General features: G+C 43.4%; 53 protein-coding genes and 1 other RNA gene (2 of these 54 cut by a window edge). 29 read left to right on the top strand and 25 right to left on the bottom strand.

Going from position 1 to position 57671, the window contains the following annotated elements:
• Positions 1–1364, bottom strand: the 5' portion of a protein-coding gene (locus Q4486_RS06800; protein ID WP_303518865.1) for a primosomal protein N'. 832 nt of this gene lie to the left of the window's left edge; the window shows 1364 of its 2196 coding nt (coding positions 1–1364); the start codon lies at positions 1362–1364; the stop codon falls past the left edge of the window.
• 167 nt (positions 1365–1531) lie between these two features.
• On the opposite strand from Q4486_RS06800, the gene rpmE reads away from it, so the two are divergent.
• Together rpmE and Q4486_RS06790 are read left to right on the top strand one after the other, a co-directional pair.
• Positions 1532–1747, top strand: a complete 216-nt coding sequence (rpmE, locus tag Q4486_RS06795; protein ID WP_067863299.1) for a 50S ribosomal protein L31 — start codon at positions 1532–1534, stop codon at positions 1745–1747.
• 335 nt (positions 1748–2082) lie between these two features.
• Positions 2083–3330 (top strand): malic enzyme-like NAD(P)-binding protein, encoded by a 1248-nt coding sequence (locus Q4486_RS06790; RefSeq protein WP_303416171.1) that lies wholly within the window; start codon positions 2083–2085, stop codon positions 3328–3330.
• 76 nt (positions 3331–3406) lie between these two features.
• On the opposite strand, the gene Q4486_RS06785 is transcribed toward Q4486_RS06790, so the two are convergent.
• Complete coding sequence (locus Q4486_RS06785; RefSeq protein ID WP_303518864.1) at positions 3407–5749, bottom strand: penicillin-binding protein 1A; 2343 nt, start codon at positions 5747–5749, stop codon at positions 3407–3409.
• 171 nt (positions 5750–5920) lie between these two features.
• Here Q4486_RS06785 and pilM point away from each other — a divergent pair, with 171 nt between their 5' ends.
• The 10 genes from pilM (at position 5921) to Q4486_RS06735 (ending at position 20218) form a co-directional block, all read left to right on the top strand.
• Entirely contained in the window at positions 5921–6982 is a 1062-nt protein-coding gene (gene pilM, locus Q4486_RS06780; RefSeq protein ID WP_303416173.1) for a type IV pilus assembly protein PilM, read from the top strand.
• 6 nt (positions 6983–6988) lie between these two features.
• Positions 6989–7540, top strand: a complete 552-nt coding sequence (locus tag Q4486_RS06775; RefSeq protein WP_303518863.1) for a PilN domain-containing protein — start codon at positions 6989–6991, stop codon at positions 7538–7540.
• Entirely contained in the window at positions 7540–8136 is a 597-nt protein-coding gene (locus Q4486_RS06770) for a type 4a pilus biogenesis protein PilO (protein ID WP_303518862.1), read from the top strand. The genes Q4486_RS06775 and Q4486_RS06770 overlap by 1 nt, the downstream gene beginning before the upstream one ends.
• Positions 8137–8146: 10 nt before the next feature.
• On the top strand, positions 8147–8707 hold the full coding sequence (locus Q4486_RS06765) for a pilus assembly protein PilP (protein WP_303416177.1): 561 nt from the start codon (positions 8147–8149) through the stop codon (positions 8705–8707).
• Positions 8708–8718: 11 nt separating this feature from the next.
• Positions 8719–10821, top strand: a complete 2103-nt coding sequence (pilQ, locus tag Q4486_RS06760; RefSeq protein WP_303416178.1) for a type IV pilus secretin PilQ — start codon at positions 8719–8721, stop codon at positions 10819–10821.
• Positions 10822–10827: 6 nt separating this feature from the next.
• Positions 10828–11361 (top strand): shikimate kinase AroK, encoded by a 534-nt coding sequence (gene aroK, locus Q4486_RS06755; RefSeq protein ID WP_303416179.1) that lies wholly within the window; start codon positions 10828–10830, stop codon positions 11359–11361.
• A gap of 12 nt (positions 11362–11373) precedes the next feature.
• The gene (gene aroB, locus Q4486_RS06750; RefSeq protein WP_303518861.1) at positions 11374–12468 is read left to right on the top strand and encodes a 3-dehydroquinate synthase; all 1095 of its coding nucleotides are present in this window, start codon (positions 11374–11376) and stop codon (positions 12466–12468) included.
• A gap of 41 nt (positions 12469–12509) precedes the next feature.
• Entirely contained in the window at positions 12510–14072 is a 1563-nt protein-coding gene (locus Q4486_RS06745; protein ID WP_303518860.1) for an AAA family ATPase, read from the top strand.
• Positions 14073–14263: 191 nt separating this feature from the next.
• A complete protein-coding gene (gene gltB, locus Q4486_RS06740) occupies positions 14264–18715 on the top strand; it encodes a glutamate synthase large subunit (RefSeq protein WP_303416182.1) in 4452 nt (1483 codons plus the stop codon).
• Positions 18716–18796: 81 nt separating this feature from the next.
• Complete coding sequence (locus tag Q4486_RS06735) at positions 18797–20218, top strand: FAD-dependent oxidoreductase (protein ID WP_303416183.1); 1422 nt, start codon at positions 18797–18799, stop codon at positions 20216–20218.
• 46 nt (positions 20219–20264) lie between these two features.
• Here Q4486_RS06735 and Q4486_RS06730 read toward each other — a convergent pair whose 3' ends face one another.
• Positions 20265–20717 carry a hypothetical protein gene (locus Q4486_RS06730; RefSeq protein WP_303416184.1) on the bottom strand — a complete coding sequence of 151 codons (453 nt, stop codon included), beginning with the start codon at positions 20715–20717 and terminating at the stop codon, positions 20265–20267.
• 99 nt (positions 20718–20816) lie between these two features.
• Between Q4486_RS06730 and hemE the strand changes: the two genes are divergently transcribed.
• The 3 genes from hemE (at position 20817) to can (ending at position 23203) form a co-directional block, all read left to right on the top strand.
• Positions 20817–21881, top strand: coding sequence for a uroporphyrinogen decarboxylase (hemE, locus tag Q4486_RS06725; protein ID WP_303518859.1), 1065 nt, complete (start codon positions 20817–20819; stop codon positions 21879–21881).
• Positions 21882–21944: 63 nt separating this feature from the next.
• Positions 21945–22412: an SHOCT domain-containing protein gene (locus Q4486_RS06720; protein WP_067862636.1), complete on the top strand. Its 468-nt coding sequence runs from the start codon at positions 21945–21947 to the stop codon at positions 22410–22412.
• Positions 22413–22474: 62 nt separating this feature from the next.
• Positions 22475–23203: a carbonate dehydratase gene (gene can / locus Q4486_RS06715; RefSeq protein ID WP_303416186.1), complete on the top strand. Its 729-nt coding sequence runs from the start codon at positions 22475–22477 to the stop codon at positions 23201–23203.
• A 99-nt stretch (positions 23204–23302) separates the two neighbouring features.
• Here the strand turns inward: can and Q4486_RS06710 are convergent, their stop codons facing one another.
• Positions 23303–24580, bottom strand: coding sequence for an O-acetylhomoserine aminocarboxypropyltransferase/cysteine synthase family protein (locus Q4486_RS06710; protein ID WP_303416187.1), 1278 nt, complete (start codon positions 24578–24580; stop codon positions 23303–23305).
• 173 nt (positions 24581–24753) lie between these two features.
• Between Q4486_RS06710 and radA the strand changes: the two genes are divergently transcribed.
• Positions 24754–26133 (top strand): DNA repair protein RadA, encoded by a 1380-nt coding sequence (gene radA / locus Q4486_RS06705; protein ID WP_303416188.1) that lies wholly within the window; start codon positions 24754–24756, stop codon positions 26131–26133.
• Here the strand turns inward: radA and Q4486_RS06700 are convergent.
• Positions 26130–26510 carry a PilZ domain-containing protein gene (locus Q4486_RS06700; protein WP_303416189.1) on the bottom strand — a complete coding sequence of 127 codons (381 nt, stop codon included), beginning with the start codon at positions 26508–26510 and terminating at the stop codon, positions 26130–26132. The genes radA and Q4486_RS06700 overlap by 4 nt on opposite strands.
• 200 nt (positions 26511–26710) lie before the next feature.
• Here Q4486_RS06700 and Q4486_RS06695 point away from each other — a divergent pair, with 200 nt between their 5' ends.
• Entirely contained in the window at positions 26711–27820 is a 1110-nt protein-coding gene (locus Q4486_RS06695) for a diguanylate cyclase (RefSeq protein ID WP_303518857.1), read from the top strand.
• Between the two features lie 81 nt (positions 27821–27901).
• Here Q4486_RS06695 and ettA read toward each other — a convergent pair whose 3' ends face one another.
• Positions 27902–29569: an energy-dependent translational throttle protein EttA gene (gene ettA / locus Q4486_RS06690; protein ID WP_303416191.1), complete on the bottom strand. Its 1668-nt coding sequence runs from the start codon at positions 29567–29569 to the stop codon at positions 27902–27904.
• Positions 29570–29891: 322 nt separating this feature from the next.
• Here ettA and glyA point away from each other — a divergent pair, with 322 nt between their 5' ends.
• The 9 genes from glyA to Q4486_RS06645 all read left to right on the top strand — a co-directional run bounded on the left by glyA (position 29892) and on the right by Q4486_RS06645 (position 37212).
• Positions 29892–31148 carry a serine hydroxymethyltransferase gene (glyA, locus tag Q4486_RS06685; protein WP_303518856.1) on the top strand — a complete coding sequence of 419 codons (1257 nt, stop codon included), beginning with the start codon at positions 29892–29894 and terminating at the stop codon, positions 31146–31148.
• 200 nt (positions 31149–31348) lie between these two features.
• Entirely contained in the window at positions 31349–31822 is a 474-nt protein-coding gene (nrdR, locus tag Q4486_RS06680) for a transcriptional regulator NrdR (RefSeq protein WP_303416193.1), read from the top strand.
• Positions 31823–31831: 9 nt separating this feature from the next.
• Entirely contained in the window at positions 31832–32968 is a 1137-nt protein-coding gene (ribD, locus tag Q4486_RS06675) for a bifunctional diaminohydroxyphosphoribosylaminopyrimidine deaminase/5-amino-6-(5-phosphoribosylamino)uracil reductase RibD (RefSeq protein WP_303518915.1), read from the top strand.
• Positions 32969–33634, top strand: coding sequence for a riboflavin synthase (locus Q4486_RS06670; RefSeq protein ID WP_303518855.1), 666 nt, complete (start codon positions 32969–32971; stop codon positions 33632–33634).
• A gap of 16 nt (positions 33635–33650) precedes the next feature.
• Positions 33651–34769, top strand: a complete 1119-nt coding sequence (gene ribBA / locus Q4486_RS06665) for a bifunctional 3,4-dihydroxy-2-butanone-4-phosphate synthase/GTP cyclohydrolase II (RefSeq protein ID WP_303416195.1) — start codon at positions 33651–33653, stop codon at positions 34767–34769.
• Between the two features lie 19 nt (positions 34770–34788).
• Positions 34789–35262 carry a 6,7-dimethyl-8-ribityllumazine synthase gene (gene ribE / locus Q4486_RS06660; protein WP_067862615.1) on the top strand — a complete coding sequence of 158 codons (474 nt, stop codon included), beginning with the start codon at positions 34789–34791 and terminating at the stop codon, positions 35260–35262.
• A gap of 6 nt (positions 35263–35268) precedes the next feature.
• Positions 35269–35754 carry a transcription antitermination factor NusB gene (gene nusB / locus Q4486_RS06655; protein ID WP_303416196.1) on the top strand — a complete coding sequence of 162 codons (486 nt, stop codon included), beginning with the start codon at positions 35269–35271 and terminating at the stop codon, positions 35752–35754.
• A 5-nt stretch (positions 35755–35759) separates the two neighbouring features.
• Positions 35760–36722, top strand: coding sequence for a thiamine-phosphate kinase (gene thiL, locus Q4486_RS06650; protein ID WP_303518854.1), 963 nt, complete (start codon positions 35760–35762; stop codon positions 36720–36722).
• A 13-nt stretch (positions 36723–36735) separates the two neighbouring features.
• Complete coding sequence (locus Q4486_RS06645; protein ID WP_303518851.1) at positions 36736–37212, top strand: phosphatidylglycerophosphatase A; 477 nt, start codon at positions 36736–36738, stop codon at positions 37210–37212.
• A gap of 2 nt (positions 37213–37214) precedes the next feature.
• Here the strand turns inward: Q4486_RS06645 and dxs are convergent, their stop codons facing one another.
• Genes dxs through Q4486_RS06630 form a run of 3 tightly spaced genes read right to left on the bottom strand, consistent with a single transcriptional unit; the run spans position 37215 to position 40129 of the window.
• Positions 37215–38987, bottom strand: a complete 1773-nt coding sequence (gene dxs / locus Q4486_RS06640) for a 1-deoxy-D-xylulose-5-phosphate synthase (RefSeq protein ID WP_303416199.1) — start codon at positions 38985–38987, stop codon at positions 37215–37217.
• A gap of 16 nt (positions 38988–39003) precedes the next feature.
• Complete coding sequence (locus tag Q4486_RS06635; protein WP_303518850.1) at positions 39004–39885, bottom strand: polyprenyl synthetase family protein; 882 nt, start codon at positions 39883–39885, stop codon at positions 39004–39006.
• A 1-nt stretch (position 39886) separates the two neighbouring features.
• The gene (locus tag Q4486_RS06630) at positions 39887–40129 is read right to left on the bottom strand and encodes an exodeoxyribonuclease VII small subunit (RefSeq protein WP_303416201.1); all 243 of its coding nucleotides are present in this window, start codon (positions 40127–40129) and stop codon (positions 39887–39889) included.
• Positions 40130–40309: 180 nt separating this feature from the next.
• Here Q4486_RS06630 and pomA point away from each other — a divergent pair, with 180 nt between their 5' ends.
• Positions 40310–41068, top strand: coding sequence for a flagellar motor protein PomA (gene pomA, locus Q4486_RS06625; protein WP_303416202.1), 759 nt, complete (start codon positions 40310–40312; stop codon positions 41066–41068).
• A 19-nt stretch (positions 41069–41087) separates the two neighbouring features.
• A complete protein-coding gene (locus Q4486_RS06620) occupies positions 41088–42029 on the top strand; it encodes a flagellar motor protein MotB (protein WP_303416203.1) in 942 nt (313 codons plus the stop codon).
• A 60-nt stretch (positions 42030–42089) separates the two neighbouring features.
• On the opposite strand, the gene Q4486_RS06615 is transcribed toward Q4486_RS06620, so the two are convergent.
• The 5 genes from Q4486_RS06615 to Q4486_RS06595 form a co-directional block, all read right to left on the bottom strand.
• The gene (locus Q4486_RS06615) at positions 42090–42395 is read right to left on the bottom strand and encodes a cytochrome c5 family protein (RefSeq protein WP_067862597.1); all 306 of its coding nucleotides are present in this window, start codon (positions 42393–42395) and stop codon (positions 42090–42092) included.
• Positions 42396–42616: 221 nt separating this feature from the next.
• Positions 42617–42820 (bottom strand): hypothetical protein, encoded by a 204-nt coding sequence (locus Q4486_RS06610; protein WP_303416204.1) that lies wholly within the window; start codon positions 42818–42820, stop codon positions 42617–42619.
• A gap of 72 nt (positions 42821–42892) precedes the next feature.
• Positions 42893–43720, bottom strand: coding sequence for a polyphosphate kinase 2 family protein (locus Q4486_RS06605; protein ID WP_303416205.1), 828 nt, complete (start codon positions 43718–43720; stop codon positions 42893–42895).
• 80 nt (positions 43721–43800) lie between these two features.
• Positions 43801–45285 (bottom strand): diguanylate cyclase, encoded by a 1485-nt coding sequence (locus Q4486_RS06600; protein ID WP_303518849.1) that lies wholly within the window; start codon positions 45283–45285, stop codon positions 43801–43803.
• A gap of 272 nt (positions 45286–45557) precedes the next feature.
• Positions 45558–48422, bottom strand: a complete 2865-nt coding sequence (locus Q4486_RS06595) for an EAL domain-containing protein (RefSeq protein WP_303518847.1) — start codon at positions 48420–48422, stop codon at positions 45558–45560.
• Positions 48423–48732: 310 nt separating this feature from the next.
• On the opposite strand from Q4486_RS06595, the gene Q4486_RS06590 reads away from it, so the two are divergent.
• Positions 48733–49488, top strand: coding sequence for an ABC transporter substrate-binding protein (locus Q4486_RS06590; RefSeq protein WP_303518846.1), 756 nt, complete (start codon positions 48733–48735; stop codon positions 49486–49488).
• Positions 49489–49768: 280 nt separating this feature from the next.
• Here Q4486_RS06590 and Q4486_RS06585 read toward each other — a convergent pair whose 3' ends face one another.
• The 11 genes from Q4486_RS06585 to Q4486_RS06535 form a co-directional block, all read right to left on the bottom strand.
• The gene (locus Q4486_RS06585; protein ID WP_303518845.1) at positions 49769–50491 is read right to left on the bottom strand and encodes a hypothetical protein; all 723 of its coding nucleotides are present in this window, start codon (positions 50489–50491) and stop codon (positions 49769–49771) included.
• 389 nt (positions 50492–50880) lie between these two features.
• Positions 50881–51239, bottom strand: a transfer-messenger RNA (tmRNA) gene (gene ssrA, locus Q4486_RS06580).
• Positions 51240–51304: 65 nt separating this feature from the next.
• On the bottom strand, positions 51305–52738 hold the full coding sequence (locus Q4486_RS06575; RefSeq protein WP_303518843.1) for a hypothetical protein: 1434 nt from the start codon (positions 52736–52738) through the stop codon (positions 51305–51307).
• A 90-nt stretch (positions 52739–52828) separates the two neighbouring features.
• Positions 52829–53149, bottom strand: coding sequence for a hypothetical protein (locus tag Q4486_RS06570; protein WP_303518842.1), 321 nt, complete (start codon positions 53147–53149; stop codon positions 52829–52831).
• 12 nt (positions 53150–53161) lie between these two features.
• The gene (locus Q4486_RS06565; protein WP_303416211.1) at positions 53162–53740 is read right to left on the bottom strand and encodes a PASTA domain-containing protein; all 579 of its coding nucleotides are present in this window, start codon (positions 53738–53740) and stop codon (positions 53162–53164) included.
• 2 nt (positions 53741–53742) lie between these two features.
• Entirely contained in the window at positions 53743–54855 is a 1113-nt protein-coding gene (locus Q4486_RS06560; protein ID WP_303416212.1) for a PASTA domain-containing protein, read from the bottom strand.
• 10 nt (positions 54856–54865) lie between these two features.
• Positions 54866–55522 carry a hypothetical protein gene (locus Q4486_RS06555; protein ID WP_303518841.1) on the bottom strand — a complete coding sequence of 219 codons (657 nt, stop codon included), beginning with the start codon at positions 55520–55522 and terminating at the stop codon, positions 54866–54868.
• Positions 55523–55549: 27 nt separating this feature from the next.
• Complete coding sequence (locus tag Q4486_RS06550) at positions 55550–56443, bottom strand: hypothetical protein (protein ID WP_303518840.1); 894 nt, start codon at positions 56441–56443, stop codon at positions 55550–55552.
• Positions 56444–56456: 13 nt separating this feature from the next.
• Entirely contained in the window at positions 56457–57014 is a 558-nt protein-coding gene (locus Q4486_RS06545; protein ID WP_303416215.1) for a hypothetical protein, read from the bottom strand.
• 28 nt (positions 57015–57042) lie between these two features.
• Positions 57043–57615, bottom strand: a complete 573-nt coding sequence (locus tag Q4486_RS06540) for a hypothetical protein (RefSeq protein WP_303518838.1) — start codon at positions 57613–57615, stop codon at positions 57043–57045.
• 27 nt (positions 57616–57642) lie between these two features.
• A protein-coding gene (locus tag Q4486_RS06535; protein WP_303518836.1) for a hypothetical protein crosses the window boundary here: on the bottom strand, positions 57643–57671 show its 3' end. 466 nt of this gene lie beyond the right edge of the window; the window shows 29 of its 495 coding nt (coding positions 467–495); its start codon lies beyond the right edge, outside the window — the gene reads right to left on this strand; the stop codon is at positions 57643–57645.

Below are 57671 nucleotides of genomic sequence, written 5' to 3'. Positions count from 1 at the left end.
TCTCGGTGTAATGTCATATGGGCGTCGCAGCGACTACAGTCAGCTATCCAGCCACAGTCGTTACAGCTTAAGGTGGGAGAATAGCCGCGGCGATTTAAGAATACGAGCACTTGAGTGCCGTTATTTAAATGTTGGCCGATTGCGCTAATTAATTGTGTTGAAAGCCCTTCGCTTAATTTCTCTTGGCGTATATCTAATAGTTTAAAAGTAGGTGCTAGCGATGTACCTGCGCGCTGTGTCATTTTTAACCATTGGTAACGGCCTTCTTTTGCATTATGTAGCGACTCTAAGGAGGGGGTCGCGCTACCTAAAACGATAGGAGTATCTTCTGCGCGAGCACGCATTACTGCGAGATCTCTAGCTGAATAGCGAAAGCCATCTTGTTGTTTAAATGAGGCATCGTGCTCTTCGTCAATAATGATAATACCCGGGTTTTTTAGTGGCGTGAAAATAGCGGAGCGTGTCCCTATAACTATTTTTGCGACGCCTTCTCTTGCTTGTAGCCAGGCGTCGAGTCTTTGTCGGTCGGAAAGGTTTGAGTGTAGAACCGCCATAGGTAGATTGAATCGCTGCTTAAAGCGCATAACAGTCTGCGGGGTTAGACCTATTTCAGGTACCAATACTAGGGCCTGCTTACCTTCGTTAAGGGTCTTTTCAATTGCTTGTAGATAAACTTCTGTTTTACCTGAGCCGGTAACACCTTCGATTAAGCTAGCGGTAAAACCGGATCGCGTGTTGATCTGAGTTAGGGCGGATTGCTGCTCTCCATTTAGTGTTAGTGGTGCTTCATGTAAAACTTGTTCGTGATGTGATTTGTGGGGGCGATGGAAAGACTCCGCCAGTTTTTTGTCTTCAAGGGAGCGTAGTGTATTGAGATTCCCGCCTTCAGCTTTGATTGCGTCTAGGCTAATGCCTGAAGGGTGTTTCTTAAGTAGCTTAAGTAATTCGATCTGACGGACTGCGTTGGCTTTTAAAGTGTTAATCTGCGCATCAGAGGTGGCTCGCCAAAGTAATTCGTGTTGATATTCGCAGGCTTGCCCTTTTCTTAGTAATACCGGCAGTGCTTGTTGTAAGGCATCACCCTCGGGGTGTTGGTAATAAGATGCGGCCCAGCGCGCTAGTTTGAAAAGATGGGCGGGAAGGGGTGGGGTTTCGTCTAATATTTTTTTTGCGCGCTTTAGTTTGTTTATCTCAAACTGTGTTTCGGTGGTTGTCTCAACTAAAATACCAATTAAGTCGCGGTTGCCAAAAGGGACGAGTACTCTTAGCCCAGGCTCGAATGAGGTTTGTTCGGATCCTGCGGGAGGCAGATAATCAAACAGTTTGCGGAGTGGGCTAGGTATGGCAAGGCGTAATATGATCATAATTGTTTATCGTTGCTCACTTTTTAAACGCTTTTAAGTTGATAAGCTGTATCTGCATGCGTATAATCCGCCGCCTACTTAACGTACCGGTGATTTTCGCTGGTAGTTTAAATCAATGCGGTGCTTGGCAGAAGATCAAGTGGCGGCATGAATACATGAGGTTTACCATGAAAGCGGATATCCATCCTAATTACGTTGAAATTTCTGCTACTTGTTCTTGCGGAAATGTTATTAAAACCAAGTCTACTCTTGGTAAAGACCTTCACTTAGATGTTTGTTCTTCTTGTCACCCGTTCTACACAGGCAAGCAGAAAGAAGCAACTTCTGGTGGTCGTATCGATCGCTTCAACAAGCGTTTCGGTGCCCGCGGCGTGAAAAAATAAGCTGCATAGTCTACGAGAATTCTAAAAAAGGCGCTTCCGTTATGGGGCGCCTTTTTTGTTGCCCTTAATTTGGTTTTTGATTGTTTATAATCTTGTTTGGCGCTTAAGTTTAGTCGGTGCTGTGGTGGCGGCTATTGGATAAAAAGATCTCATTTATTCCACTATCTTTACTTATTATGGCGCGTGATGCTTGATCATAAGTCGCATATTGAGTTTAGTACTTTAGGTTTGGCTGAGTGAAAAAAGATCAATAGAGTCGCCCCTAAGGTTGTTCGATACAGGGGTTTTCTATATAGTTCGGGGTTCGAATTTTTAACTAGATTGGAACAGCAGCTATGTCTGATGATATGAAACAAGCAGCTCTTGATTACCATGAGTTTCCACGTCCAGGTAAGATCAGCGTTGAGCTATCTACACCAGCTGAGTCTCAGCTTGATCTTTCTTTGGCATATAGCCCAGGTGTAGCTGAGCCGGTTCGTGAAATCGCAAAAGACCCTGAAAATGCATACCGTTATACGGCTAAAGGTAATTTGGTAGCGGTTATTACAAACGGTTCAGCGATTCTAGGTCTTGGTGATCTAGGTCCGCTAGCGTCTAAGCCTGTAATGGAAGGTAAATCATTACTGTTTAAACGTTTTGCCGGTATAGACTCAATTGATATTGAAGTTGATGCAGAAAGCCCGCAGGCGTTTATTGATACAGTTGCCCGTATTGCAGAAACTTTTGGTGGTATTAATCTAGAAGATATTAAAGCGCCTGAATGTTTTGAAATAGAGCGTGCGCTTATTGAACGTTGTAATATCCCAGTTTTCCATGATGATCAGCACGGTACAGCGATTGTTACGGCTGCAGGCATGATCACAGCATTGGAAATTGCGGGTAAAACTCTTGAGGAAGCTCAGATTGTTTGTCTAGGCGCGGGTGCGGCAGCGAATGCCTGCATGAAGCTACTTGTAAGCATGGGCGCTAAGATCGAAAATATCTTTATGATTGACCGTACGGGTGTTATCCACTCTGGTCGTGAAAATCTAACGCCAGAAAAAGCAGCGTTTGCTTCAGAAACAGATAAGCGCACTTTAGATGATGCTATTGATGGTGCAGATGTGTTTGTTGGTCTATCTGGACCAAATCTACTTTCTGCTGAACAGCTTGCTAAAATGGCGGCTAATCCTGTTGTATTTGCTTGTGCAAACCCTGATCCTGAAATTCGCCCAGAGCTTGCTCATGCAACGCGTGATGATGTGATTATGGCGACAGGTCGTTCTGATTACCCTAACCAAGTTAATAATGTAATCGGCTTCCCGTTCATTTTCCGTGGTGCTTTAGATGTTCGTGCATCAGCGATTAATGAAGAGATGAAAGCTGCTGCAGTTCGTGCGTTAGTTGATTTAACAAAACAGCCTGTTCCGCAGGATGTGTTGGATGCATATGGATTAGATTCGTTGGAACTTGGTCCTGAATATATCATCCCTAAAGCAACAGATTCTCGTTTGTTGGGTGCTGTATCTACAGCAGTTGCTCAGGCGGCAATTGATTCTGGTGTTGCGCGCTTACCTTTACCTGATAACTACCCACTTTCTTAAGTTTGGTTGTTAGGCATAAAAAAACCGGCATACGCCGGTTTTTTTTATGCCTAAATTTTTGATATCAAGATTAGGTTTAGAAAAGCTCTTCAGTTGAGTTTGTTCTTTTTATGCTCGCAGGGGCTGCATAGTTGGATGGAACGTTTTCCTTGCGAAAGAACTCATAGATTGCGTCGCTCTGGCCCGGATAAGCACGTTTCCCGCTTTTAGGATCTATCTTCACGCTAACAATGCCTTCTGGTGGTGTAGGTGGGTTTTCAGGCGTGTCTTTAAGAGCTTCGCGCATAAAATCGATCCATATAGGTAATGCGGCTGTCCCGCCAAACTCTCTTCTGCCTAATGTTTTTGGTTGGTCAAACCCTACCCATGCTGTTGCGATGTAGTCTTGATTGAAGCCTGAGAACCATGCGTCTTTTTGATCGTTGGTTGTGCCTGTTTTTCCTGCAATGTCTCGACGGTCAAGTACTAATGCCTTTCTTCCAGTCCCTCTACGAATAACATCTTGTAAGATGCTGTAAATAAGGAAAGTCACTTTTTCGTCATATATTCTAGGTGCTAGTTGTTGAAGGTTCTCGGTATCTACGCAGCTGTTGCACGCTATTTTTGGTTGGGCTGTAAAAAGGTTTTCACCGAAGGCATCTTCAATGCGTTCGATGAAGAAAGGTTCAACCTTGAAACCGCCGTTTGCGAAAGCGGCGTAGCCTGTTGCTAAGGTAAGTGGTGTAACGTCGGCGCTGCCTAAGGATAGTGAAAGGTTATTAGGCAGTTTGCTTCGGTCAAAGCCGGCAAGCTCCAGATAGTCTTGTGCTGTGGGGATGCCTATAGCTCGTAATAATCTAATGGATACTAAGTTTCTAGATTTGTAGAGTGCTTGGCGAAGGCGTGTAGGGCCATAAAACTTCCTGCTTGAGTTTTGAGGTCTCCAGTTTCCTTCGAGTGATGTGTCATGGAAAACAATGGGAGCGTCATTTATGAGTGAGGCGGGAGAGTAACCTTTATTAAGCGCTGCAGCATAAATGAATGGTTTGAAGTTGGATCCTGGTTGCCGTACGGCTTGGGTGCTGCGATTGAATTTATTATGTGTGAAGTTGAAGCCGCCAACAAGGGATAGTATGGCCCCTGTTTTTGGGTTAAGGGCAACTAATGAACCTTGTACTTTCGGTATTTGTGAAAGGTGAAGTTTTCCTTCTTTGTCCCTTACTCGGATTAGATCACCTATTTTCAAAATATCTGTTGCTGCTTTTGGGGTTTTGCCTGTGCGATTAACGTTTTTATAAGGTTTTGCCCATGAGATGCCTTCCCATTCTAAGGTGGCTGTTTGGTTGTTTTTTAGAAGTAGCTCAGCGCTTTTTTCGGAAACATTAAGTACTAGCGCTGGTTTAAGTACGCCGTAGCTAATAACCTTGTTTAAGCGTTTTTGTAAGGTTTCTTGTGGTTCTGTAGTGTCCCAGTTGTCTTCTGCGCCGAAATAACCATGCCTTTCTGAATAAGCAATTAAACCATTTGAGACGGCATCGTTTGCTGTGGTTTGAAGATTGCTCTGTAGTGTTGTATATACTACGTAGCCGTCAGTATAGAGCGATTCGCCGTATTGTTCGTAGAGTTGTTGTCTAACCATCTCTGCTACATAGAAGGCTCTAAGCTCGATGTCGCTTGTGTGATACTTTGCACTAACAGGTTCGTTTGTCGCATTTTCCAATTGCTGATCGTTAATGAAGCTTAAGGAGTGCATGCGTCTAAGAATCCAGTTTCTGCGTTCAATTGCTCTATCTGAATTTGTAATTGGATTGTATGCGGATGGTGCTTTAGGTAGGCCTGCTATCATTGCGTGTTGAGCAAGGCTCAAGTTTTTGATGTCGGTGCCGTAATATACATTAGCCGCTGCTTGGATACCGTACGAACGATGTCCTAGATAAATTTTATTAATATAGAGTTCGAGGATTTCTTCTTTAGATAGTTCTTGCTCTATTCGGAGTGCTAGCAAGATCTCCATGAATTTTCGGCTAAATGTGCGTTCGCGAGTAAGGAAGAAGTTTTTAGCAACTTGCATTGTTATTGTTGAACCACCGCTTTGGATATGGCCGGTGGTTGCTAATTGAAAGGCTGCACGAAAAAGGCCTTTTATGTCGATGCCGTGGTGGTCAAAGAAGCGACTGTCTTCTGCTGCGGTGAGGGCTTGGACAAATTGAGGTGGAATTTCCTCGAATGTAATGGGTGTTCTACGTTTTTCGCCAAACTCTGCAATGAGTTTTTGATCCTGAGAATATATACGTAAGGGGGTCTGAAAACGTATATCTCGTAATGTTTCGACATTCGGGAGTTGCGGCGAGTAATAATAATAGGCGCCCGCAGCGGATATTAGTCCGATGAGGAAACAAAAAATACCTAATTTAAACAAAAGTTTGAAAAGCGAAAACATAGGTGACATGCTAATCTGATAATTGAGGGTTTTAGTAAAGGTCTATTATATAGACAGCTTACCACTTTGCTCTAGCGTATATTGAATTTTAATTTGTTTTAATACGGGTTAGAGTTAGGTAATAGAGTAGTAAACACACATTAACGCAGTATTAAGTTAGGGAATATATTTGTGTTTGGCTTATTGGGGAATAAATCGGGAAGCTTAGTAGGGCTAGATATAGGCTCTTCTTCGGTTAAGCTAGTTGCCTTGTCTAAGAGTGGACAGAGCTATTCGTTGGAAGCTTATGCTGTGGTGTCTTTGCCTCCTACTGCCGTCATTGATGGGAATATTCAAGACGTAGGGGAGGTTGCCTCTACGATTGAAAAAGCAATCAAGGTTGCTGGAGGGAGGATGTCCTCGGCGATTGCTGCCGTACCCGCCTCTGCAGTAATCACTAAACGTATAGAAATGAGCAATGCCTTTTCTGAATTTGAATTGGAAGATCAAATAAAAGTAGAGGCAGACCAGTTTATTCCTTATTCTTTAGATGAGGTTGCCTTGGACTTTGAGGTGCAAGGGCCTGTTGAGAATAATGATAATCTAAATCGAGTGCTGCTTGTTGCTTGTCGTAAAAGTGATGTAGAGCAGCGTGAAGATGCGATTAATAGCGCGGGTCTGCAGTGCCAAGTGGTTGATGTAGATACGTACGCAGTCGAGCGCACATTTCCTCTGATCTCTTCTGAACAAAGGAGCACCGATTACCTGATCGGTGTTGTTGATATTGGTGCGGCAACCTTAACCTTGAATGTTTTCAAGGGGAAAGAGATTGTTTATAGCCGAGAGCAAGCCTTTGGCGGCAATGATCTTACGAACTCTATTCATCAGCAATATGGGATGAGTATCGAAGAAGTTGAGCAGTCATTGCGTCTTAATGATCTGTCACCTGAAATTAATGAGATGGTTGTCCTCCCCTTTAGAGGTACAGTTGCCCAGCAAGTATCTCGATCATTGCAGTTTTTCTATTCTTCTGGCGCGCATAGTGAGCTATCCGCGCTTTACCTCTCAGGCGGTACCGCAACGATTGATGGGCTTGCGGATCAATTATCCGAAGAATTGGGTATAACAACTAAAATGGCTAATCCTTTCGTCTCAATGGCTGTTAATTCGAGAGTTAATCGATCTAGACTTGAACGGGATGCGCCTTCGTTAGTGAAAGCGTGTGGGTTAGCGATGCGTGGATTTGAGGGTTAGGGACAGATGGCAACTATCAATTTAAGGCCCTGGCGTGAAGAGCGCGCTGAAGAAAGAAAGAAAAACTTCCTGATGAACCTGTTAGGAGCAGCATTGTTTGCTGGTCTTATAGTGTTTGCGGTCGGTTACTATTTTGATTTTATGAAAGATCGTCAAAATGACCGAAATGATTATTTAAAAACTGAAACGAAGAAACTAGATCGTGATTTGGCAGCCATTAAAGAATTAAAGGAAAAGAGGGCGAAACTGCTTGAGCGCCTTACTGCAATTCAAGAGTTACAAGGTTCAAGGCCTCTTATTGTTAGAAACTTTGATGAGTTGGTACGTGTGATGCCAGATGGTCTTTATTACTCATCTTTGTCGCGTAAAGCTAACAGTGTTGTTATAGCTGGTTTGGCTCAAGATAACTTAGATGTTTCGACGTTGATGAGGAATTTGGATACATCGATTTGGTTTGGTGAACCCAATCTTAGTGGGGTTGGTAAAGGTAAGGGAAGTTTGAATACGTTTAATCTTTCTGTGCCTGTTACTAAACCTAAAGCGGATGAGGCTAATTAATGAGTGCGTTAAGGAATGCGTTTAAAGGATTTGATCCTAATGATATGGACTTCAATGCGGCGGGTAACTGGCCTATAGGCGTTAAGATTGTCTGTTATCTAATCGTTTTGATAGCTATCTGTGCTGCAGGCTGGCATTTTTATATTACAGATAAGCAAAGCGCTTTGAAGAAAGAGATATCTAAAGAGCAAGGGCTAAAAGCCGTTTATAAAGAAAAGGCTTTTCAAGTGGCCAATCTTGAAGCTCTTCGCAAACAGATGGAAGATGTAGAGGAAAAGTTTAGCGAACTAAAAAAACAGCTCCCTACAGAGAAAGAAGTGCCAGGACTTTTAGATGATATTACCAACCTAGGCACGGATAGTGGTTTGGATATTGGGTCGATCAAGCTTGCGGCAGAATCAAAAAAAGAGTTTTACATTGAGCTGCCTATAAATATTAATGTTTCCGGTTCTTACCATCAGTTAGGGCAGTTTGTAAGTGGAATCGCTGGTTTGCCACGTATCGTGACTCTGCATGACTACACAATAAAACCCTCAAGCGGTAAGGTTTCTATGCAGATTAGTGCTAAGACTTATCGTTATGATGAAACTAAGTAAGGGGGTAGGGATGACTCATCATAGTAGGATTATTATCTTGCCACTATTGTTTTCTTTGCTTACAGGGTGTGTTGAGTGGGTTGAAGATACAAGTGATTTAAAGGAATTTATTGTTAAGGCGCAAGCTAGACCTGCCGGTTCAATTAAACCCCTTCCGGAATTTAAGCCTTACCATAGTTTTGTGTATAAAGGTGCGTCTATGAGAGAGCCTTTTGTGCCTCTGATTCCGTTATCTGTTAGTGATAATGTGGATGAAGAGGTCAATGCAGAACCAGATAATGGGATTAAGCCTGATGAGGCAAGAGATAAAGATTATCTTGAATCTTTTGCTTTGGATCAGTTGGATATGGTCGGAACAATCAATCAAAAAGCGGATAATACGCTATGGGCTTTAGTTCGAGATCCTAATTCCGAGATTCATCGGGTTACGGTCGGTAGTTATATGGGTTTGAATTTTGGCGAAATTGTTTCGCTAGATGAACGTAAAATAGAGTTAGTTGAAATTGTAACGAATGGGCGTGGTGGTTGGATGAAACGATCACGAAACCTTGCCTTGGCTGAGCAGGAATAAGGGATATTATTGTGAAAATTTGGGTCCCCATGATGACTAAAGTACGTGTGTATACGAATCTCCGTTGGTTGAGCATAGCTTTGGTCAGTCTTTTATTGTCGGAGTGGGCGGCAGCAGACGTTTTAATGAAAAATGCTAACTTTGTAGCCCTGCCAGGAGGGAAAGTAGAAATTCGTTTTGACTTCGATTCTGCACCACCTTCTCCGCAAGCTTATATGATCAATCAACCCGCTCGTATAGTGATGGATTTATGGGGTGTTGAAAGTGATTTAACAAGCCGTTCTCTGGATGTGAAAACAGGTCAAGTAGATGGTATTAGCTTTGCTCAGACGGAAGGTCGGTTAAGAATTGTTGCTAATCTTTATGAACCCTCAAGTTATAAGACCTTCTCAGAAGGTAATAGCTTGTTTGTCGTTGTTCAAAGTAATAACTCAGGGCTTCCTTCAACGTCAGAAACATCAGAAAATGTAGTATCGAAATCATCTGATTCTGGAAGTACTACAGCGTTTGTCGATGCCCGTTCTAAAGTACAAGGTATGGACTTTGAACGAGTTGAAGGTGGTGTTGGTCGAGTCACCATTACCATGTCTGATGATAAGGCTGGTGTCGATATTCAGGAAGAGGGTAATAATGTTGTCGTTAACTTGGTGGGCGCCGATCTGTCACGAGCGCTGGAGCAGCGGGTTGATGTACAAGATTTTGTGACGCCGGTTATGTTTATCGATTCGATGGCTAATGGTGGCAATACAAGTATTTTGATTAAACCAAGTGCCGAGCCTTATGAATATTTAGCTTATCAAACAGATAACCAATTGATTCTTGATTTTAAACCGTTAAGCCAAGCGGAAAAAGATGAAAGAACTAAAGAGTTATTTGAGTTTACCGGTGAGCAGATAGATCTTAATTTCCAAAATGTGGAGTTACGTTCTGTTCTGCAGATTATTGCTGAAGTTGCCGAGTTGAACTTGGTGGTGAGCGATAGTGTTGGCGGTAATATCACTTTGCGCCTTAAAAATGTTCCTTGGGATCAAGCACTTGATATTGTTTTGAAAACAGAGGGACTTGATCAGCGTACAGTAGGTAATGTATTGCTTATTGCACCTGCCGATGAGATTGCGCAGAGAGAGAAGGCAGAGCTGGAGAGTTCGCAGCAAGTTGAGCAGCTTGCACCCTTACGCACTGAATTTATACAAGTGGATTATCGCAAAGCATCTGAAATGATGGGTACGATTCAGGGGGCTAAGCTTGTTTCTGAGCGTGGTTTTATCATGGCTGATGATGAAACCAATGTTCTGATGGTGAGAGAAACATCCAATGCAATTCAAGAGATTCGTGAAACTTTGCATCGTTTTGATGTGGAAGTGGAGCAGGTCTTGATTGAAGCGCGCCTTGTTAATGCTACCTCAAATGTAACTAAAGACTTAGGTATTAAATGGGGATTCGGCTATAACGATGTGGATAACGGTAAAGGCTGGATTGTCAGCCAAGATCAGAGTTCTATCGATTTCTCTAGTACATCTCCAACCAGTGGTTTGAACGTGGATCTGGGTGCTACAGCTACTAATGTTGGGCAGATAGCAATTGGTTTTGCGCCAGGTGCAAGTACACTGATCGGACTAGAGTTGAGTGCATTAGAAGCTGATGGTAAAGCGGAGATTGTTTCTCAGCCTAAAATCCTAACGACTAATGGTAAGAAAGCTTTAATTCAGTCGGGTTCCGAGATTCCTTATCAGACAGTTGAGGATGGGGAAGTTAGTATTGAATTTAAAGATGTAGTGCTTAGTTTGGATGTGACGCCGCGTATTAATCCGGGTGATCGTATCGCAATGGAACTACTAATTAAGCAAGATTCTATAGGTCAAGTTTTGGCCAATGGTGAGTTGAGTATTGATAATAATGAACTGCAGACAACAGTGGTTGTGCCTGATGGGCAAACGATTGTTCTTGGCGGTGTGTTTAAGCATGAAACGAGTGATAGTGTTAACAAGGTTCCATTACTTGGTGATCTGCCTATTATGGGCGCACTATTTAGGAATAAAGAGAGCACTTCTGAGAAAACAGAATTATTGATTTTTATTACACCGAAGTTGGTGCGTAATTCCTTATCTCAGTAGTTATGGTTGTGTGAATTGAATATATTTTTGATTGGGCCTATGGGTGCTGGGAAAAGCACCATAGGTCGTTTGTTATCCCAAGAATTAAAGCTTGAGTTTGTTGATTCTGATCGTGAGATTGAGAAACGAGCGGGTGCTGATATACCTTGGATCTTTGATGTCGAAGGCGAGTCGGGCTTTAGGGACAGAGAGGAGGGAGTGATTGAAGCGCTCTCTTTGCGTAAGGATATTGTTTTGTCTACGGGCGGGGGAGCTGTTCTAAGGCCTGAGAATAGAACAATGTTGCAAGCTAATGGTACCGTAGTGTACTTGGAAACATCGGTCGAACAGCAGTTGGATCGAACGTCTAGGGATAAGAATCGTCCTTTGTTGCAGACGGAAAACCCACAAGCTGTTTTGGAAGAGTTAATGTCTATTCGGCATCCTTTATATCTTGATACAGCCGATATTGTTGTAGTTACAGATAAACGTCATCCTAAAACAGTTGTTACAGAAATTATTAGGCAGTTAAAGGCCAAGTCTCCTCTCGAAGTAGAGTAATAAGTAGGTAGTATGCAAACGTTGAAAGTAGACCTAGGGGAGCGTAGCTACCCTATTTTTATTGGCCAAGGGTTGTTAGATAAGGGCCTGATGGTGCCTTATATTTCTGGTAAACAAGTTTTAATTGTTACTAATGAAACTATAGCGCCTTTGTATCTTGAGCGACTTAAAGCGACTTTGAATAAAAAGTTTCAAGTTGATGAAGTGATATTGCCGGATGGAGAGCAGTATAAAAACTTAGAACAGATAAATAGTATTTTTACGGCCCTGCTTGATAAACGGCACAATCGGACAACAACTTTGATTGCGTTAGGTGGTGGGGTGATTGGTGATATGACAGGGTTTGCTGCTGCATGCTATCAGCGAGGCGTTGATTTTATTCAGGTTCCCACAACGCTTTTGTCGCAAGTCGATTCTTCTGTTGGTGGTAAAACGGGCGTCAATCATCCCCAAGGGAAAAACATGATTGGTGCGTTTCATCAGCCTCAATGTGTCGTTATAGATACAGATGTACTAAATACTCTGTCTGAGAAAGAGCTTTCCGCTGGAATGGCAGAAGTTATCAAATACGGTCTTATCTATGACGAAGCTTTTTTATGCTATTTGGAAGACCATATTGATGGTTTGATGGGATTGCAATCGGACCTTCTTGAGCAAGCAATATTACGTTCTTGTGAGATAAAGGCTGAAGTTGTTGCTCTGGATGAGCGAGAAGAGGGAATTCGCGCTTTACTTAATTTAGGCCATACCTTTGGGCATGCTATCGAGGCTGATCAAGGTTATGGTGAATGGTTGCACGGTGAAGCAGTCGGTGCCGGTACTATGATGGCTGCTGATATGTCTTTCCGTTTAGGAAATATTTCAGCTACTGATGTGGCGCGTGTGAAGGCCATTTTGGAGGCGGCAAATCTTCCTTTATACCCACCTGAGGCAATGACGCCGGAACGTTTTGTGGAGCTTATGGGTGTCGATAAAAAAGTTATTGATGGCAGTATTCGCTTAGTGCTCCTAAAAGAAATCGGTAAGGCTGTAGTGACCTCCGATTTCTCTTCTTCCATTTTGTTGGAAACGTTAAGTGCTGGAAAAAAATTAGCAACGTGTTGCTAGTCTGAATTAGGCGCTAATGCCATGGGTTTCGAACGGGTAAAATGAAGAAAAATATATATTTTGAGCCGTCCAGTCGTCTTCAATTATTAGATAAATTGAAGCATTTTATTCGTTTTTCTGACTTTCTTTTGCTTGTTTCAGGTGAACATGGTGCTGGTAAGAGTACATTGCTTGCCCAGTTAAAGCCGAATGCAGAAGATAGTACCTTATATTATTGTTCTATTCGCCCCGAGGTTGAGTTAGGTGAGCAGCAACTACTAGCATTGTTAATGCAGCAATTTCCTTCGCATGAGCAAAGTGGAGCTAGCTTTGCTGATCAATTAAGTGCCTTTCATCTCCAATTAAAATCTATACAAGCTGCGGGTCAGAAATGCCTGATTACTGTTGATGATGCAGAATATTTGTCAGAAGGGGCACTGGCGTTATTGTTGAATTTACATGCTGCTGATGCGCAAGTGTTGCTTGTATCGAATAATGATTTTGTAGATAAATTATTTACCAGCAGTGATGTTAAACACCTTGAGGGGCGAATTCATCATCTTAAGATAGAATGTATGACTGTTGCGGAAACAGCAGAATATATTGAATTATGTCACCCGGCTGTTTCGACTTTATCGGAAAAGAAAAAAAATGAACTAATTAAATTATCGGAAGGGATGCCTGGAAGGGTAGAAACGTTATTGGCTGGGGGCAAGGTATCCTTGTCTTCTCTGCCTGCTCAGCGATCATCTTTTCCGCTGCCTGCTTTGCATATGTTGGGCGTTGGAGTGCTTTTAATTGCTATTGTTGCTGTCTCCTTATGGCAGTTTTTGCCAGAAAGCACAGAAACTCCGTCTGAGGTAGTGACTGATGAGCGGGTTTCGGTTCCTCTTTCTCTTGCTGTTACAGCGTCAGTTGAAGGTGAAAAGGCTGATATAGTTTCTGTAGAACCTACTGCGGACGCTAGAGATGAGTTGATAGAGCAAGTACCTGCCGTTACTGATACGCAAGTCGTTGAAGCGGATATTCCTATATCTGCTGTTAAAAGCGATCTAGCTCTCCGTTTACAACAGCAAGAAGAAAAACTTAATAATGAAAATGTGATTGTGGTAGAAGCAAAACCGTCTCCATCGGAGGTTAAGCCAACCCTGCTGGAAGAGGAGTTAAGAGCTGTAGTGAAGCAAAATAGTCCTTCTGCTAAAAATGCTACTGTTGCAGTGAAGGAGCAATCTCCTTCGCTATCTTCGGCACCAGAAAAGAAAACTGTGTCCGCTGTGCCCCCGAAGAAAGAGCTAGCGCCACAAAATAAAGTGGCAGCTATTGCGCCCAGTGAGAACGTTCTTCTCTCTTGGGAATCATCTGGCTATACCTTGCAAATGACGGGAGCAAGATCAAAACAGAGCGCTTTGGAGTTTATTGCCGCCCAGTCTGATCCTAGCAAATTTCACCATTTTGAGACTATTTATAAGGGCTTGCCCTGGCATGTGGTTGTTTATGGGCAATATCCTAACCGTGATATTGCTAATGCTGCTATCCGAAAACTACCTAAAACGCTGCAAAATGTGAAACCTTGGGCAAGAAGTGTACAAGGTGTTCAACTTGATATAAGAAAGAAAAAATCCTAATGAAACAATAAGATATACTTGGTTTTTCACCTGTTTTTAGTGATTTAATCCTCCCTCGCTGCTGTTTGGAATTTGTTCCGAACAGACTTCGCGTGTAGAATAGCTGTCCCTTTTTGCTGACTGGCGTATATATTGCAGCAGAAAGATTATTAAGACATTGATTTCGAAGTATTTTTAAGTGGGAATGGCTTATGAGCAAAGCTCTTTATTGCCCCGGTGAATTTAAAGATAACTGCGGTTTTGGCCTTATGGCACACATGCAGGGTCAAGCTAGTCACGATTTGCTAGATAAAGCAATCGAAGCGCTTGCCTGCATGACGCACCGTGGGGGTATAGCTGCAGATGGTAAGACAGGTGACGGTTGTGGCCTGTTGATGCAGAAACCTGATAGCTTCTTGCGCACAGTCGCACAGGAAGAGTTAGGCACCGAACTAGGCGAATTTTATGCAGTGGGCATGGTGTTTTTACCGCGCGAAGCTGCCAAAGCAGAAGCTGCACGTGTTGCAGTTAATACTGCGATTACTAATGAAGGTCTAGGTGTTGCAGGTTGGCGAGTGGTGCCAACGGATGACTCATGCCTTGGCCCTATAGCAAAAGATACTCTTCCTCTTATCGAGCAGGTTTTTATTACTGCTGGAAGCAAGAGCGAAAGGGAGCTTGCTATTAGTTTGTTTATTGCTCGCCGTAAATCTGAAATTGCTATGGCGGCAGATGAAGATTTTTACATCTGTAGTTTCTCTGACAAAGTTATCTCCTATAAAGGATTAACTATGCCGGTGGATCTGCCTGTGTTTTATCAGGATCTAGCAGACCCTCGACTAGAAACAGCGGTATGTACATATCATCAACGCTTTTCTACAAATACAGCACCTCGCTGGCCTTTGGCGCAGCCATTCCGGTTCTTGGCACATAATGGTGAAATCAACACAGTTGAAGGTAACCGTAACTGGGCGAAGGCGCGTGCAAGTAAATTTGCAACCGATCTATTGCCTAACTTGGATGAGCTACAACCGATTGTAAATACGACCGGTTCAGATTCATCAAGTATGGATAATATGCTGGAATTCTTGTTGGTTGGCGGTATGGATATTTATCGTGCTGTACGCATGATAGTGCCGCCTGCGTGGCAGAATGTTGAAACAATGGATGCTGACTTACGAGCCTTCTATGATTTCAACTCTATGCATATGGAACCTTGGGATGGCCCTGCAGGCATGGTAATGACCGATGGTCGCTTTGCCGTTTGTATGTTGGACCGTAATGGTTTACGTCCATCTCGTTGGGTAATGACTAAGCAAGGTTACATCTGTACAGCCTCAGAAATAGGTGTGTTCAGCTATAAGCCTGAAGATATTGTGGCTCAAGGTCGTGTAGGACCAGGCCAAATTCTGGCGATTGATACAGCAACTGGCGATGTTTTACATACGCAAGACGTAGATAACCGTCTGAAAGCTGCGAAACCCTATAAAACTTGGTTGAAAGAGAATGCGCTACGTCTAGAGCAGACGATGAACTTAGATGAAGAGTCTAAATCATTTGTAGAGATGTCTGCAGATGAAGTGAAGACTCACATGAAAATGTTCCAAGTGACATTTGAAGAGCGTGAACAGATTTTGCGCCCATTGGGCGAAAGCGGAATGGAAGCGATAGGTTCTATGGGTGACGACAAGCCGATGGCTGTACTGTCCCATAGAGTACGCTCTGTCTATGATTATTTCCGTCAACAGTTTGCTCAAGTAACCAATCCACCGATCGACCCTCTTCGTGAAGCGATTGTTATGTCTCTAGAGACATGTATTGGTGCTGAGCGAAACGTATTTGAAGAAACGCCAGAACATGCACATCGTGTAATTTTAACGACCCCTGTTCTGTCGGCCAGTAAGTTTAATCGTTTGCGCGATAACAATGAGCCAGGCTTTGACGTTATTCAAATCGATCTGAATTATGATCCTGAGAAAATTTCTTTAAAAGAAGCGATTGAAGGGATTGCAGATAAAGCGGAACAAAGTGTACGTGATGGTAAAGTTATTCTGATCCTCACGGATGCTAATATTACACGCGGTCTTTTGCCTGTTCATGCTGCATTAGCTACAGGCGCTGTACACCATCGTTTGGTCGACAAAGGTTTGCGTTGCGACGCTAACCTTGTGATTGAAAGTGGTACAGTACGGGATCCGCATCATTTTGCTGTTTTGTTTGGCTTTGGTGCGACCGCTGTTTATCCGTACCTTGCGTATCGTGTGTTGAATGACTTGTGTTCTACTGGAGAAATTCAGATGGAAACCCTGCATTCCCATGAAAATTACCGCAAAGGTATCAATAAAGGCTTAATGAAGATCCTTTCTAAGATGGGTATCTCAACGGTAGCATCTTACCGCGGTGCTCAGTTGTTTGAAGCGATTGGTTTAAGCTCGGAAATTGTTAGTTTATGTTTCAAAGGCGTAACAAGCCGTATTGAAGGTGCTCGTTTTGAGGACTTCCAATTTGAGCAAGGCTTATTAGCTAAAGAAGCATGGACTGCGCGTAAGCCTATTCAGGCTGGCGGGTTGTTGAAGTATAAACATGATGGTGAGTATCACGCATACAATCCTGATGTAGTTCGTACTATCCATGAAGCTGTTCAGACGGGTAATCCAGAAGCGTACCAGCGTTATGCTGAGCTAGTGAATAACCGTGGTTATGCAACTTTGCGTGATATGTTGGGGCTGCGTAAAGATGTGCAGTCTATCTCCATTGATGAAGTTGAGCCGATAGAGAATATCTTTAAACGCTTTGACTCGGCAGCAATGTCTCTAGGTGCGCTATCCCCAGAAGCTCATGAAGCTTTAGCTGTTGCCATGAACGAATTAGGTGGCCGCTCTAACTCTGGTGAAGGTGGTGAAGATCCTGCTCGTCACGGCACCATGAAGCGCTCTAAAATTAAACAGGTTGCTTCAGGGCGTTTCGGCGTTACACCTGAGTATCTGTCGAATGCTGAAGTACTACAGATTAAAGTTGCTCAAGGTGCAAAACCGGGTGAAGGTGGACAATTACCAGGTGGTAAGGTCAACGATCTTATTGCTCGCCTACGTTTCTCAGTACCGGGTGTTACTCTAATTTCACCACCGCCTCATCACGATATTTATTCTATCGAAGATTTGGCTCAGTTGATTTTTGATCTGAAACAGGTGAATCCAGAAGCATTAGTTTCTGTGAAGCTAGTATCACGCCCAGGTGTTGGTACTATCGCATGCGGTGTAGCTAAAGCTTATGCCGATCTGATCACTATCTCTGGTTATGACGGTGGTACAGCGGCATCTCCTATTACCTCTATCCATTATGCGGGTTCTCCTTGGGAGTTAGGTTTAGCGGATGCGCATCAATCGCTTCGTGGAAACCAGCTGCGCGGTAAGATTCGTCTACAAACCGATGGCGGTCTTAAGACGGGTCTAGATGTAATTAAAGGTGCCATATTAGGTGCTGAAAGCTTTGGCTTTGGTACTATGCCGATGGTTGCTCTAGGTTGTAAATACCTTCGTATTTGTCATTTAAATAACTGTGCGACCGGTGTGGCAACCCAGAATGAAAAGCTACGTGAAGATTACTTCCGTGGCACCGTTGAAATGGTTAAAAACTTCTTTAGGTTTGTTGCAGAAGAAACCCGTCAACTTATGGCTCAACTTGGTGTTCGCACTATGGAAGAGCTTGTTGGTCGAGTGGATCTTTTGGAAACCTTGGAAGGTGATACGCCACGTCAGAAGAACTTAGATCTAAGTCCTATTTTGGCTTCAGCTGGCGATGAGTTCCCGAACACTTGCCAAGTTGAGCGTAATGAGCCTTACGATACTGCCCAGTTGAATAATCAGATGATTGAGTTAACTCAGTCAGCTATCGATTTGAAACAAGGTGGTGAATGGACGCTAACGATTACCAACTGCGATCGCTCTGTCGGTGCTCGTACATCGGGTGCTATTGCTAAGAAACATGGCAATCTTGGTATGTCTGATAAGCCAATGACCTTTAACTTTAAGGGACATGCGGGACAGTCTTTCGGTGTATGGAATGCCGGTGGCCAGAACTTGTACCTTGAAGGTGATGCTAACGATTATGTTGGTAAAGGTATGGCGGGCGGCAAGATTGTTATCCGCCCATTTGCTGAAGTGACCTTTAAATCAAATGAAACTGCCATTATGGGTAACACCTGTTTATACGGTGCGACGGGCGGTAAATTATTTGCTGCAGGTCAAGCCGGTGAACGTTTTGGTGTTCGTAACTCTGGTGTTCATGCGGTTGTTGAAGGTGCGGGCGACCACTGTTGTGAATATATGACAGGCGGTTTAGTCACAGTTCTTGGTGCAACGGGGTATAACTTCGGTGCAGGTATGACTGGTGGTTTTGCGTATGTATTGGATGTCGATAATAACTTTGTGGATAAGTATAACCATGAATTAGTTGAGATTCAGCGCATCCATACTGAAAGTATGGAAGCATATAAAAATCATCTACGTTCAGTCATTATTGAATTTACCAAAGAAACTGGCAGTGCTTGGGGTCGAGAGATTGTTGATAATCTTGATGACTATATTGGTCGATTCTGGTTGGTTAAACCGAAAGCGGCTAGTTTAAATGATTTACTGACTAGTATTCGTACACGCCCAGAATAAGTGCTACGTACCATTTGGTATATGAAGAATAATCTGCAATCTCCTAATTTATTGGGAGGTTGCTTTTAAGAGGTGAGGATTATGGCTGGCCGTTTAAATAACGATTTTCAGTTCCTCGATGTAGGCCGTAAAGGGCCTCAGAAAATTGATGCTGATGTGCGTAAAGAAGGATTCGGTGAAATATACGAGCCTTTTGATAAACCCGATGCATCAGAACAGTCGCATCGATGCTTAGAGTGCGGTAACCCGTATTGCTCATGGAAGTGTCCAGTACACAACCATATTCCTGATTGGTTAAAGCTGATTTCGGAAGGAAACATTATTGAGGCGGCTGAACTTAGCCACCAAACAAACTCATTACCTGAAGTGTGTGGTCGAGTTTGTCCTCAGGACCGTTTATGTGAAGGGGCTTGTACTCTTAATGATGGTTTTGGTGCGGTAACTATTGGCTCGGTTGAAAAATATATTACAGACACCGCTTTTGCGATGGGCTGGAAACCTGATATGTCTAAGGTTTCAGCGACTGATAAAAAAGTGGCCGTTATTGGTGCAGGTCCTGCGGGCCTTGCAGCGGCGGATATACTTGCACGTAATGGCGTGAAAGCTGTTGTCTTTGACCGCAATCCAGAGATTGGCGGCTTGTTAACATTTGGTATTCCAGAGTTTAAGCTGGAAAAAAATGTTATGTCTCGTCGCCGCGAAATCTTTACTGAAATGGGTATTGAGTTCCAGTTAAATACCGAAGTTGGTAAAGATGTACTTATGCAAGACCTTGTCGATCAATATGATGCGGTTTTCCTAGGTATGGGTACTTATACCTACATGAAAGGTGGTTTTCCAGGTGAAGAGTTGGAGGGTGTTTACGATGCACTTCCATTTTTGATCTCTAATGTTAATCACTGTTTGGGTTTTGAGAAAGATCCTGCCGACTTTATCGATCTTAAAGATAAGAAGGTTGTAGTGTTAGGTGGTGGTGATACAGCGATGGACTGTAACCGTACCTCTATCCGTCAAGGTGCAGAATCTGTTATCTGTGCTTATCGTCGTGATGAAGCAAACATGCCTGGCTCTAAACGCGAAGTTGAGAATGCGCGAGAAGAAGGCGTTCAATTTCAGTTTAACCGTCAACCTATAGAGGTTGTTGGTGAAAACGGTAAAGTGACCGGCATTAAAGTTGTTAGCACTCAGATGGGTGAGCCGGATGAAAATGGCCGCCGTCGTGCTGAGGTGGTACCTGGATCTGAGGAAGTTATTCCAACCGATGCGGTCTTAGTGGCTTTTGGCTTCCGCCCAAGTCCTGCACCTTGGTTTGCTGACTTTGGTATAGATCTGCATGAAGATGGTCGGGTTAAGGCACCTGAGCAGCATGCATACCCATTCCAAACTACCAACGAAAAGGTATTCGCGGGTGGTGATATGGTACGTGGATCTGATCTAGTTGTGACGGCGATTGCGGAAGGTCGTAAAGCGGCTGAAGGAATCTTAGATTATTTAGAAGTGTAAGCTTTTAGATTATCTTGAAAAAAGGCCGCATTCGCGGCCTTTTTTATTACAAGTATTTATCAGCATTGACTATTTTTTGGTGAATAGACATTAAGAACTTATTAATAGCGACCTCTTCGCCTTCCGGTGTATTAGGGTAAGAGCCGCGAATGAGTTCCCTATTCTCACGTAAGATAGATAGTTGGTAAGCGTCTTCCTCATTATCTGTATTGATTTTACTGATAATAATTAGCCCCTTATTTGATGGGCTAGCCTTATTGATAGTCTGTACATTATTGGCACCATACATTTTCAGACGATCTTTTAGCTTAAGGTTAAAGCTATTAACTTGTTGTTTTTGAGAGGTACTGGAGGTTGAAGTTGTTAACCAAACTATTTCGTGTGTGAAAACGGCCAAAGGTTGAGGTGTCAGCGGCAGCTCTTTTACTGAATGGCTTTGGCAGCCAGTCAATATGCCTAAGAGCAGTAAAAAATAAAGTGGTGATTTAATCTGTATCATCAGTTATTAAAATTGTTTATACATTTGCAGGTAATTCCTGTCAGAAATCGTTAGAATATCGGCCAATTCGAATTTACAAGATATAAGTGGCTGACACAAATGGCTGAACTCAAAAATGATCGTTTTTTACGTGCTCTTCTTAATGAACCTGTAGATGCAACACCAGTATGGATGATGCGTCAGGCGGGACGTTACCTCCCAGAATATAGAGAAACGCGTGCTAAAGCAGGTGATTTCTTAAGCCTTTGCAAAAATAAAGAGCTTGCTTGTGAAGTAACTATTCAGCCATTAGAGCGTTATGATCTTGATGCCGCAATTCTTTTCTCTGACATTTTAACGATCCCGGACGCAATGGGATTGGGACTTTACTTTGAAGTAGGTGAAGGTCCACGGTTTAAGAAAATCGTTCGTACAGAAAAAGATGTTGCAGACCTACCGGTACCTGATGCTGCAACAGACCTTGATTATGTGATGAATGCAGTGAAAGAGATTCGTCGTGAGTTAAACGGGCGTGTTCCACTGATCGGCTTTTCTGGTAGCCCATGGACTTTAGCCACATACATGGTTGAAGGTGGTTCTAGTAAAGATTTTCGCCACGTTAAACAGATGATGTATGCAACACCTGAAGTTATGCATGCTCTTTTGGATAAGTTAGCTCAATCTGTCACTACATACTTGAATGAGCAGATTCGTTCTGGTGCGCAAGCCGTACAGATATTTGATACTTGGGGTGGCGCATTAAGTGGTCCTTGCTACCAAGAGTTTTCGTTAAAGTACATGAAGCAGATCGTTGATGGTTTGATTCGTGAACATGATGGACGCAAAGTACCGGTTATTCTGTTTACTAAAAATGGTGGGCAATGGCTTGAAGTAATGGCGGAAACCGGTGCGGATGCTTTAGGTTTGGATTGGACGACAGATATTGGCAATGCACGCGCTCGTGTGGGCGATAAAGTTGCGCTGCAAGGAAATATGGATCCAAGTGTCTTATATGCACCGGCAAGCCGTATCGAGCAAGAGGTTGAATTTATTTTAGGCCAGTATGGTAATGGATCTGGGCATGTATTTAACCTTGGCCATGGTATTCACCAGTTTGTTGACCCGAAACAGCCTAAAGCGTTTGTTGATGCAGTACATGAACTAAGTGCTAAATATCACGCATAATTTTTTGTGAGAAGTGAAGCTGCTTCTCTATTTTTTATTAATTTCTTATCAAGGAAGATGTTTATGATTAAACGTAGTGTGTCTATTGCTGTTTTAGGCTCTGTTTTAACGCTTGGAGGATGTGCTGGTAGCGCAGATCATGAAGTTGTTTCTGCGTATAGCGCTTCGGATGAAGTAATGAATTGTGAGCAGTTGACGGCAGAGCAGGTGAGAGTCCAGGCGATTATTAATGCCGTGAATCAGGATAAGGATGATGTTACAGGCAAAGATATGTTGGATGGGCTTTTATGGTTTCCATTTAACTTGATTGCAAAGAGTAATAACTATAATTCAGCAATCAATGCTGCTAATACTCGTTTAATGCGTATTGATAGTTTGCGTCAAGAAAAAACGTGCAGTGAGGATCAGTTAGTCGAAGCTGAAAAGAGTCTTGAATTAAGGTTACAAGAACTAAAGAGTTTGCGTGAAAAAGATTTGATTACAGAAGAAGAGTATAATCAGTCTAGAAAAAAGGCTTTATCTAGGACTTAAAGAGTATATCTTTAACCAAAAGAAGCGGGCTATAAGCTCGCTTTTTGTTATCAGAAATTAATATGAAACGGCTAACTGAATTACTAGAAAGTAACCGCCAGTGGGCGGATAAGATCAACAAGGAGGATCCACTCTTTTTTGAAACATTGGCGCAGCAGCAGGCTCCAGAGTATTTATGGATTGGGTGTTCTGATAGCCGTGTTCCTGCTAATGAAATTGTGGATATGTTACCTGGTGAGCTTTTTGTCCACCGTAATGTTTCGAATTTAGTCATTCATACTGATATGAATTGTATGTCTGTTATTCAGTATGCGGTCGAAGTTCTCAAGGTTAAGCATATTATGGTTGTTGGTCATTATGGTTGTGGTGGGGTTAAAGCTGCAATCGAGACTGAACCACACGGTTTAATCGATAACTGGTTGCGGCATATTCGCGATGTATATAAAAAGCACCGTGAGCTTTTGTCTGTTTGGGATCACTCTCATCAGCAGCTTGACCGCTTATGTGAGTTGAATGTGATTGAGCAAGCGAGCAACGTCTGCGAAACCACTATAGTTCAGGAAGCTTGGACTAATGAGCAGGAGCTCACTGTTCACGGCTGGATCTATGGTCTTAATGATGGTCTTGTTAACGACCTTGAATTTAACGCATCGTCTCTAGATGAAGTTGATGAACAATATGGTTTAGCCATCAGAAAAATTGAGAAACTAAAAGAGCTTGCTCAAAGTTCAGATAAAGATAACCAAAATGCACGCTCATTGTGGAATAAATTACGCGCGTTATTTAATTAAGTGTGTTTTGGACAGCCTATAAAAAAAACGGTTGGAGCTTTCGCTACCAACCGTTTTTTTTTGTTTTGAATTCAATGCTCTGAGTTTAATGCTCAGGCTTTAGTTGTTGATCGCTGCTAATGCCTGATCTAGATCGGCAATGAGGTCATCAATATGCTCTATACCTATAGATAAGCGAATCATTTCTGGCGAGACACCCGCAGATGCTAACTCTTCATCATTTAGCTGGCGATGTGTAGTTTCAGCAGGAATCGAAGCGAGTGATTTGCAGTCGCCGATATTTACTAAACGTAAGAAAATTTGCAGTGCGTCATAGAATTTACGTGTGCCTTCTCTGCCTGCTTTTACGCCAAAGCTTAGAATGCCAGACGCTTGGCCGTTCATGTATTTTTGAGCGAGTGCATAGTCTTTGTGGCTTTCGAGCCCCGCGTATTTAACCCAGCCAACCGCATCGTGGTTTTCTAAAAAGTTAGCGACTTTACGTGTGTTTTCATTTACGCGTTCCATGCGTAGGCTAAGTGTTTCTAGTCCTTGTAGTAATAAGAAAGCATTCATTGGGCTAAGTGCGGCTCCCATATTGCGAAGCGGTACAACGCGGCAGCGTCCAATAAATGCAGCAGGACCAAAGGCTTCAGTATATACCACGCCGTGGTAGGAGATATCAGGCGTGTTTAATAAAGGGAAGCGTTCAGCGTTATCAGCCCAAGGGAAGTTACCAGAATCGATGATGACGCCACCGATTGAGTTACCATGCCCACCAATATATTTGGTTGCCGCTTGTACAATAATGTCTGCGCCGTGTTCGATCGGACGCCACATGGCAGGGCTAGGCACTGTATTGTCAACGATAAGTGGGATGCCGTTACGATGGGCGATCTCTGCTAAAGTTTCAATATCGGCGATGCCACCAGATGGGTTACCGACGGATTCACAGTAAATGCCTTTAGTTCGCTCATCTATTTGCGCTTCGATAGCTGCTGCATCGTCTTTATTTACAAAGCGGCATTCAATGCCTTGGCGGGGCAAAGTATGAGCAAATAGGTTATATGTACCGCCGTAGAGTTCGCTGGTAGATATGAAGTTATCGCCGGTTTCTGCAAGTGTTTGTATGGTGTATGTAATAGCCGCCATACCGGATGCAACGGCAAGAGCGGCAACACCTCCTTCCATCTCTGCAACACGTTTTTCCAGCACATCGTTGGTGGGATTCGTAATGCGGGTGTATATATTGCCGGGTACTTTTAGGTCAAACAGGTCTGCACCGTGTTGAGCATCATCAAAGGCATAAGATGTGGTTTGGTAAATAGGAACCGCGGCAGATTTAGTGGTTGGGTCTACTTCATATCCGCCATGTATCGCTACAGTTTCCAATTTCATGTTTATCTCCTAAGGGCAGGCCTGCATTATTGTTAGGCAACTGATTGTAGTGCATCTATTGAATAAATGAAGGCTGTTTTCGGTATTTATCAAGATCGACGTAAAGATCAGTAGGTTATAGGATTTAGGTTGGGTAAAATTCTAAAATATTTATAGCAATTTGGAGAGGCTTAATGGCACGTCAGAAAACGGCTTACGTTTGTAATGACTGTGGAGCGGATTACACAAAATGGCAAGGCCAATGTACGGAGTGTCATGCGTGGAATACTCTGACGGAAGTCCGGTTGTCGACCGCAAAATCAAATGCAAATGAAACACGTAATGTTCGCTTTGATGGTTATGCTGGTGGGGCAAAGCAGCAGAGTGTTGTTAATCTTTCTGAGGTTGCTTTGGAGGAGATGCCGCGCTTTTCATCTGGAGCGGGTGAGCTGGATCGTGTGTTAGGCGGTGGTTTAGTACCTGGTTCTGCTGTGCTTATGGGCGGTCATCCGGGGGCAGGTAAAAGTACTCTATTGTTGCAAACTATGTGTTATCTGGCTGAGCAGATGCCAGCCCTATATGTAACAGGTGAGGAATCGTTGCAGCAGGTTGCTATGCGTGCGAGCCGCTTAAATTTACCGACGGGGCAGTTAAAAATGCTGTCGGAAACCAGTGTGGAAACTATCTGTGATGTGGCGCAAACACTCAAACCAAAAGTGATGGTAATTGATTCCATACAGGTAATGCATATGGCAGATGTACAATCTGCGCCAGGCTCTGTATCGCAGGTACGAGAGTCTGCTGCTTACTTGACCCGCTTTGCAAAGCAGACCGGTACCGTACTCTTTTTGGTAGGGCATGTTACTAAGGATGGCTCGTTGGCAGGCCCTAAAGTCTTGGAGCATATGATTGATTGTTCGTTGCAGCTGGAAGGTTCAGCTGATTCCCGTTTTCGGACACTTCGCTCGCACAAAAACCGTTTTGGGGCTGTGAATGAGCTCGGTGTGTTTGCAATGTTGGAAACCGGCCTTAAAGAGGTTAAAAATCCAAGCTCCATTTTCTTAAGCCGTGAAGAGGGGCCTAGCCCTGGTAGTGTTGTAATGGTTGTTTGGGAGGGGACTCGTCCCCTCTTAGTTGAGATTCAAGCGCTGGTTGATCAATCCCATATGAATAATCCTCGACGGGTGGCGGTTGGCCTTGAGCAAAATCGTATGGCGATGTTATTAGCCGTATTGCATCGTCATGGTGGTTTAATGACAGGCGATCAAGATGTGTTTGTTAACGTGGTAGGTGGTGTAAAAGTGCTGGAAACTAGTGCAGACCTTGCGTTATTGCTGGCGGTTGTTTCTAGTTTTAGAGATCAAGCATTACCCCATGATCTTATGGTATTTGGCGAGGTGGGTTTGTCGGGTGAGATACGGCCTGTACCTAATGGACAGGAGCGTATTAGAGAGGCGGCAAAGCATGGTTTCAAGCGGGCTATTGTGCCTAAAGGTAATGTGCCTAAAGAAGCTTTAGCTGGAATGCAGATTGTCCCTGTTACTAAATTGACCGAAGCGCTTGAGGCGCTTTAATCTGTTTCTGTAGTAAAAAGGTGGTCGAGTTCCCGCTCTAGTAAAGAGGGCTCACCTAGATTTAGCTCGACTAACCGGCGTAGTAAAGTCAGTGAATCTAGATCTAAGTTTTCTATTAAAAAACCATACTCATCTTCGTGTTTGTGGGTCAGGCTCACGGGGGTGCGTATACTCAGGTTATCCCCTTGTAGGTGGATGGTAGCGAACGCTTCCTCGCCTAAAGATAAGTTAAGGGGGCGAGCGCTTTTTATTAATATACCGTTAAACGATATATCAATTAGGGTTACCTCGTAGATATGATCACCTTGCTGTAGTTCCGTTCTTGCATCAAAGTCAATGCGAGTAAAGCGGCGGCGCTCAGTATTAGGTGTAGTCACAATATTGGTTCCCCTGTGGTCTGTAGCGATAATGTCATCTTAGTATAGACGTGAATGAAAAATAAATAACTGTGCTTGCCGTATTGTTGTTTCTAACCCAGCTTGATTGGCTGGGCAATTGAGTAATTGCTTATAAACTGAGCTATATCATGGTTGTACTACAGGTTTGCCCTTAAGCTTCGCAACAAAAAAGCCTTTTAATGAGTAAGGTTATTATGTTTTTAGAAACTTTGTTGGATGTGTCTAGCGGCAGTCGTCATTCGCGGTATTTTAATCAAACGCGTAGCTATTACTTATTTCGTCGAGTTCGAATAATTGCTCTTTTATTAGCCCTTGTTCAGCCGGCGTGGTTTTTGGTTGATTACTTTCTATTGCCTGAAGATATGTTGGACTCTATAGCGCTTGCGCGGGCTGTCGGAGCATTAGGCTGTTTGTTTCTCTCGCTGTGGAGTTTTAAACGCTACAGTTTAAAACTCGCGCAACTGCGTTTGGTGATTCTCGTGATACTGTTATCGGGATTCCAAACAGCCTCTAGCTCACTTCTGCTGATACATGGTTATGATTCTAATGTGGCGGGGTATCATTTCTTTCCTTTTATGATTATTACGATGATGGCTATTTTTCCGCTCGCCATTAATGAAACTTTATGCTTTACCTTAGGTGTGCTTTTAATTGAATTTGTCACGCAGTTGTTGAGAGGAACGGTAGGGGATGTTGAGGCGATCAATAGCTTATGGCTGTTATCTGTTCTTGGTTTGATTGCTGGTTGGGCTGCGGTTAATCAGCTGAATATGCTATTAGGTTTATATCGACAGGCGACGCGAGATCCTTTGACTGGGTTGTCTAATCGCCGTCAGGCAATGGAGCAATTATCACTTGATATACTTCAGGCTCGCGAGCGGGGGCAAGCATTAAGCGTATTGTTGTTCGATTTAGATAAGTTTAAAAACTTAAATGATAGTTATGGTCATGCAGCGGGTGATCTTGTCTTAAAGTCTTTTGCTAAAGTCATGCGAAAACACGCCCGTAAGCGTATAGATCTGGTATGTCGGTATGGGGGGGAAGAGTTTTTGATGGTGCTGCCAGGGATGAGTGCTATAGAAGCTAAAGAGGTGGCGGAGGTTATTCGGTTAGCTTGCCATACTGAAAAAGTGACTGCCCCAAATGGTAATAAAATCGGTTTTACTGCGAGTATAGGCATTGCCGAGCTGAATAACAGTGATGATATAGAGTCTCTGTTGAAGCGTTCAGATGACGCGCTTTATGCAGCAAAAGATGCGGGAAGGGATCGGCTTTATGTGGCCACTTGATGTTTTTTAATAATCTATTATTTTTCATATGATTATAAAAAAACCGAGGCTATGCCTCGGTTTTTTGTTAGTCGTAATCGTTTAACCTAGATCGACCATACGTTTGTATTTGATACGCTCAGGCTGGTGCTCTTTACCATAACGACGTTTGTAGTCGTCTTGATATTCAGTGTAGTTACCTTCAAAGAACTCAACCTTAGAGTCACCTTCATAGGCCAGCATGTGTGTACAGATACGGTCTAAGAACCAACGGTCATGGGAGATAACAACTGCGCAACCAGGGAAGGCAAGTATAGCTTCTTCCAAGGCACGTAGTGTTTCTATATCTAAATCGTTGGTCGGCTCATCAAGAAGAAGAACATTTCCGCCCTCTTTAAGTAGTTTCGCCATATGTAAGCGGTTACGCTCACCACCGGATAGATCTTTGACAAATTTTTGCTGATCGCCGCCTTTAAAGTTAAAACGACCGCAATAAGCGCGTGATGGTGTTTGGTAGTTGCCTACAGTAATAATATCTTGGCCATCTGATAGCTCTTCAAAAACGGTCTTATCACCATTAAGGTCACGAGACTGGTTAACGTAAGCTAGTTCAACGGTTGAGCCAATTTCAATCTCACCGGAATCAGGTTTTTCTTCGCCACTGATCATTTTGAAGAGTGTTGATTTACCCGCACCGTTACCACCGATGATGCCGACAATAGCTCCTTGGGGAATAGAGAAGCTAAGGTTCTCAAACAGTACTTTATCACCGTAGGCTTTAGAGATATTGATCGCATCGATCACTTTATCACCGAGGCGTGGTCCAGGTGGGATGTAGATCTCTTGGGTTTCGTTACGTGTTTGGAACTCTTTTGAGTTCATCTCTTCAAACTGTTTTAAGCGTGCTTTTGATTTAGATTGACGCCCTTTTTGTCCCTGGCGAACCCACTCTAGCTCAGAAGACACCGCTTTATGGTGAGCGGCTTCCTGTTTGGCTTCCTGCTCTAGGCGCTGCTCTTTTTGTTCCAGCCAAGAGGAGTAGTTGCCCTCGTAAGGAATACCGCGTCCGCGGTCAAGTTCCAATATCCAACCAGCGGCGTTATCAAGGAAGTAACGGTCATGGGTGATCGCAACAACAGTACCAGGGTATTCTTGAAGGAATCGCTCAATCCAAGCTACTGACTCTGCATCCAAATGGTTGGTAGGCTCATCAAGTAGTAGCATGTCAGGCTTATCTAACAATAAACGGCATAAAGCAACACGGCGACGTTCACCACCAGATAAGTTTTTCACCTCTGCATCCCAAGCGGGAAGGCGCATGGCATCAGCGGCACGTTCAAGTGTTGTTTCTAAGTTATGGCCATCTTTTGCTTGAATTAGATCTTCAAATTCAGCTTGTTTCTTTGCTAATGCGTCGAAATCTGCATCAGGTTCTGCATAAGCAGCATATACCGCCTCTAAACCATCTAGTGCTTCTTTTACATCAGCGACTGATTCTTCGATAACTTCACGAACAGTTTTGCTCTCATCGAGTTCTGGTTCTTGAGGTAGGTAGCCTATATTCAGGCCCGGCATAGGATGCGCTTCACCAAGAATTTCGGTATCAAGCCCTGCCATGATTTTTAAAAGGGTAGATTTACCTGAACCGTTCAGCCCTAGTACGCCGATTTTAGCGCCGGGGAAGAAGGAGAGAGAGATATCTTTCAGAATTTCGCGTTTTGGCGGTACAACTTTGCCTACGCGGTTCATTGAATAAACGAACTGAGCCATGCAGTAACCTGTCTGTTTTGTCAGAAATTAATGCATCAATTTTAACGGAAATAGCAGGTAGAAGGCTATCGCCTGAGTAAATCAATCTATAAAAGTAGAGATTATCTGTCCTCTTTAAGGAGGAATAATCCTAGATGTTTGCAAGTTGAGTACAATTGAAGTGGTTTTGAGTCTGTTTCAAGTGTAACCCCGCAAATGTTTCGCTATAATACGCGCTTTCCCAATTCTTAAGTTGTTCGTTGCTGCTAATTGATCAGCGGTTTGACCGTTGCTGTTTTCAGTTGAACAGAGCCCATATTGTATTCAGGGGACAGAAAATACAATGTTTAGCAAAGATATGACAATCGCTGATTTTGACGCGGACCTATGGTCTGCAATGCAGGCTGAAACTGTACGTCAGGAAGAGCACATCGAACTGATTGCGTCAGAAAACTATACTAGCCCACGTGTAATGGAAGCTCAGGGTTCTGCGCTGACTAACAAATACGCTGAAGGTTATCCCAACAAGCGTTACTACGGTGGCTGCGAACACGTTGACGTTGTAGAGCAGTTGGCGATTGATCGTGCTAAAGAATTGTTTGGTGCGACATATGCCAATGTTCAGCCTCATTCAGGTTCACAGGCTAATGCGGCTGTTTATATGGCGCTTTGTAAGCCAGGTGATACTGTTTTAGGTATGAGTTTAGCTCACGGTGGTCACTTGACTCACGGTGCAGCCGTGTCTTTCTCTGGTCGTATCTATAATGCGGTGCAGTACGGTTTGAACCCAGAAACAGGTGAAATCGACTACGATGAAGTTGAGCGTCTAGCGCTTGAGCATAAGCCAACAATGATTGTTGCTGGTTTCTCTGCTTATTCACGAGTAGTTGATTGGCAGCGTTTCCGTGATATTGCGGATAAAGTGGGTGCATCTCTGTTTGTTGATATGGCGCACGTTGCAGGCTTAGTGGCTGCAGGTGTTTACCCATCGCCAATCGGCATTGCCGATGTTGTAACAACAACAACGCATAAGACGCTAGGCGGACCACGTGGTGGTTTGATCTTATCGGCGCGTGCTGATGAAGAGCTACAGAAAAAGCTAAACTTTGCTGTTTTCCCTGAGTCCCAGGGTGGCCCTTTGATGCACGTTATCGCGGGTAAAGCGGTTTGCTTTAAAGAAGCGATGGAGCCTGAGTGGAAAGAGTATCAAGCTCAAGTGGTTAAGAATGCACAGGCGATGGCTGATGCATTTATGAAACGCGGTATTAAAATCGTTTCTGAAGGAACAGATGATCATCTTTTCCTTGTTGATCTGATCGATAAAGAGTTTACCGGTAAAGATGCTGATGCGGCGCTAGGTCGTGCAAATATCACCGTTAACAAAAACTCAGTGCCTAACGATCCACGTTCACCGTTTGTAACATCTGGTTTACGTATAGGTACACCTGCGGTTACTCGTCGTGGCTTTAAAGAAGCTGAAGTTACAGATCTTACAAACTGGATCTGCGATATTCTTGACGATATCAACAATGAAGAGGTTATCACACGGGTTAAATCTCAAGTTAAAGAGATCTGCGCACGCTACCCTGTATATAAGTAATCTCTATAACCGGCTATAACTTATAGCCGGAAAAATGTACAATCGCGGGGCTGTCCCGAACTTGCTTGCAAGTTCTTTAGACAGCCCCTTTTGTTCTCTGTCTTTTTTATATTTGAGAGCAAATAAATACCCCTATATTCGGAATATCTGTTGCCTTGTTTAAACACTGATATTCCTCGCTCTTTACGCAGGAAAGGTTGATGCATTGTCCGTTTTGTAATGCCACTGAAACCAAAGTAGTCGACTCCCGTCTGGTAGCAGAAGGCCAGCAGGTGCGTCGTCGCCGTGAATGTGTAAATTGTAATGAACGTTTTACTACCTATGAAGCTGCCGAGCTTCTTATGCCTCGCCTCATTAAAGCCGATGGATCTCGCCAACCTTTCGATGATGAAAAGTTACGTGCAGGTATTCATCGAGCGCTAGAAAAACGTCCTGTATCTATTGAAGAAGTTGAAGCATCAATCAGTCGTATTAAACAGTGTTTAAGAGCGACGGGTGAGCGAGAGCTGCCTTCTCGACAGGTGGGCGAAGAGGTGATGTCGGAACTCCGTAAATTAGACGAAGTTGCTTATGTACGATTCGCATCGGTTTATCGCAGTTTTCAAGATATCAATGAATTTAAAGAAGAGATCGAACGCTTATCTGAGCAGCATAAGAAAGAGGGCGGAAATTAAGTGTCCCTTATCGATTCACAGTGGTCTATTGCTGATCGTGAGTATATGGCTCGGGCCATTCAGTTAGCGCGTAAAGGCTTATATACCACCCACCCCAATCCGCGGGTTGGCTGTGTTTTAGTTAAAGATGATGTGATTGTTGGTGAGGGCTTTCATTTTAGAGCCGGAGAGGGGCATGCTGAAGTGAATGCCCTTGCTCAAGCGGGTATTAATGCTAAGGGCGCAACGGCTTATGTCACGCTTGAGCCTTGTAGCCATTATGGTAGAACGCCTCCTTGTGCTGAGGGTTTGATTAAGGCTGGAGTTGTTCGAGTGGTATCCGCGATGGTTGACCCAAACCCTCAAGTGGCTGGTCGAGGTATAGCGATGCTGTGTAAGGCTGGAATCCAAGCCTCATCGGGTTTGCTTGAAGCTGAAGCCCGAGCGCTGAATCCAGGTTTTATCAAGCGTATGGAGACAGGCAAGCCATTTGTTAGGATAAAGTTGGCTTCAAGCCTTGATGGTCGTACCGCTATGTCCTCTGGTGAATCTCAATGGATAACAGGGCCGGCTGCGCGTCGAGATGTACAAAAGTTACGAGCGCAAAGTTCAGTTATTGTTACCGGTGTGGAATCGATTATCCATGATGATTCGGCTCTAACTGTACGTGAAGAGCAGTTAGGTTTGCCTGACGCGGCGGAGATCGTAAAGCAACAGCCATTAAGGGTTGTTTTAGATTCATCTTTACGTACCCCAACAACAGCTAAAATTCTAAAACAGCCTGGGCGTACGCTAATAGCGACCTGTTCTACCGATCAAGGATTGCAGCGAGCATTAGAAAGTGAAGGCGCTGAAATAGTGCTTTTACCTGACGAGCAAGGTCGAGTCTCATTGAATGCATTGCTTGAGTGGCTGGTACAAAATGAACAGTGTAATGATCTTCTAGTTGAGACGGGTGCAACGTTGGCGGGTGCTTTTATGGCGCAAGGTTTAGTGGATGAATTACACCTTTATATAGCTATGAAACTACTTGGCAGCGATGCAAGACCAACCTTTAGTTTGCCGTTGACGAAAATGGCTGAGCAGATCGAATTAAAGCAGATTGATAGCCGGATGATGGGTAGCGATCTAAAACTGGTATTAACACCCGTGTATGGAGAACAGTAGATGTTTACCGGAATAATTGAAGCGGTGGGTTCCATTGCCTCAATCGAGGAGCAATCAGGCGATATGCGTCTGTATGTACGTACCGGAAATTTGGATCTCAGGGATGTTAAACTAGGTGATAGTATTGCAACTAACGGGGTTTGTTTGACTGCGGTTGAACTGCCAGGGGATGGTTTTATTGCCGATGTCTCGCGTGAAACATTAGCCCATACCCGTTTTCATACATTGAGTATAGGTGAACGTGTTAATCTTGAAAAAGCATTGATGCCGACCAGTCGATTAGGTGGGCATATTGTCACTGGGCATGTAGATGGCTTAGGTGAGATTGTCTCTCGTCAGGAAGATGCACGTTCCATACGTTTTAGTGTTAAAGCACCGAAAAATTTACAGCGCTATTTAGCAGCTAAAGGATCAGTGACAGTTGATGGCATTAGTTTGACGTTGAATGCTATTGACGGTGAGTGCTTTGAGTTGAATATTGTGCCTCATACAGCGCAAGAAACAATTATGACTGAGTATGTACCTGGGCGCTTGATTCATATAGAAGTGGATATTATTGCTCGCTATTTAGAACGCTTATTGGGTCATACTCAAGATATTAATAATGAACAAAGTGATCAAGGTTTAACAATGGAAACTTTGATGGCTTGCGGCTTTAACCGCTAACGATGGTATAAATTTGATGAAACTAAATACACCAGAAGAGTTATTGGAAGATATTCGTCAAGGTAAGATGGTTATCTTGATGGATGATGAAGATCGTGAAAATGAAGGTGATCTAATCATCGCGGCGGAAATGGTTCGTGCTGATGATATTAATTTCATGGCAACACACGCCCGCGGCCTTATCTGCTTAACGTTGACCCGTGAACGTTGCGAGCAGTTAAAGCTTCCACTGATGGTACAAAGTAATGGTGCTCAGTTTGCTACCAATTTTACTTTGTCCATTGAGGCTGCTGAAGGGGTAACAACGGGCATTTCTGCTGCTGATCGTGCACATACAGTTCGAACAGCGGTCAAGGCGGATGCCACAGCTGAAGATATTGTTCAGCCGGGTCATATCTTTCCTTTGATGGCCCAGCCCGGTGGTGTATTGAGCCGAGCGGGACATACTGAAGCGGGTTGTGATTTAGCGCGTATGGCAGGTTTCACTCCAGCGGCTGCAATCGTTGAAGTAATGAATGATGATGGCACTATGGCACGTCGTCCTGACTTGGAAGAGTTTGCTCAAAAGCATAATCTAAAGATTGGTACGATTGCAGATTTGATCCACTACCGGACGGCCAATGAGCATACAGTACAGCGTGAAGATGCTGGTGTGATGTCTACTGAGTATGGTGAGTTCAACTATATTACCTACAAAGATGAGATTCAGAACTGCACTCATTTAGCGATGACGCTTGGTGAGATTAAAGAAGATGAACCCACTTATGTACGTGTACATAATCGTAATGAGGTCCTACGTGATGTAGTAGGAGCCGTTACACCGGGTGAAGAGCCTAAGTGGACTATGCGTAAAGCCTTAGAGCGTGTTGCGAAAGAAGGTCAAGGTGTTGTTCTACTGTTAGATAATGGCGAAAAGATTGATATAGGTGACTCATTGGAGCTTATGCTTAATAGTCATCAGAAATCAAAAGTAAACGTGAGTGCATCAGGTGCCTACCTAACGGTAGGAACGGGCTCACAAATACTGCGTGATCTGGGTGTAGGTAAAATGAACTTACTCAGTGCACCAATGAAGTTTAATGCGATCTCTGGGTTTGACCTTGAGATTGAAAAATATATTCCTTGTGAAGACTAATTAGACCGGTACTTGAATCATGGCTGTGAAAACCATCGAAGGTGATTTTGTGAACGCTGACGGCAACTACGCTATCGTAGTCGGTCGTTTTAATGCATTTGTTGTAGAAAGCTTATTAGAGGGTGCAATTGATACCCTTAAACGCCATGGTATCAACGAAGAAAATATTCGTGTTATCCGTGTTCCAGGTGCTTTTGAAATTCCGTTGGCTGTTAAACGTCTTGCTGCTCAGAAAAAAGATGATGCGATTATCGCATTAGGTGCAGTTATTCGTGGTGGTACGCCTCATTTTGAATATGTTTCAGGTGAAAGCTCTAAAGGCGTAGCTCAGGTTTCTTTGGACTATGATGTGCCTGTTGCTAACGGTATTTTAACGGTTAATAGTATTGAGCAAGCGGTTGAACGCTCAGGTACTAAAATGGGCAATAAAGGGGCTGAAGCAGCACTATCTGCCATTGAAATGGTTAGTTTGCTTAAGCAACTTGAGGTTTAATTTTAGATGAGTGACAACGAAAATAAACCAGCGACTAAGAAGAAACCATCTTTAACCACACAGCGTCGTAATGCGCGTAGTTATGCACTGCAAGCGTTGTATCAGTGGGAGATCGCTGGACAACCGGTGAACGAGATAGAAGCACAGTTTAGAGTTGATAATGATATGCGTGATACGGATATCAAACTATTTTCTGAGCTTCTGCATGGCATTGCCGGTGCAAAAAGTGATCTAGATAAGTCCTATCTTGATTTCCTTGATCGTCAAGTTGAAGAGCTTGATCCAATTGAGCTGACAGTTCTTCGTATTGGTGCCTTTGAGCTTGCTCAACGTATTGAGGTACCTTACCGTGTGGCCATTAATGAGAGTGTTGAGTTAGCTAAGAAGTTTGGTGCGACTGACAGTCATCGTTATGTTAATGGTGTATTAGATAAATTGGCTCAGCGCGTCCGTATGGCTGAGATCCGAGATCAACGTCAGCGCAAGTCTTAAACTCCATGTCACTAGGTGAGTTTGAGCTGATTCAGCGCTACTTTGCAGAAGCATCTACGGATGCTTCTGTTGCACTAGGCATAGGCGATGATTGTGCCGTACTTTCTGTGCCTGCCGGTTATCAGTTAGCTGTATCTATTGATACGCTTGTTCAGGGTACACACTTTCTTGAAGGTACCCCTGCTGATCTACTCGCTAGTCGACTTTTTGGCTCGGCGTTAAGTGATTTAGCTGCAATGGGGGCAACGCCTGCGTGGATTACTTTAGCGCTTACACTGCCCGAAGCGGAAGATGATTGGCTACTGTTGTTTAGCCGTCGCTTGGCGCAGTTGTGTGCTGAATACAGTGTTTCGCTTGTAGGGGGTGATACTACAAAGGGGCCGTTAGCACTCTCTGCACAAGTACATGGTTTCCTACCGCATGATCATCGCTTAACGCGTGCAGGGGCTAAAGTCGATGATCTTATCTGTGTCAGTGGTTGCTTAGGTGATAGTCGAGGTGGTTTAGAAGGTCTGCTGAATGGCTTTGAGGATCATAGCTATGCAGACTATCTACTAGAGCGTTTTTATGCGCCGACGCCACGTATTGAGCTTGGTAAAGTACTGTTAGGTAAAGCCAGTAGCTGTATTGATATATCCGATGGGCTGTTGTCCGATCTTTCGCATATTCTAAAAGCGAGTGGTGGTTTAGGGGCGCGTTTACAGTTAGAAGCGGTGCCGATCTCCTCTCAGTTGATTTCTGCGTTTGGCGAAGAGAGTGCTCGACAATGGGCACTGACGGGAGGGGAGGACTTTGAGTTGTGTTTTACGCTCCCACCTAATTACCTTGCTCTTTTATCGCAGTTATCCGTTCCTGTGGCTGTCGTAGGTAAAGTTACAGACAGGGCAGATATAGAGTTATTTCTTCGTGGTGAGCCTTGTCAGATACAGGGCTCAGGTTACGATCATTTTCAGCGTACAGATAAATAGATAAGGATTATGTGTGAATAGAGTGCCAGCAAGTGTTTGGAAAAACCCAATTCATTTCTTAGCATTTGGTTTAGGTAGTGGGGCAGCGCCATGGGCGCCGGGCACTTTCGGTACACTCGCTGCTGTCATTCCTTATTTCTGGTTCCAACAATTGAGCTTGCCTTGGTATCTTTTAATGTTGGTCGTAACAACATTGATTGGGATTTGGCTGTGTGACCGTACCAGTAAAGATATTGGTGTACATGATCATGGTGGTATCGTCTGGGATGAGTTTGTTGGTTTCTGGATTACGATGACCTTAGCCCCCGCTGGTTTGTTGTGGATTATTATAGGTTTTGTCCTGTTTCGGATCTTTGATATTTGGAAACCTTGGCCGATAAAATGGGCCGATCAAAAGGTTTCTGGAGGGCTGGGGGTGATGCTGGATGACGTTATTGCAGGGGTATTTGCGGCAATAGTTTTGCAGCTTATAGTGTTTTTCTGGCTATAAATTTAGTGGCTGAGTGCATGTGTTATAGCCTGTTCTATGCCTGCTTCATCTAATCCACATTCAGTCAGTTGCTCCGATCTAGTGGCATGGCTTATCCATTTATCAGGAATGCCTAAAGTTAAGAGCTGTGTGCTATTTTTGGTTCTGTGTAAATACTCACTTACTTCTGATCCTGCGCCACCAATAATGCTGTGATCTTCTATAGTGACGAGTAGTTGGTGTGAATTTGCCAATTCTGTAACCATTTCACTGTCAACCGGCTTCACAAAACGCATATCTACTAAGCTGTAGCCATGTTTGTCAGAAACCGCTTGTGCTGTTTTTAGTAGCGGTCCAAAGTTTAGTAGCGCCACTTTTTTACCTGTAGTGATTAGTTGGCTGCGGCCAATATCGAGTGCTTCCATCTCACCCTCCACATGGTTAATGGCTGAGCCTCTTGGATACCTTACACTCGCCAACCCCTTATAGAGGTAACCCGTGTAGAGCATGTTACGCAGCTCTTGAGCATTAGAGGGCGTCATAATAACGGCCTTAGGTAAGCAGCGAAGCATACTAATATCGAGTACGCCGCTATGGGTTGAACCGTCTTCACCCACAAGTCCTGCTCGATCTATTGCCAGTAGAATGTCGAGCTCTTGAATCGAGATATCATGGATAAGCTGGTCATAGGCCCGTTGTAAAAAGGTGGAGTAGATAGCGACAACCGGTTTTATCTTCTGGCAAGCCATTCCTGCTGCAAGGGTCAGTGCGTGTTGTTCGGCGATAGCGACATCAAAAAATCGTGCAGGGAAACGGTTGGCAAATTCAACGAGATCGGAGCCTTCTTTCATCGCTGGGGTTATAGCGGTTAGGTAGGGGTGAGACTCAGCCATATGGCAGATCCAGCGGCCAAAAATATTAGAATAAGTGACCTTCTTTTCTTTTGGCTGGTGGATCGGGTTTATCTTAGTGATTGCGTGGTAGCCTACAGGGTCTTCTTCTGCAGGTTTAAATCCTTTGCCCTTTTTCGTAATAAGGTGAAGGAATTGCGGTCCTGATTTGGCTAATACGTCTGAAAGTTTTGCTAAGAGTAAAGGTAGGTCATGGCCATCTATAGGGCCTGTGTATTCAAAATCTAAAGCTTCAAACAGTGCCGCAGTGGTTTCGCCTTCAGTTTTATGTTTTATGTTTTTAGCTAAATAGGTTGCCAGACCACCCTCATTTTGGGAGATCGACATATCGTTATCATTTAAAATTACAAGCAAGTTAGTATCGGTATGCGCGGCGTGATTGAGAGCTTCAAAGGCCATGCCCGCTGTCATAGCACCATCACCAATGACAGCAACCGTCTTGTTTTTTAACCCCTTTAACTTATCGGCAATTGCCATACCTAAGGCAGCACTAATTGAAGTACTGGAGTGGCCGACACCAAAGTCATCATAGGGGCTTTCTGAGCGTTTTGGAAAAGGGGACGGACCTCCTTTTTGACGGATGTTAAGCATTTTCTCTCTTCGTGCCGTCAAAATTTTATGGGGATAAGATTGATGGCCTACATCCCAAACCAGATGATCCTCAGGGGTGTTTAATAGATAGTGTAAAGCGATTGTTAACTCTACAACCCCAAGCCCTGCGCCAAAATGTCCACCGCTCTGTCCAACGCTATAGAGTAAGAAAGCTCTTAGCTGCTCCGCCAGTTCAGGTAGCTTTTCAGCGGACAACTGCCGTAATTGGTCCGGATCATTAATCTGATCTAGCAGGGGGGTACTAGGACGAGATGGGGGAATTGTGAGAAACATAAAGGGTCTTTTACAGTTAATGATCGCGATGAACGATAAAATCAGCCAAGGCTTTGAGTTCAGATGCTTCTGAACCAAATGGGGCTAAAGCTTGTTTAGCATCTTTGTGTAGCTGTTGTAGTTTCAGCTTAGCACCTTCAAGGCCTAATAGTGCAGGATAGGTGGGTTTGTTTTGCGCCATATCTGAACCTTGAGGTTTTCCTATTACCGCAGAGTCACCCTCAATATCCAGGATGTCATCTTGTACTTGGAAAGCTAAGCCTATAGCTTGCGCATAATCGGTTAATGCGCTGAGCTGGTCTTGATTGGCTTTACCGCTAGCGATTGCACCCATAATGACAGAGCATTGTAGAAGAGCCCCTGTTTTATGTTGATGCATCGCTTCTAATTGCGCGAGGGTCAAAGGCTTTCCTACATTGCGTAGATCAAAGGATTGACCAACGGCCATGCCTTGATAGCCGGAAGCGATGCTTAGCTCTTTTACGAGCTGCACTTTAGCGTCGGCAGAAAGGTACTTATCCACAGCGATCAATTCGAAAGCTAGGCTTTGTAGTGCATCGCCAGCCAATATTGCGGTGGCTTCATCATAGGCGATATGACAGGTTGGTTTACCTCGTCTGAGATCATCATCGTCCATGGCTGGCAAGTCATCGTGTACTAACGAATAGCTATGAATACACTCTATCGCTGCAGCTGCGCTGTCAGCATGGCGCATGTCGCCGTCCAGCATAGTATTCACCATGTGTACTAAAGTGGGCCTGACACGCTTGCCACCATTAAAAAGAGAATAGAGCATCGATTCTTGTAAAATCGGATCGATACTTTTCTGTACTATGCATGCTTTAAGATAACTATCGACACGTTCGCTGTATTGGTTGAGCAGGCTCTGAATCTCCAAATCAGCTATCCTCTTCAGGCTCAAATGGCTCTGTTTTTAGCTCGCCGCCTGACTCGATTAAAAGCTGCACTTTTTGTTCCGCTTGTGCAAGGATATTTTGGCATTCGCGGGTGAGGCTAACCCCCTCTTCAAATGCTTTAAGAGAGTCCTCCAAAGACAGGTCTCCCTGTTCCATTTGTGTGACTATTGATTCGAGTTCCTGCAAGGATTGCTCAAAATCGGTTGTTTTCTTTTTACGAGGCATGGGAATAAATCCACATTGAAAGGGCTAAACTTACCGAAGCATCGGTCTAGAATCAATTATACCTAAAGAATAACCGTTAAACCTATGAAGAGTGGGTGATTGTTGAGACTTTTTTGCTATGATAAGCAGTTAGTTAAGTAAGGCTTGAACGTGTTCATTGGCTGGTATGAGGAATCCTGAGTGGATATAGCTACGCTCGTCGGTTTATTAGGCAGTTTTGGTATTGTCATCGCTGCAATTATAACGGGTGGTGATCCAGGTGTTTTTGTTAATCCACCGTCATTGTTGATTGTTATTGGCGGTAGTATTTTTGTCGTTTTAATGAAATTTACCTTAGGCCAGTTTTTAGGTGCGGGTAAAGTGGCTGCTAAGGCCTTCATGTACAAGTCTTTAAATCCTGAAGAGATTATTGCTGAAACTGTTGAGTTAGCCGATGCCGCACGTAAAGGTGGGTTGCTCTCGTTGGAAGATAAAACCGTTAGCAGTGATTTTATGCAACGTGGTATTCAGTTATTGGTTGATGGCCATGATCCTGAAGTGGTCAAAACGTTGTTGAAGAAAGAAGCAAAATTAACCAGTGATCGCCATGAATTTGGCGCATCAGTATTTTCTGCTGTGGGGGATGTAGGTCCTTCAATGGGTATGATCGGTACATTGGTTGGTTTGGTGCAGATGCTTTCTAACATGAGTGACCCAAAATCTATTGGTCCGGCGATGGCCGTAGCACTTCTGACAACGCTTTATGGCGCCATGCTTGCGACTATGGTGGCGTTGCCTATGGCAGACAAGCTGAATGTTAGGAAAAATGAAGAGGCGCTTAATGCGGCTTTAGTTATTGATGGCTTACTTGCCATCCAAGCCGGTCAAAACCCGCGTGTGATCGAACAGATGTTGAGAAACTATCTGCCAGAGAAAAAACGTGTGGCGGCTGAAGGTTAATTCGGTAAGGAGCTGAGCAATGAGTGATGATACCGAAGAGCATGAATGCCCCCCCTGCCCTGCAGGGTTGCCTGGTTGGTTAGCAACCTTTGGCGACTTAATGTCGCTGTTGATGTGTTTCTTTGTTCTGCTTCTATCTTTTTCAGAGATGGATGTACTGAAGTTTAAGCAGCTTGCGGGTTCAATGCGTGAAGCCTTTGGTGTGCAAAACCAGATTAAGGTTGAAGATATACCTAAAGGCACATCAATTATTGCTCAAGAGTTTAGCCCTGGTCGTCCCGAACCAACTCCCTTGAACGAAGTCCGTCAGATGACGGTTAATAATGATATGAATACATTAGATGTTCGTTCAAAAGAGGGAGAGAGTGATACACCAGATCTAGAAGCCGGTATTGATCAAGCACTGCAAAAAGAGCAAGAACAGCAGGCGAAAGAGGATGCAGTCGAGTTTGCCGCAGCATTGGCAGAGGAGATCGGTGATGGCAGCGTCGAAGTTGAAACGGATGGTAAAAAAATTATTATTCGTATTAAAGAGAAAGGCTCTTTCGATTCAGGTTCCGCAGAGTTGAAATATGAATCTATCCCTGTGTTAGCCAAGATTAGAGACGTGCTGTTAGATGTGAAAGGCAACGTAGCGATTGAAGGGCATAGTGATAACATTCCTTATGCTGGACGCCGTTTTGAATCTAACTGGGATCTTTCGGTAGCACGTGCATTGGCGGTTGCCCACGAGTTGTTTGGTGATCCGCGTATTGAGCAGTCACGCTTTAGGGTATTAGGTTATGCTGATACTAAACCCCTCGTTCCTAACACAACGCCGGCGAATAGAATTAAAAACCGCCGTGTAGAAATTATTGTGCAAAAGGGTAAAGATCAGGAGTTGTTAGAGAAAATTCAAGCGAGAGAGGAGGGTGATCCTACAGGTGAGCTACGTAACCTTTCGCCGACGGAGATATTCTAGCTAGTGGCTGAGACAAAAAAACCGCCTTAATATGGCGGTTTTTTTATGTGAATTCGGTGCTTATTTTGAGTTGTCTATCATGTATTGGATAGCGGACTTAAGTTCGTTATCGTTACAATCCATACATAGACCAGAAGGAGGCATAGCGCCTTTACCTTTTTTAGCAGTCGCTAATAGGGTATCCATACCTTGTGTTGCACGTGCGCCCCAATCTGCTGCGTCACCTACTTTAGGTGCGCCAGCGGCGCCTGAAGCATGGCATACACCACATTTGGTGTTGTATACAGTTAGGCCATCACGTTCAGCCATAGCTGCAGTAGGTAACATCAAAGTAGCAGCAGCTGCTGCAATAAGTACTTTTTTCATTGTAATTTTCCTATAAGTGCTCATCAATTTGTTATTGGGACTAACGGGCCTTCCCCCACAAAAATCAGCCTGCCACCCTTGGAGGTGAGTTATTACTCTCCTCAAGTAGCTAACATTAATACACCAAACGAGGTGAATTGTATCTGAATGAAATCAATAGAAGAAATGAATATTGCTAAAGATAATAGGAAAATGATTCAAAAGGAGGGGAGGTGGCTAAATTAACCACCTAAGCGCATAGCGAAGCTTGCCTGATTGTGTTGAGTACTTAGTGTTTGGTCTTGAATGCGTTGGTCTGCTTTGTATTCGGAAATGGCTTGATCAATCAGATATTTAGGTGCAATGCCTAAGTTTAAAACGTCAATCTCTGAGTAACCACGATTCAGCAACTGTTTCAGCTGAGTTTTTAAAGTATTTTCTGTCATATTTATTAGCCTCTTTGTAATTGAGGCTAATAATGACGATTAATTATTTCAGAATTGTTGCAAAACAAGAGATTAATCAGAAATCTTTATACCTAAAGCTTGATAGGCTTCTTTAATCACCGCTGGATCTACGGGAGGTGGGCTTATATCCATATCTTCAGATAGTTGTGAAGCTATGGTTTTTAGGACGTCAGTACGGGCATACCATTTATGGTTTGCAGGGATGATGTGCCAAGGCGCAGCCTCTGTAGAGGTATATTTAAACATATCATTAATAGCTTGATGATAATCTGTCCACTTAGCGCGATTTCTAATATCTTCACTGGTTAGCTTCCAGCGTTTTACTGGATTATTTAATCGCTCTTCAAAGCGCTTAAGTTGTTCCTCTGGGCTAATGTGCATAAAGATCTTTATGATCTTCACACCATCATCAATAAGGCTTCGTTCAAATTCATTAATCTCTTGATAAGCGCGTTGCCACTCCTGTTTTGAAGCGAAGTCTTCAACCCGCTCAACTAAAACTCGGCCATACCAAGAGCGATCAAAAAGTGCGAGCGTCCCCGCTTTGGGTAAGCGAGTTTGAAAGCGATACAGGTAATGCTTACTTTGTTCTTCTGGAGTGGGTGCACCGATTGGATGAACCTTCACACCACGAGGATCTAACTTTTCAGTTAAGCGTCTTATAGCCCCCCCTTTACCGCTGGCATCCCAACCTTCAAAAACCAAGATTGCTCGGCGCTTTTGGTGGTAATAAGCTTGTTGGACGCTGAGTATCTTTTTTTGTGATTTCTTGAGTGTTTTTAAGTACTCACTTTTTTCGGCTATTTGGGTGTTAGTTAGGTCTATTTCATCTAACGATGGGGGATTTTTTTGTAAAATGATAGGGCTAGGTTGATACATGTTCCGACTCCAGCAAGGTATGAGATGAGCTTATGTGAAGCGGGATAAAACATCAATTGGCTATAGGTTAGGGGTTTAGCCTAACTGGAGTGCGTTCCTTTATCTTTATACATCGAAATATCGGCATGGGATATCCATTGTTGAAGTGTCTCCACAGTAGCATCAATTTCGTATGCACCATAAGAGATACCAATTCTCAGGGGCTTGCCGGATAAGTTGCAATCTACCTGAATGCTATTACCTACGCGGTTAAAAAACTCTTGAGCATGTTCAGTTGAGCTATTGTTGAGCAAGACTACAAACTCATCTCCACCATAGCGGCCGAGAACATCGGTTTGTCTAATATTGTCTGATAGCTTATTAGCGAGCGCTATTAGCGTATTATCACCAGTGATATGACCATGATTGTCATTAATCTCTTTGAATTGGTTAAGGTCGATAAAGATTAATGTTGCGGGTGTTTTATAGCGCTTATAGCGTTCATGAGCATCGCTGAGGTGTTCTAAAAAGGTTGAGCGATTGAAGACACCGGTCAGTCCGTCTTTTTGTGACAACTGCTCTAAGGATTTGTAAGCCGCTTCAAGCTTGAGAATAGATTCGTCTAATTGCTGCTGACGATTCATTATATCGGTACGGTCAACAGCCGAGCCGACAAGATAAAGAGGTTCACCGTTTTCAAGGATACCAAAGCCGACGTTGTGAATATGACGTATTTCGCCATCATCTCGGATGATGCGGAAGTCTATATTCCAGTTGCTATCGGGGCTTAGTGTAAATATTTGTTCAACTGCGTCTTTGTCATCGGGATGGATAATATCTAAAAAGCTTTTTGGGTTTTCATATAATGTGTCAACCGAGCGTCCCCATTGCTTTTCAAACCCTTGGTTAACATAGAGCATCTCCTGCATACCTGTTGTCGACATCCATATAACAACCTCATCAGATACCGCTTCTATTATTGTTTTAAATTTTTCTTCTGATTGGCGAAGAAGCATCTCTGTATTTTTTAGTTCTGATATATCTTGAATGGAAGAGACGAAGTAATCAGGCTCGTTGAGCTCATTTTTAACTAGTGTTGTTGTAAGTTTTGCCCAAACTAAACGACCATCTTTATGGTAGTAACGTTTGATCTTCGAGAAATCTTCAACCTCTTCGCCTGCTAAAACAGCTCTGATCCATCTAAAGCTTTCTTCTAAGTCGTCGGGAAGGGAGAGGGATTGAAAAGTGGTTTCGAGGAGTTCCTGCTCTGGATAACCTAAAAACTGGCATAGGTTATTGTTTACACGAATAAACTTACCTTGTAGATCAACATGGGCTAATCCAATAGCGGCTTTTTCAAAGGTATCTTGGAAGCTTTTTGTTGTATGGCATGATGAGTTAACTGTATTTGATCGTTTTGCTTTGCTGGAAAAATAATAATGGGGAATAAGGCTACTCGCACCCGCGCCTATTAAGATTAATGCGATGAAATTGTCGTGATTATTGAGGTTGAGATATAACCCAGCCATAACCATAGAGGCGCTAATAAGGATGAGTATAAAGTTCAAAGTCTGTCTGCTATCCATGTTTCGACCAGTTTGTTAGCGTATCGTTACCACTTAATGAGATACGGATCCTGTATCTCTTATTGAACTACAATAAATTATATTGCAGAGGCGGTTCAATAACTATCCTCAATTAAAACTAAAGGTGTGTGGCTTGCTTATTCTCGTGCTGCTCTGCGGAAAGTGTTTGTAATTGTGCTGCATTACCTTAAATGTCAGCACGGGGTTTAGAATTAGAGCATATATTGAATGTTTTTCTTACCAAGAGGTAATCATATTATCAAAAAATCAATTTATGCTTTGTTGCCTAATAACTCAAGTATTTGTTCCCCTTTAATCGGTTTGGAAAACAAATAACCTTGTATCATAGGGGAGCCTAAGCCTCTTATTATTGCTAATTGACTCTCTGTCTCGATCCCTTCAATTATCGTTAATAGTGATAAAGATTCAGCTAGTGATAAGATGCCCGATACTAACGCTTGATCATCCATATCCGAAGCAATTTCATCGATAAATATTTTGTCAACTTTTAGCCTTTTAATGGGATACTTTTTCAGATAGCTAAGGGATGAGTATCCTGTACCAAAGTCATCTATCGCAAGGTCTACGCCGACAGAGACAATCTCTTTAAGCTGCGTATAAATATCTTCTTGCTCTGATAAAAGAACGCTTTCTGTAATTTCTGCGACTAAGCTTGAACCTGGCAGGTTATTAGCGGCTAACTCCCTTTGTATTATCTCGGCTACACGGCCTTCCATAAATTGAACACTGGAAATATTGACGCTCACTGAGGGAGGATGCGTTGTCTCTTTTCTGAGTATCTGAGCAAACTTGCAAGCCTCTTTAATTACCCATTCACCTATAGCTAAAATTTGTCCTGATTCTTCAGCAATAGGGATAAAATGAGAGGGTGGTATAAGGCCTTTTTGGGGATGCTGCCATCTTATTAATGCTTCGATTGAACGTATATGCTTACCATCAATACTCCATATGGGTTGGTAAGTTAGATAGAATTCGTTACGTTCAATGGCATTATAAATATCGTTTTCTAGCAAATTACGTTCTTTGTTTTTAGTGCTTAGGTCTTTATCAAAAAACTCGTATCGATTGCGTCCTTTTGTTTTCGCCTTGTACATAGCGCTATCTGCGTTGGCGATAAGCTGTTCTGAAGTCGTGGCATCACAGCTATGCGTTACTATACCAATACTGCAGGAAATATAGGCTTGATTACCTTCCAATATAAAAGGCTGAGTTAAGCTGGCTAGAATTTTCTTAGCGATTTTTTCAACAACGCTTGTGTGGCTTATCTCAGGAATGATGATTGCAAATTCATCCCCTCCTAAGCGCGCTACGGTATCACTTTTACGAATGCAGGATTCTAGTCGGGTAGAGACTAATTGCAGCAATAGGTCGCCTGCGAGGTGACCAAATGTATCGTTTACATATTTAAAGCGATCTAAGTCGATAAAAAAGAGGGCGGCTTCTGACTTGTTTCTTTGACAGAGTTTTTGAGATTGTTTTAAGCGGTCTTCAAATAAGTTTCTGTTAGGTAAACCTGTTAATGCGTCATAATTTGCTTGGTGAAGAATAATTGCCTCATCACTTTTTCTTTTTGTGATATCGCTAAACAGTGCAACATATCCCTCAATATTTTTATCTAAGTCTAAGCGACAGGAGATAACGATCCACTCAGGGTAAATCTCCCCATTTTTTCGTTTATTCCAGATCTCACCTTCCCACTTATGCTTGCTGTTGAGCTGTTCATAAATGTCTTTATAGAACTGAGGGCTATGTTTCCCCGATTTTAATATCGCAGGGGTTTGGCCAATAACTTCTGCTTCAGAATAACCTGTGATCTTTTGAAAGGACGGGTTAACCATTTGTATACGATTTTTCGCATCGGTGACCAATATAGCTTCGGCCGCCGCATTAAAAACTGCTGAAGCTAAGCGCAGTTTGTTTTGAGCTTTGCGCTCCTCTGTTATCTCTTGCTTCAGGGCAATAAAGTGGGTGATCTCATTATCATCATTAATGAGCGGGCTGATGGATGCTCTTTCCCAATAGAGTAAACCGTTTTTGCGTCTATTATGAAATTCCCCATACCAGCTTTTTCCTCTTTTAAGCTTTTGCCACATATCGTCATATTGTGGCTCAGGCATATGGCCTGATTTGAGAATGCGTGGGGTTTGCCCTAATACATCATTCTTCTTATATCCAGTGATCTGCTCAAAGCTCCTGTTCACATACTGAATATCACCGGTATTGTCGGTAATGATAATAGCGGTCGGGTTCTTTTCGACGACTTCAGATAATAGGTGGACATTTTCTCTCATCGCGAATGCTTTTTTATTAATTCTAACGATATAAATAGCACCAATAATGAGCGTGACAATGGCTAAGCCAATAACTAATAGGAAGGTGCTTTTCCGTTTTACCCAAAGAAAAAAGGCATCTTCAAAATTGGTGACAATGGCGATTGCTAAGGGGTATTTTGTTGAGAGCCGCGTAGTGGTTGTGTAAGTAGGAATATAGGACGATGAGTTGATACTGACATCCTCATCTTCTCCACTTTCCAGCACTGTTGAGAGATGCTGAGTAATACTGTCTCTGTTGGGGCCGAACAAACCTGTTTGAACTAGCGCGTTACCATGAAAATCAATCAAATAAATATTATCATTTCTTTCTATATCAAGGTCTTTAATATATCGAATTAGATAATTGGAATTAAATGCGGCAAGAATCAGCAGATCCTCCCCAGAGTGTGTGCGGGTTGAAAAGCCGATCGGAATAAGCTCAAGCCGTGCGGATTCATCGGGGTATTCGTAGGTGGTTGGTAAGTAACGTCCTTTGATCGTTGTCCCTATATTAAGACCAAGACTATAGGCATTAGACGGTGTTTTTTTAAAGCCTAATATCTCTAAGTTAATATTATTTATTGGGTTTTTGCTATTGTCAGTATTAGTATTAACAATCGTTTTATTGTTTTTTATTATGACGATTTGTCTTAATTGGGGGGCGAAATTGAGAACATTTAATGCTCTTTCCCGCACATCGTTGAAATGATCAGGGCTTGCTTCGTGAGCTTCTAACTCATCTGATAACGAGAGAAGGCTGATCTCTAGTGCTTCTAATGTTCGGGTGACCGTCGCCTCAATCATTCTTGCATAGAGCGCCGATCGCTCGGTACGTTCTGTTATGTTTTGAATAAGGCTAAACCATAAGACACTAGCGATTAAGAGTATGGAGCTTATTACACCTGAAAATATCCATCTTGTGATGGACCGGGATTTAATAGCGCTATAATCTTTCATTCAGATTTGGCTCGATAGTGTCGATCATACTGAGTATAACGAAGAATTATGTTTGTTATTAGTAATGCAACGGGAAAAACTTAGGACGTAATGGATTATATAAATGAGAGTAACTAAGTATAAATGTAGATTAATTCACCTTATAGCATTGTGTCTAGTGTTGCTGATAAATCAGTCTGCTGCTTCAAGCTTAAGAGGTGAAAAAATACGTGAATTAGGCGAGCTTAAAGTGTGCTATTGGCCTGATTATTTTGCCATTAGTTATAAAAACCCGAGAACTGGCCGCCTCGAAGGCATCGACATAGATATGGCTAGGGAACTGTCTGCTTTTATGGCTGTAAAGCTAAGATTTGTGGAGAGCTCTTTCTCTAGCTTAGTTGAGAATTTATCCAATGACACCTGCGATATCGCAATGCACGGCATAGGTGTAAGGGAAAGTCGTAAGCCGTATATGGAGTTTTCAGCCCCTTATCTAAAAAGTGATATTTATGCGGTAGGTACAAAAGATAGCCAGTATATATCTAGCTGGGAAGATATAGATGAACATGGCAATGTAGTGGTTGTACAAAGTGGAACCTTTATGGAACCGGTTATTAAGCGCTATATTAAAAACGCTAAAGTCACAGTAGTGGACAGCTTTAAAGCCCGAGAACAGGAAGTGCTAAGTGGCCGAGCGGATGTATTTATGGCGGACTATCCCTACGGAAAAAGAATGACACAGCTCACCTCATGGGCAGTACTCTTTAAACCTCAAGAATCACTCGCACCCACTGAATATGCCTATGCTGTACCTAAAGGGGAGCTAGATTGGTTGCAAGAGATCGATGATTTCCTGTTAACTATGAAGAAAACCGGCAAACTAACAGAGTTTGCTGAAAAGCATGGTTTGAGTGAAATTGTTGTGAGTGATTAAAAGGTGATGGTCTAACCGCATTAAGTGTAGAACGTAGTGTGTGAGATTGGTTTCAGCTCGTTCCTATGCTCCTGCGTGGGAATGCAAATCAGCATCGGCCACCACGCAGAGCATGGGAGCTAGGTCGTGTGTGAGTGTTTGAGATAGGCTAAATAACAAAAAGCCCCGATTAACGGGGCTTTTTGCGGTATTTGGTGGATGGCGGGGGTCGAATCTTGCAAAACCTTTTACTTATCAATATGTTGCTGTAAATGGTGGAATGTATGCGCCGAAAAAGCTACTAGTGCTTCTTTTTTAATCTTCTCTTAAAAATGAATATATAAGCATTAAAGCAGTTTACCCAGTGAATTAAACGGTTAGTTGTGGATTTCGTGTAATCAACTTGGTTGTATGAAATTGCATCCCTTATTTCTAATCTTTTTGGAATGTTTAAACGAAATAGACCGTGAGATGAGTCTAAGCAAACACTTCTGCAAAGGTGCTTATCCTTCATAGTTGCTTTTCTGTGTTCATTGGAAACAGCAATTATTATTGTTTCCCTTGGTGATACTTTTAAAGGGTATGTGTTTCTAGGGGATTCGAAAAGAGTTGATGCTGGGCTAGATTTCATTGAAAAAGCTGTATGGCTTGATTCGGGCACATTAACTATGAATTTGTCTGCTGAGCATACTTGAGTACTGTTAACGGTAATGTCTAGTGATGATCTGTTCTCAATGTGCAAGACCAGCGTAGAGCTTGGACTTGGTAAGTCTGAATTAACTATCCGGCAATGGTTTAGTTTAAGGGGATTGCGGTTCTTTCGACGATCATGAAGTAATGCGAAAATAGCGAAAGCTCCAGCTAAGCCCGAAGCCATTGTGGCGATGCTTTCTAAAGAATTGACTACACCCATATGTATGTTTGCCCATTGCTGAAATATAACTTGTAGAGGTATTTCTAAGAAACTTTCAAAGAGTAAATGGAATACTGTTAATAATTCTTTGAGTGCTTCTAAACCAAGCATGATTCGTCCTTATGTTTTTTGTAGCATATATCTAGGTGATAACTGGAGGCGGTCAAATCATTTCATTTGGAAAGGTAAAAGTGATTGTAGGAAGCATTTCTAGACCTAGTTTCATACAGAAATCCATCGATTCATAGGGACCGTATAACGTAATCTCTTCATGAGATCCAAATGAGATAAACCAAGATCCAATTGGAAACTCAGTGTTAAAACTCTTTTTTAAACTCGTTCCCATGCTCCTGCGTGGGAATGCAAAGGCCCCCAGTAAAGCCCCGATTAAGTGGGGGCTTTTGGTGGATTTTGCTGGAACTGTTAAGAAGTGAGTATACACAAAAAACCCCACATGAGTGGGGTTTGGAGTACTTATCGGTAGTGATAAGATTTATGTTTGGTGGAGATGGCGGGGGTCGAACCCGCGTCCGTCAATCCTCCGCCTCAAGATCTACATGTTTAGGCTTCTCTATTTAATTAACCCGTCACGACCCGAGAGCCAGGGTGTTATGGGCGAGCCTCTTTAGTTTTAACCGTTCAGCTTGAGGCAAAGCGTCCGGGCGATTCTGTCTCGAATGATACCGCAAAATCCTCTAGTTACAGACACCTGAAGGAGCGGCACAAGCCGGCTTAAGCGGCTAGAGCGTAGTTATCGTCGTTTGCAACTATAACTGTGTAGTGAGGGATTTACGAGAATCACTACATTCTCGACATGCACCTAAGGTTTTGTAATCAGCGTCGAAGCCAAGTCATCCCCAGATGGGCGTATTATAGCGGTTGTTTCCGTTTGTGCCTAAGTCTTTCTGTAATAAATTTATTTATCTATTGCTGACGGCCCAATTGATCACAATAACTTTCTAGATCTTTACTCGCTTTTGATGCGGTTTTATCGAGCGAGGCTAAGTTATTTTCAACAAAGGCGGCAAGTACCGCAGGTCTGGCGCTTTGAGGAATATTTTTCTGTTCCATAACCGTATCGAAGGCGGTTGAGTATTCTTCCCGTGCTTCTGGCGTCATCGAGTTAAGTTTTTCCCATAGGGCGGTGAAGCCTGCGCTTTCGCGGCTGGAAGGGGCAAGCGCGCCAATGATTTCTAGTATGGTTGAGAGTCCCGCTCCAGCCGTTTGGCCAGCGGCGCTGGATGCAGCATTACCTATATAGGTGCCTGCACCATTAGGTATCAATATCCCAGCAATGTAGGTGCCGGTAGACCAGTTTTGGGCTGAGCTTGCTCGTTCAATAGCTTGATCATCCATAATGCCGGATGCTTCGCCTATACGTGCTTCATCAACGGCGCGGATCGATTGAAGTAAGCCCGGGAGGCCCATAACGGCACTGGTACCAGCCCCTGCGAGTAGGCCTAGTACTAAAGGCGTGCTTGCCCCTCCGGTAATGATACCTACCGCTATGCCGGCAGTGATACCAGATATTGACCGTACCCAACTTTCGGTACTAAGTTGTGATTCACCTCGGCTGACGGCTTGATTGATACAGAGAACAATAAAGCTGCTTTGACTAGCGCCGAGTGAGCGGATAAGGCTCTCTTTTGCGCCGGGAAGTTGGGAGATGGTTTTGAACAGGTTTTGCGGGGCTATAATGCGAAAGTTTTCTAGGGTATCTGTGATTAAGCGGCTGGTAGCGCGAATACTGCTTGCCATTCTTTCGGTGCTATCTAGTGCGACAACCGATTCTATACCTAGACCGTCCATGACTTGCTGTCCGGCACGTTGAATGGTTTGGTCGGGTGAGGATAGCATTGCTCGTAAGCGGGCTTTCCATTCTTGTAGTTGTGCGTCGTTAGATGCCAGCGCATTGAGTGATCTAACTGCTTGATCCATCATGCTGACGGCTTGGGAGTGGGTTTCCCAGGCTAGTTGACCGCTTAACGAGTCTCTAACTTTATCGCGCAGGAATACATTAAGGGTGCCTCGATGGTCTTGACTCATGTTTGCGTAGCGGCGTCCGATGGCATTCCAGATATTATTGTTTACTTGGTCTTGAGTATGGCTAGCCGCAAAGGTTCTAAATGCTTGGGCGCGAAGTGCTCGGTTAAATGAATCGGTATGGTCGACGTAGTGTTCAAGGCTGTTAACCGAATCCCAGAAGTAACCCTCATCAATAGGGTGCGCACTAAGCGTGGCGACAATGCGGTCAAATGCACTAATCGTAAGTGATTGTTGGGGCGTAATTCGGTTGTTTAAACCATCGCTACCGGCGCGGGATAGCGCGGCTGATACATCGTGTCCTGGATTGCACATGTTGCCTCCTTCTGGCGATTTATAGCCAATTTTTTATATAGGTATTTACTGCATTTGATCCATCAATTTAGTGCTTTAACCTGTGTCTTTTTATTGGTCGGAAAACTGACCATTCTTGATCGCATTTTCTATGTGGGGTGTTAATTGTTCTGATAGTGCATTTAACTGTGAGGCATCTAAGTTAGATTGGTTACTTAGCTGTCGAAGAGAGTTTTGTAATCTAGAGCTACCCAGTAGATCGTTTTGTGCAGGTGATGATAATGAGCTTCCTAGTGAGCTTAGTAATTGCTCAGGATTTAGGGCTTGCTGTAGGGACTGCTCTGGTGTTTGCTGCTCGCTTTGTCTTTGTTGTGATGATTGACTAGCAAGGCTTCGCAGCATATTGGCGAGTTGGGCAGCTGAAATATTCATAATATTTGTCCGTTAAACCTTTATGGTTAAGACTTGCTCCGCTTCTATCAATTCGCCCGCCTGTGGAGCTGTGGCGGTGACGATTTTGCTATCAGATACATTTTTAGGGCTGACGTTGTAACTAATACCTAAGCGTTGGAGTAGCACTTTTGCGGTGGCCAAAGGCTGCCCAGTTATATTCGGGACAATATTAAGATCATCCACCTGCGTAGGTGCGGGCACAGGTAGGAATTTAATGGTCAGTTTGCTACTGGCCTGTACATTAAAATCGTACTGGTTTTGGTAGCTAGCATCGACGGTCGTGCCTTGTAGTTCAGTGGTTCGTTTGCCATTGCTGTCTAAGGTTTGTCTCAATGAGAGGGCCATATTGATCTCAGCGGTAGCCTCTGGGATAACATACCAAGTAGGGCGGTAACCGATGTTTCTTAACTCGGTGATGGTTTCGTCATCACTGCGGTAGATTTCCTTCATGTTTTCGATGGTTTTAGCGTCGATGGCGTACTGAGCATTAGCTATGCCTGTACCGATTTCGGCGACCATATCACCAAGGGGTGCTGCTAACACATCCTGAAAGATATTCTTTTGTGACATGTTTAAGCTCCTGTACTGGGGGAAACCCCGATAATTAACATGATTTCAGTGTCGCTATCGATTGCTGTGCCAGCTTTAGGTGATTGGCTAATAATTTTGCCGGTTTCACTTTGCTGTTCTTTTGTTAGTTGTTGGTTGTACCACTGGGCATCGAGCTGCATCTCATCGAGTCTTCGATTAGCTAAGCTGCGGGTATAGCCGGTTAAATCTGGCATTTTGGTTTGTTGGTGAGTAACGGGTTCTTGGTGGCCTGAAACATCTAAATCGAGTATCAGTGTTGAGAGCATAGCGGGATCAATTAAGGTTAGACTATTCGCGTCTTTGACGAGTCGAATCTTATCTTTACTGCTACCGGGCAATACTTTTAGATCCATGCGGGCGCTTTTTAGTTGGAAGCGGCCATTGTTGGCAGTATCGGCTTTGTTAAGCGCAGCCATAGCTGATGAGATCATTTCATCCTTATTAAACTCTTCTGTTTTTAAGGTTGCTTTGGCATTTGGATCTATTCTTTCGAGCTCTTTTATGCGGCCATCTTTTGTTTTTAGTTGTTCGGCTAGATTTTTATTTTGTAGCTGAAGCGTAGATAGTTGCTTTGTTATGGCAGGATCTATCTTTGCTGTTTGAGTGACTTTTCGTAGCTGGTCAATCTCAAGCTTTAACGTAGATTCCGCTTTTTTAGTTGCTTGTAGCTGTTTTTCTAGTGCTTGATTAGATGTCTTAAGGGTGTTTAATTGTTTTACGCTTTCGGTGTTACTGGCTGCTGGAATCCCAGTAATTGATGTTGGGATTGTATGGAAGATGGTGTTAGCAACCGTTAGAACAGGACTGAAACTGACTTTTACGTTGCCAAAATCTAATTTTGCGCTGCTATAGCTTTTCGGTGTGTTGGTTAGGTTGAGCCAGTTATTTTTGTGTTGAGTTCGTAGCAAGACGCGCGGTAAATATCCTGTAAGGTTTACACTGCCTTGTGCTTTGAATAGACCGCTTGCGAGTGTTTTACCCGAAGCAATACGTTGTATTCGACCATTTGCAGCGTAGAAACAGACATCTACAAAGGCATTTTTCAGGGCTTTGCCGTTACTATCAAGAAGTTTGGCTGTAATTGTCAGTGCCATTATTTATCTCCTATTGATGTCTGTATAGCAGTGTTTCGGTTTGCGAAAGCAGGTCAGCAGTAATGGCGATGATCTGGTTTTTTGCTTCTGTTTTGGCAATCTGGAGTTGGCAGCTGGCGTAACCCTGGGCATCGAGCTCTAAGGTGGCTAGATTGAGTTTTGTGCCACGGTTTAATGAGCCTCTTTTCTCTTGTTTGTTAAGCTTGTTTGATAGTTCTCTATCTATATTGATCTCTGCTGTGCTGTTGCCTAATGGTTCGCCTAAACTGTCTTGGCAACGTATCTCTATCTTCACTTGGTTTGTGGCACTTTTTACGGCAGATAAGGTAATGATGGGCGTTGGGCGTCCCGAATCGATTGGTGTTGCGATCATTACTCCACGGATGACGCTACTGGCACTTTGTGTCTGATTAGTGGATGTGGAGGGTCTGAAAGCTAGTTTTGTCTTTTTGTACGAGCTTTGATTGTTGCCTTCAGATGAGGCGGTTGATGTCATATCAAGCTTTAGCTCAAATTCCATTTTAGGAATGTGGTAAACAAGCGCTTCTTGGCCGTATGCATTAAGCACGGGAGTTTTGTTAAGCCTGCTTTGGGCTTGGGTTAGGCCATCAGCCAGATTGATCAGGAAGTCATCTAAATTTTGCCCTTGGGCAACCTGATTTGACATGTTATCTACTCCACCTATTCATTGGATCTAAAATCCCCAGCGGGCATTTTCTGCTCGCCTATCCATTTGTTTTTGCAGTGCGCGTTGTCGCCGTTTCTCATCGTCTAACCGCTGCTGGCGCGCTTCTTCTTTTCTACGAGCTAAGAGCGTTTGAAGTCTGTTTTGGCGTTGTTCTAGCTCTTTTTCCTCTGTGGCTTTTCTATTATCCTGCTCTTGATCGGTAGGCTTTTTCTGTAGCCTCTCTTCCCGCAGTAAGTATTCGGCCAGACGTTGTTTGTTTTCTAACGCTACCTTCTGTGCTTGTTGTTTTTGTAGTTCTATACGTTGCTGCTCAGCCGCTAAACGTTTTAATGCTTCCTGTCTTTGTGTTGCTAAACGTTCTTGACGTTCACGTTGTAACGTTTCGCTGCGTTGTCGCTGTAGTTGTTGTTGATTTAAAGCCTCGCGTTTTAGTTGGTCGAGCTTTTGTTGGCGTTGCAGTTTGTTTTTATGGTCAATTTTTTTGCGAATAAGCTGCGCCGTTTTTAACGCTTTTGCTTGCTCTTCTTTTTGTTGTTCTTGTTTACGTTTTAGCTTTGATTGTTCTAGCCATCTTTTCTTTTGTTCTGCCAAGAGTAGTTCGGCTTTGGCTGCTTGCTTATCTTGTAGGCGCGATTTAGCTGTGTGAACAGGCATAGGGAAACGTAGGCTATCCCAGCTATTCTCTTCTGCTTTTGTGCGCCCTAATAACTGATCCATCTCCTGTTCAAGGGTTTGGTGGTGCTCTATCAGATGTTTAAGCTCATCTGAGACTTGATCCATTTGCAGTAGATCAGCCAGTGATTTTTTTTCGCTTTCAAATAGCGGCGTAGTGGAAGATTGAGGTGAATCGTTTACATCCTCTTCTTCCAGTAAGTCGCTCCAGTCAAGGTAGTCACTCATCGCTTAGGCTTTGTTATTCTGAGTCAGGTTGGTTTCTCTCAACAATAGCTCTAATGCGCTCTTCTAAAACCGCCGGTGGTGGCGTAGGCATAATGCGGCTTCGCATTAAACTGGAGCCTTCTGCCGAGTAGTTGTATTTGTTGGCATAGCGAGCACTGACTGAGGTGGTTCTCACTTTGGCATGTGCGCCTATGATAAAACCGGTCGCTGTCGCGCTCACCGACTTGCTCGAACTCTTACGTTCGAACTCGGATTGTTCGGTAAAGCTGATCGATATTTTTATCTCTATGGTGGTGTCGGTAAATTGATAAAATGTGGGTGTGAAACCCAGCTCAATTAGGGACATTTTCTGGCCATCAAAATGAACAAGGGATTCTTTTTTGGTGACTGATGTAGCGCCTGTAATGGGGTCTATTTCGGTGACTTCATATTCACCGCTCATCATCTGGGCGAGGCGTAGACCGCTTTCATCCATCGCATATTGTGCTTCTGCGATTGCCATCCCCATACCGGTGATCATTTCGCCAAAAGGTACATCACTTAATTCACGTCCAATGCTTCTGCGAGGCATAATCTGTTGCTCCTATATTAGTTTGACATTAGGTCTCATCGGATGGGTTGTCGTTATCGAGTAGTGCACGAACACGCTCTTCAAACATAGCCGGTGCAGGAATTGGGACTAAGTTACAGCGTAATAAACTGGCCCCTTCGGCACTGTAGTTGTATTTGCTTGAATAGGTAGCATCGACAGTGGTTGTACCTACTTTTGTTTTGCTGCCAAATAAACGGCCAAAGAAGCTTGAGCTTTTTTTGTAGTTGTCGCGGGTGCTATTAGTTGTGGTTGTACGTTCAATCTCACGAGACATTTTGATCGCAATTTTTACTTCAATAATGTTATTAGTGAATTGGTAGAATGTAGGTGAAAAGCCTAATTCCATCATGCTGAGCTTTTGTGATTTACCCTCTTCATCTTTACCAAAATATACCCGTGTATCTTCAGTACCAGTGATGTTACCGCTGTCGTCGAGTATAGGTAACCGTCCGCCCATCATTTGGGCTACATGGACACTGGCTTGGTCTAATTCGTACTGGGCATCGGCGATAGCAAAGGCCATCTCTCGGATCATCTCCCCCATGGGGACATTTAATAAATCTCTTCCTATGTTTGACATGAGTTAACTCCTATAAATACCGCGAATTTATTCGTTGGTGTCGTTGTTATTGGTTG

The sequence above is a fragment of the Neptuniibacter sp. 2_MG-2023 genome, from assembly GCF_030547495.1.
Taxonomy (GTDB): domain Bacteria; phylum Pseudomonadota; class Gammaproteobacteria; order Pseudomonadales; family Balneatricaceae; genus Neptuniibacter.
Note: the sequence above shows the minus strand (reverse complement) of the source record. Positions and strands in the feature narration are given on the sequence as shown.

Excerpts from the sequence above, each read along its gene's own strand:
- rpmE (WP_067863299.1), top strand. The coding sequence starts at position 1,532 with ATGAAAGCGGATATCCATCCTAATTACGTTGAAATTTCTGCTACTTGT.
- Q4486_RS06790 (WP_303416171.1), top strand. The coding sequence starts at position 2,083 with ATGTCTGATGATATGAAACAAGCAGCTCTTGATTACCATGAGTTTCCA.
- Q4486_RS06785 (WP_303518864.1), bottom strand. The coding sequence starts at position 5,749 with ATGTTTTCGCTTTTCAAACTTTTGTTTAAATTAGGTATTTTTTGTTTC.
- Q4486_RS06775 (WP_303518863.1), top strand. The coding sequence starts at position 6,989 with ATGGCAACTATCAATTTAAGGCCCTGGCGTGAAGAGCGCGCTGAAGAA.
- Q4486_RS06770 (WP_303518862.1), top strand. The coding sequence starts at position 7,540 with ATGAGTGCGTTAAGGAATGCGTTTAAAGGATTTGATCCTAATGATATG.
- Q4486_RS06765 (WP_303416177.1), top strand. The coding sequence starts at position 8,147 with ATGACTCATCATAGTAGGATTATTATCTTGCCACTATTGTTTTCTTTG.
- aroB (WP_303518861.1), top strand. The coding sequence starts at position 11,374 with ATGCAAACGTTGAAAGTAGACCTAGGGGAGCGTAGCTACCCTATTTTT.
- Q4486_RS06745 (WP_303518860.1), top strand. The coding sequence starts at position 12,510 with ATGAAGAAAAATATATATTTTGAGCCGTCCAGTCGTCTTCAATTATTA.
- gltB (WP_303416182.1), top strand. The coding sequence starts at position 14,264 with ATGAGCAAAGCTCTTTATTGCCCCGGTGAATTTAAAGATAACTGCGGT.
- Q4486_RS06735 (WP_303416183.1), top strand. The coding sequence starts at position 18,797 with ATGGCTGGCCGTTTAAATAACGATTTTCAGTTCCTCGATGTAGGCCGT.
- Q4486_RS06730 (WP_303416184.1), bottom strand. The coding sequence starts at position 20,717 with ATGATACAGATTAAATCACCACTTTATTTTTTACTGCTCTTAGGCATA.
- hemE (WP_303518859.1), top strand. The coding sequence starts at position 20,817 with ATGGCTGAACTCAAAAATGATCGTTTTTTACGTGCTCTTCTTAATGAA.
- Q4486_RS06720 (WP_067862636.1), top strand. The coding sequence starts at position 21,945 with ATGATTAAACGTAGTGTGTCTATTGCTGTTTTAGGCTCTGTTTTAACG.
- can (WP_303416186.1), top strand. The coding sequence starts at position 22,475 with ATGAAACGGCTAACTGAATTACTAGAAAGTAACCGCCAGTGGGCGGAT.
- Q4486_RS06710 (WP_303416187.1), bottom strand. The coding sequence starts at position 24,580 with ATGAAATTGGAAACTGTAGCGATACATGGCGGATATGAAGTAGACCCA.
- radA (WP_303416188.1), top strand. The coding sequence starts at position 24,754 with ATGGCACGTCAGAAAACGGCTTACGTTTGTAATGACTGTGGAGCGGAT.
- Q4486_RS06695 (WP_303518857.1), top strand. The coding sequence starts at position 26,711 with ATGAGTAAGGTTATTATGTTTTTAGAAACTTTGTTGGATGTGTCTAGC.
- ettA (WP_303416191.1), bottom strand. The coding sequence starts at position 29,569 with ATGGCTCAGTTCGTTTATTCAATGAACCGCGTAGGCAAAGTTGTACCG.
- glyA (WP_303518856.1), top strand. The coding sequence starts at position 29,892 with ATGTTTAGCAAAGATATGACAATCGCTGATTTTGACGCGGACCTATGG.
- nrdR (WP_303416193.1), top strand. The coding sequence starts at position 31,349 with ATGCATTGTCCGTTTTGTAATGCCACTGAAACCAAAGTAGTCGACTCC.
- Q4486_RS06670 (WP_303518855.1), top strand. The coding sequence starts at position 32,969 with ATGTTTACCGGAATAATTGAAGCGGTGGGTTCCATTGCCTCAATCGAG.
- ribBA (WP_303416195.1), top strand. The coding sequence starts at position 33,651 with ATGAAACTAAATACACCAGAAGAGTTATTGGAAGATATTCGTCAAGGT.
- ribE (WP_067862615.1), top strand. The coding sequence starts at position 34,789 with ATGGCTGTGAAAACCATCGAAGGTGATTTTGTGAACGCTGACGGCAAC.
- nusB (WP_303416196.1), top strand. The coding sequence starts at position 35,269 with ATGAGTGACAACGAAAATAAACCAGCGACTAAGAAGAAACCATCTTTA.
- thiL (WP_303518854.1), top strand. The coding sequence starts at position 35,760 with ATGTCACTAGGTGAGTTTGAGCTGATTCAGCGCTACTTTGCAGAAGCA.
- dxs (WP_303416199.1), bottom strand. The coding sequence starts at position 38,987 with ATGTTTCTCACAATTCCCCCATCTCGTCCTAGTACCCCCCTGCTAGAT.
- Q4486_RS06630 (WP_303416201.1), bottom strand. The coding sequence starts at position 40,129 with ATGCCTCGTAAAAAGAAAACAACCGATTTTGAGCAATCCTTGCAGGAA.
- Q4486_RS06620 (WP_303416203.1), top strand. The coding sequence starts at position 41,088 with ATGAGTGATGATACCGAAGAGCATGAATGCCCCCCCTGCCCTGCAGGG.
- Q4486_RS06615 (WP_067862597.1), bottom strand. The coding sequence starts at position 42,395 with ATGAAAAAAGTACTTATTGCAGCAGCTGCTGCTACTTTGATGTTACCT.
- Q4486_RS06610 (WP_303416204.1), bottom strand. The coding sequence starts at position 42,820 with ATGACAGAAAATACTTTAAAAACTCAGCTGAAACAGTTGCTGAATCGT.
- Q4486_RS06605 (WP_303416205.1), bottom strand. The coding sequence starts at position 43,720 with ATGTATCAACCTAGCCCTATCATTTTACAAAAAAATCCCCCATCGTTA.
- Q4486_RS06600 (WP_303518849.1), bottom strand. The coding sequence starts at position 45,285 with ATGGATAGCAGACAGACTTTGAACTTTATACTCATCCTTATTAGCGCC.
- Q4486_RS06595 (WP_303518847.1), bottom strand. The coding sequence starts at position 48,422 with ATGATTGAGGCGACGGTCACCCGAACATTAGAAGCACTAGAGATCAGC.
- Q4486_RS06585 (WP_303518845.1), bottom strand. The coding sequence starts at position 50,491 with ATGCTTGGTTTAGAAGCACTCAAAGAATTATTAACAGTATTCCATTTA.
- Q4486_RS06575 (WP_303518843.1), bottom strand. The coding sequence starts at position 52,738 with ATGTGCAATCCAGGACACGATGTATCAGCCGCGCTATCCCGCGCCGGT.
- Q4486_RS06570 (WP_303518842.1), bottom strand. The coding sequence starts at position 53,149 with ATGAATATTTCAGCTGCCCAACTCGCCAATATGCTGCGAAGCCTTGCT.
- Q4486_RS06565 (WP_303416211.1), bottom strand. The coding sequence starts at position 53,740 with ATGTCACAAAAGAATATCTTTCAGGATGTGTTAGCAGCACCCCTTGGT.
- Q4486_RS06560 (WP_303416212.1), bottom strand. The coding sequence starts at position 54,855 with ATGGCACTGACAATTACAGCCAAACTTCTTGATAGTAACGGCAAAGCC.
- Q4486_RS06555 (WP_303518841.1), bottom strand. The coding sequence starts at position 55,522 with ATGTCAAATCAGGTTGCCCAAGGGCAAAATTTAGATGACTTCCTGATC.
- Q4486_RS06550 (WP_303518840.1), bottom strand. The coding sequence starts at position 56,443 with ATGAGTGACTACCTTGACTGGAGCGACTTACTGGAAGAAGAGGATGTA.
- Q4486_RS06545 (WP_303416215.1), bottom strand. The coding sequence starts at position 57,014 with ATGCCTCGCAGAAGCATTGGACGTGAATTAAGTGATGTACCTTTTGGC.
- Q4486_RS06540 (WP_303518838.1), bottom strand. The coding sequence starts at position 57,615 with ATGTCAAACATAGGAAGAGATTTATTAAATGTCCCCATGGGGGAGATG.